We start from the raw sequence: 56,698 nt of genomic DNA on the forward strand, positions 1-56,698 counted from the left end.
GGGGGGGGGGGGCTTTGGGGGCGCGGCCCCGGGGGGGGGCCGGGGTTATTAACCCGCCCCGCGTTTTTTTGGGGGGGGGCGCCCCCCGGGGGCCCCCCCCCCCCGGGGGGGCCCCCCCCCCCCCCGGGGGGGCCCCCCCCCGCCCGGTCGGCGTCCTCGGCCCGCCCCCGGGCGGCCCGCCCGCCCCGGCCCCGGGGCCAGGCTCCCCGGTCCGCCTCAGGACCCGGCCCCCTGGCCCGCCTCCTGGCCCGGTCGCGCCGGGCCCGGAACGCCGAGTACCGGCGTCGGGTTCGGAGAAAGAACACGGATGCGCCCCCGAGCCCCCGCGCCGCGCGATGCCCCGTTCACCTTCCGGCGGGCGGCCGACTGTGAATCGGGGATGTCGAAGGCCGCGCGCGGTGGTGGCCAAAAACGCTGCGCGACGGCGGCAGTTGGGTGTCCCCGATGCGACAGCCCTTCTTCGAAACCCACTTGGCCTGCGTGTTCTCGGCAACACGCGGACCCGCGGCCGAAGCCGGCGAGCTATGGCAAGACTTGGGCGGGACACGGTCTCGTGACTTGCAGGACACACTCGGGCAACGGAAGCGCCTTCAACTCTTGACACCCACCCCCTCAAGGCAGGAACCTTCCGACATCGACGCATGGGAGCGCTCCCACATCGTGCGGGGATTCCCGTCCGAACGGCACTGCCCGTGTCCTCCCCCCTGAACACCCGGCACCCGCGCTCACCGGTGCGTATGCCACGCAGTCAGAACGCCAGTCCCACCCTGGAACAAGGAGTAGTGGAATGCGCATCACCCGCACCGTCGCCGGCCGGAGCCGCAGAGCCGCGGTTCTGGCCACCACGGGGCTGACAGCCTCGGCCCTGTTGCTGACCGGCTGCAGCAGCGACTCCGATTCATCGGGCAGCACGGGCCCCGATGCGAACGGGAAGATCACGCTGACCGTCGCCGACTTCGGGCAGTTCGGCTACAAGGAAGCCGGTCTCTTCGCCAAGTACCACGAGCTGCACCCGAACATCACGGTCAAGGAAGACGTCACCTCCGACGAGAAGGTCTACTACCCCAAGCTGCTCCAGCAGCTGAACTCGGGCAGTGGTCTCGCCGACGTCCAGGGCATCGAGGTCGGCCGGATCAAGGAGATCGTCGACACCAAGGCGAACGCCTTCGCCGACCTCAGCAAGGTGATCAACGTCGACGACTGGGTCTCCTGGAAGGAGAAGCAGGCCACCACGCCCGACGGCGCGGTGATCGGCGCGGGTACCGACATCGGTCCGATGTCGCTCTGCTACAACACCGACCTCTTCAAGAAGGCCGGCCTGCCGACCGACCGCGAGGAGGTCGCCAAGAAGGTCTCCGGCGGCTGGGAGGACTACCTCAAGCTCGGTGAGGAGTACAAGAAGAAGGCCCCTGCGGGCACCTACTTCATGGACTCCGCGAGCGCCATGTTCAACGCCGTGGTGAGCTCGAACGCGAAGCAGTACTACGACGAGAGCGGCAAGCCCGTCTACAAGGACAGCCCCAGCGTCGAGCAGGGCTGGAACCTGGCCGCCGAGGCGGCGTCGAAGAAGCTGACGCAGGGCCTCGCGCAGTTCAGCGACCCGTGGAAGGCAGCCCTGCGCAAGGGCACCGCCGCCACCGTGGCCTGCCCCGCGTGGATGGCCGGTCAGATCTCGGTCAATGCCGGTGACGCCAACAAGGGCAAGTGGAACATCACCACCGCGCCCGGTGCGACCGCCGCCAACTGGGGCGGTTCGTTCCTCGCCGTGCCCAAGTCCGGCAAGAACGTCGACGAGGCCACCAAGCTCGTGAAGTGGCTGACCGCCCCCGAGCAGCAGGCCGCCGTCTTCAAGGCGATCGGCAGCTTCCCGTCCAACAAGGGCGCCTACGACCTGCCCGACGTGAAGGACGCGAAGCTGGAGTACTTCAACGACGCGCCGATCGGACAGATCTACGCCGACGAGGCCAAGTCGATCCCCGAGACGGTGCTCGGCCCGAAGGACGGCGTCATCAAGGACACCATCTCCACCCAGATCAACAACATGGAGCAGCGCGGCACCAGCCCGGACGACGCGTGGAAGGCGGCGACCAGCGCGATCGACAAGGCGATCGGCTGACCGTCGCCGGTGCGGGCGGCCCCCGGGAGCCGTCCGCACCGGCACGCGCCCCCCGTCATCGGCCCAGCCCCCGGCCCACGCCGCCCTCACCCGGGCGACCCCGTTACTCAGGGAAGGACTCCCGCCCGTGGCCACCTCGACTCCCACCCGGGATTCATACGCACCGCCACCCTCCGGCGGCTCCCCGCACACGTCGGTGCCGTCCCGCCGGCGGGCCTGGCGGAGCCGGCTGTGGCGGTTCGACGACAAGGCGTCGCCGTACGCCTACATCGCTCCGTTCTTCCTCGTCTTCGGCGCCTTCGGGCTCTATCCGCTGCTCTACACCGGGTGGATCGCCCTGCACCGGGTGGAGATGACCGGTCTCGACCAGATGGAGTGGGTCGGCTGGGACAACTTCGACAAGATCCTGCACGACGCCGAGTTCTGGACGGCGGTCGGCAACACCTTCCTGATCGGGGTCATGTCGACGGTCCCGCAACTGCTGGTCGCGCTCGGTCTGGCCCATCTGCTGAACTACCGGCTGCGTGCCAGCACCTTCTGGCGGACGGTCATCCTCACCCCGTACGCCACCTCCGTGGCCTCCGCGGCCCTCGTCTTCGCCCTGGTCTTCCGGGCCGACGGCGGACTGCTCAACTGGGCGCTGCACTTCGTCGGCCTCGGCGACACCAACTGGGCCAACGGCCACTGGACCTCGAAGATCGCCATCTCCGTCATCGTGATCTGGCGCTGGACGGGCTACAACACCCTGATCTACCTGGCCGCCATGCAGGCCGTGCCGAGCGACCTGTACGAGGCCGCGTCACTGGACGGCGCGTCGCGCTGGCAGCAGTTCCGCAAGGTGACCATCCCCTCGCTGCGGCCCACGATCCTCTTCACGATCGTCATCTCGACCATCGGCTCCATGCAACTGTTCGGTGAGCCCATGCTCTTGGAGGGTGGCACGCTCGGGGCCACCGGCGGCAACGAGAATCAGTACGAGACGCTCAGCGTCTACCTCTACAACTACGGCTGGAACCTCGGGCACCTCGGCCCGGCCGCCGCAGTGGCCTGGGCGATGCTCGCCCTCCTGCTGATCATCGCCGCGGTCAACTGGCTCATCGGCCGCTTCGTACGCACATCCGCGGTCTGACCGGGAGCGATTTCCATGACCATGACCAGCCCCACCACAGCCCCGGAACTCGGCACCCCGCGGTCGGCCCACCGGGCGACGCCGCGCCCCACCCGCTTCAGGCCGGGCGCGGGCAAGCAGTTGCAGGGCGGCCCGTTCGCCTACATCGCGCTGGCCGTCGTCGGCATCGGCTCGCTCCTGCCGCTCTACTGGACGCTGGTGGCCGCGTCCCACACACAGGACGAAGTGCTCGCCTCCACACCGCCGTTCCTGCCCGGCGGACGGCTGCTGCACAACCTCGACACCGCCTGGAACCAGGCACACCTCGGCAAGGCGATCGTCAACAGCGTCATCGTCTCCAGCTGCATCACGGCGGCGACGCTCTTCTTCTGCACCCTGGCCGGCTACGCCTTCGCCAAGATGCGCTTCAAGGGCCGCGGCGCGCTGATGACCGGGGTCGTCGCCACGCTCACGATCCCGCCGCAGCTCAGCGTCGTCCCGCTGTTCATGATGATGTCCGACATCGGCTGGGGCGGAAAGCTGGAGTCGGTGATCTTCCCGACCCTGGTCAGCGCGTTCGGCGTGTTCTTCATGCGGCAGTACCTGAGCGAGGCGCTGCCCTACGAACTCGTCGAGGCCGCCAAGATCGACGGCGCCAACAACTTCCGCATCGTGCGCAGCGTGGTCCTCCCGGTGGCCCGCCCCGCGATGATGGTGCTGGGGATGCTCACCTTCGTACAGGCGTGGAACGACTTCTTCTGGCCCTACCTCGCCCTCAATCAGCAGAACCCCACGCTCCAGGTGGCCCTCGGTCAGCTGAGCGCCTCCTACACCCCCGACCAGAGCATCGTGATGGCCGGTGCGCTGATCAGCACCCTGCCACTGCTCGTGGTCTTCGTGATCTTCGGCAAGCAGATCGTCGGAGGGATCATGTCCGGCGCCGTCAAGGGCTGACCGGGCGTCACCCGCCCCACCCCCGACGCTCCGTACGGCCCGTCCTCCGACCGCGGGCCGTACGGCCCGGAGCTCCACCCCTTACCTGCCCCTGTCCGTCCACTCCTGGGAGCGCTCCCGCATGACTGCTGTACGACCCGACATCGCCCCGAAGCGGGCACCCGAGGCGGCGGACTTCCCGACCGGTTTCGTCTGGGGAGCGGCCACCGCCGCCTACCAGGTCGAGGGCGCGGCGGCCGAGGACGGCCGCACCCCCTCCATCTGGGACACCTTCAGCCGCACTCCGGGCAAGGTCCGCAACGGTGACACCGGAGACATCGCCGCCGACCACTACCACCGCTACCGCGACGACGTGGCGCTGATGAAGCAGCTCGGCCTGAAGGCCTACCGCTTCTCCGTCTCCTGGTCCCGGGTGCAGCCCACCGGCCGCGGCCCCGCCGTCGAACGCGGACTGGACTTCTACCGCAGGCTCGTCGACGAGCTCCTGGAAGCGGGCATCGCGCCCGTCGCCACCCTCTACCACTGGGACCTGCCCCAGGAGCTGGAGGACGCCGGCGGCTGGCCCCAGCGGGTGACCGCCGAGCGCTTCGCCGACTACGCCGCCATCATGGCCGGGGCCCTCGGCGACCGCGTCACGACCTGGACCACCTTCAACGAGCCGTGGTGCTCCGCCTTCCTCGGTTACGGCTCGGGCGTGCACGCCCCCGGCCGCACCGAGCCGGCCGCCGCCCTGCGCGCGGCCCACCATCTCAACCTCGCCCACGGCCGGGCGATCGAGGTCCTGCGCGACCGACTCCCCGCTGCCGCGCAGACCTCGGTCACCCTCAACCTCCATCAGGTCCGCCCGCTGACGGACAGTGAGGCCGACAGGGACGCGGCCCGTCGGATCGACGCGGTGGGCAACCGGGTCTTCACCGGTCCGATGCTGCGCGGCGCGTACCCGGAGGACCTGATCGCCGACACCTCGCACCTGGTGGACTGGTCGACGCTGGTCCGGGACGGCGACCTGGCCGCCATCTCCCGGCCGATCGACGTCCTCGGCGTCAACTACTACACGCCGACGCTGGTCTCCACGCCCGCCGACGGTTCCGGCGACTCGCGCGACGACGGCCACGGCAACAGCGACCACTCGCCGTGGCCCGGCTCCGAGCATGTCGCCTTCCACCTCTCCGAGGGCAAGAAGCGCACCGCGATGAACTGGGCGATCGACCCCGACGGGCTGTACAACCTGCTCGTGGACGTCTCCCGCGACCACCCCGGCCTGCCGCTGATGGTCACCGAGAACGGCGCGGCCTTCGACGACTACGTCTCGCCCGAGGGCCGGGTGGAGGACCCCGAGCGGATCGACTACCTGCGGGGACATCTCGACGCCGTACAGCGGGCCGTGGCGGACGGGGCGGACGTCCGCGGTTACTTCCTGTGGTCCCTGATGGACAACTTCGAGTGGGCGTACGGCTACTCCAAGCGCTTCGGCGCCGTCTATGTCGACTACGCCACCCAGCGCCGCATCCCCAAGGCGAGCGCCCACTGGTACGCCGACGTCATCCGCCGTCACGCACTGCCCCCCGTCACCGACCTCGGCTGAGCCCGACCGGCGCACGCCCCCTCCCGAGACCCGGCCGTCCGTGCCGGGTCTCCGTCATTTCCTGCCGACTCCGGCGGTCACGGAACCCGATATGCCGCCCCCGTAGAATGGGAGCGCTCCCATAATTGATGCTGCGGAAAGGCCGCCGGGCCCGGACGAGTGTCAAGGGAGCCGACACCAGGACTTGGTTCGGTTATCCGACTGTGAGAAATTGACCGCGAACGGGAGGCAGCCATGGCGGCAGCGCGAGTACGGAGCGGCGGGCGGCCCACGCTCGAAGAGGTCGCGGCACGGGCGGGGGTGGGGCGAGGGACGGCCTCACGGGTCATCAACGGCTCCCCGCGGGTCAGCGCGCACACCCGCGAGGCGGTGGAGGCGGCGGTCGCCGAACTGGGATACGTGCCCAATCGCGCGGCCCGCGCGCTCGCGGGAAACCGTACCGACGCCATCGCCCTCGTCGTGCCCGAGCCGGAGACCCGCTTCTTCGCCGAGCCGTACTTCTCCGACATCGTCCGCGGTGTCGGCGCGGCGCTCGCCGACACCGACATGCAGTTGCTGCTCACCCTCGTCGGCAACGACCGCGAGCGCCGACGGCTGGCCCAGTACCTGACCGCGCACCGCGTCGACGGTGTGCTGCTCGTCTCCGTCCACGCCGACGACCCGCTTCCGGACCTGCTGGAACAGCTCGGCATGCCGGCCGTGATGAGCGGCCGCAGGTCCGCCTCCGAATCGCTCGCCTCGGTCGACTCCGACAACTTCGAGGGTGCCCGCGCCGCCGTGGACCACCTGATCGCCCGGGGGCGCCGTTCCATCGCCACGATCACCGGGCGGCTCGACGTCTACGGCGCCCGGCGCCGCCTCGACGGCTACCGCAAGGCGGTCTCCGCGGCCGGCCTCGGCCCCGACGAGCAGCTGATCGCCCCCGCCGACTTCAGCGAGGAGAGCGGCGCCCGGGCCATGCGCGAGCTGCTCGCCCGCCGCCCCGACGTCGACGCGGTCTTCGCCGCCTCCGACGTCATGGCCGCCGGGGCCCGTCAGGTGCTCCGCGAGGCCGGCCGGCGCATCCCGGACGATGTGGCCCTCATCGGCTTCGACGACTCCGCAGTGGCCCGTCACATGGACCCGGCGCTCACCAGCGTGCGCCAGCCGATCGAGGAGATGGGCCGCACGATGGCCCGCGTGCTGCTCCAGGAGATCGCGGGCGAGAACCAGGAGCGTCCGCAGATCGTGCTCCCCACGGAACTGATCGTCCGCGACTCCTCGTGACAGCCGTCACACGGCTGCCCGGTGAGGGAGGCTCAGACAGAGGAAGGGCCCCGGTCGTCGACCGGGGCCCTTCCCATCAGGGTGAGTAACGGGACTCGAACCCGCGACATCCTGGACCACAACCAGGTGCTCTACCATCTGAGCTATACCCACCATGCCCGGTCTTTTCTGACCGGCCGAGAAAAAGTGTACAGGGTCCGAGAGGGTGCTCGCGCCCCCATTGTTCAGCCGCCGATCGCAGCCCCCGAAAGGCCTATGACCAGCGGCTTCACAAGGACCTACGGCGTGGGCGGCGCGACGTGCGCCGCGATCGCCTTGGCGCGCTCCGAGTCCGGACCGGGCTGCGGCACGAAGATCGCCTCGCGGTAGTAGCGCAGCTCCGTGATGGAGTCGCGGATGTCCGCGAGCGCCCGGTGGTTGCCGTTCTTCTCCGGACTGTTGAAGTACGCCCTCGGGTACCAGCGGCGCGCCAGCTCCTTGACCGAGGACACATCGACGATCCGGTAGTGGAGGTAGCCCTCCAGGGCCGCCATGTCCCGCGCCAGGAAACCTCGGTCGGTGGAGACCGAGTTTCCGCAGAGCGGGGCCTTGCCGGGCTCCTTCACGTGCTCGCGGACATAGGCCAGCACCTGGGCCTCGGCGTCGGCCAGGGTGGTGCCCCGGGCCAGCTCGTCGAGGAGGCCCGAGGCGGTGTGCATCTGGCGCACCACCTCGGGCATCGTCTCCAGGGCCGCGTCCGGCGGGCGGATCACGATGTCCACCCCTTCACCGAGCACGTTCAGCTCCGAGTCGGTGACCAGTGCGGCCACCTCGATGAGTGCGTCTTCCGTCAACGAGAGCCCGGTCATCTCGCAGTCGATCCACACCATGCGGTCGTTCATGGCCCCACCCTACGGGGCACTCCGTTGACCCGGCAGGGTCGGGCGTCCGGTGGAGTACGCGTCGGGTCCCGGCTTGCCGTGCTCCGGCTGCCCCGTCCCGACCGCCGCCGACGTCACGACATGCGGACCCGGAGGGGTGGCGGTCGTGGCACGACGGCCCGCCGAGGAGCCCTGGGCGGGTACGACCGGCTCGATCGTCGCGGTGACCGGCTCCGCGCCGCCGCCCTGCGGACGACGGGCCCGGTAGGCGGCCCGGTACGCGGCGGGGGAGGAGCCCAGCTGGCGCCGGAAGTGCCCGCGCAGCGCGACCGGCGAGCGGAAGCCGCAGCGGCCCGCGACCTCGTCGACCGAGTACTCGGACGTCTCCAGCAGGCGCTGCGCCTGCAGCACCCGCTGGGTGATCAGCCACTGGAGCGGTGCGCTGCCGGTGAGCGAGCGGAACCTGCGGTCGAAGGTCCGCCTGCTCATGTAGGCGCGCGCGGCCAACGTCTCCACGTCGAACTGCTCGTGGAGATGCTCCAGCGCCCAGGCCACGACCTCGGCGAGCGGGTCGGAGCCGATCTCCTCAGGTAAAGACCTGTCGAGGTAGCGCTCCTGCCCGCCACTGCGCCGCGGCGGCACGACGAGCCGGCGGGCCAGTGCCCCGGCGGCCTCCGTGCCGTGGTCCGTGCGGACTATGTGCAGACAGAGATCGATCCCCGCCGCCGTCCCGGCGGAGGTGAGCACGTCGCCGTCGTCGACGAAGAGCTCGCGCGGGTCGACGTGCACCGACGGATAGCGCTTGGCCAGCGTCGGTGCGTACATCCAGTGCGTGGTCGCCGGGCGGCCGTCCAGCAGGCCGGCGGCGGCGAGCACGAACGCCCCGGTGCACAGCCCGACGATGCGGGCCCCCTCTTCATGGGCGCGGCGCAGCGCGTCCAGCGCCTCCGCGGGCGGCGGCGAGGTGATCGAACGCCAGGCGGGCACCACGACGGTGCCGGCCCTGCTGATCGCCTCCAGCCCGTAGGGCGCAGTGAGTTCGAGTCCCCCGGTGGTCCGCAGCGGTCCCTCTTCCCCGCCGCAGACGAGGAGTCGGTAGCGCGGAACTCCCGCGTCCTGTCGGTCGATTCCGAACACGGAGAGCGGGATCGAGCTCTCGAAGATGGGGCCGCCGCTGAACAGCAGCACGGCGACGACTTCCCGTCGTCGTCGTCCACTGAGCTTCCGTACAGCCTCCGTTGCGGCGGCGGAGTCCTGGCTCATGACGCTAAGCCCCCCTCGGTGTTCGCGTCTTTCTGGTCCTTACGGGCCTGTCGCTCCTGCACTTTTCCCCTCGGTCCTGCACGAGTCCCCAGTCTTCGATACCCAAGATCGAATCTACTGCGTCCCGTGGTGCCGGCGTGACAAGTTCACCAACCGGCGTTATGTCGACAAGGCAACTTGGCGGGAAGCATTCGATCACGAAGGGTTTCACTCGGCGGCCGTGCAGGGAAGTGCGCCTCGCCTTGATGGCCCAACCCCGTCGGGTAGAAGCGTACCGCGCGGTCTCTTCCTGCCTGGTGGCAAGGGGGTTGATCGGCCAATTCGGCAAGGATGCGACAGGGGTATGAAGTTGGCTGAAAATAGATGGTTGTGCGTACGTGATTCGGTCAGTCGACCGGCGCACAACCGTAAGGAACGGTTGCTTCTTTGCGCCCCTCGGCAGGTGGGCGGCCGATCGCGGGGAGTGGTGCGGCGGTCTCGCCGGGCAGCTGAATCCCGCCCGCCGGACCGACATGCGTCCCCGGCCGGGCGGCGGGCTCCGGGCGGGGCGGACGGGCCGGGGCGACCCCGGGGTGACTCCCGGGGACGGATCGCGGGGCCGGCGGTCGACGACGGGGCGGTGATCCATCCCGGGTGCGCGGCGGCTGCGCGGTGCGGTGGAGGGGGCTACGGACGGGGTCCTGCCGGTCACCCGGCGGAGCCGTCCGGGCCCGGCGCCGTCGATGTACCGCGCAACCGGCATTGCCATACGGGTCCGCCTCGGGCATGCTCCGTGAAACGTCGCGCGCGCTTTGCGCGGGTCTGGGCAGTGGAGGAGTGGCGCCGTACCCTTGGGGGTAAGGGGTTGGGAAGATGATTCCCGGACACCGCAACACCGCCCGCTGACGCACCTTCCCCAAGTCGCTCTCCTCACGAGGACTCTCTTCGCCGAGACACCGATGGCCGGTCACGAAATCCCCGAACCCGCCGACCGCAAGCAGGTAGCCGACCCCATGTCGGACCCGCAGGCGGTCGAAGAGACACGTCATTCCTGCGATCCCGCCTTCCGGCATGGGGTCGTGGTCGGCTTCGACGGCTCGACCTCCAGTGAGCGCGCCCTCGCATACGCCATCGGCATGGCCCGAAGATCGGGTTCCGGCCTGATCATCGTCCATGTCGCCAATCGGCTGCCGACCACGGTCTGGGCAGGCTGCGAGCCGCCCGTCTTCGTCGATGTGCCCGATCACCGCACCGAGGTGCTCGGCCTGGAGCTCGCCTGCGCGGACTACCTCTCCGAGGTTCCCTGGGTGCTCGTCGAGCGCGGCGGGGACATCTGTCACGAGCTGGAGGAAGTCGGCCGGGAGTACTCGGCGGACGCCATCGTCGTGGGCTCCACGCACGGCATCGCCGGCCGCATCTTCGGCTCGGTGGCGGGACGGCTCGCGCGTCGCGCGCAGCGGCCGGTCGTCGTCATTCCCTGACTGTTCCGCGTACCGGCGGTCCCTGTCGCCACCCCTGTCACAGGGGTGGCTCTCTTCATCGACGTGGCGTCAACTCGCCCGTGGAAACAGGCGATCGATTGCCATGTGCAGGTGGATTGCGCGCTCGTGAAGGGCGCAAAAGCCTCATCGGGGAGCAGGGGCATTCCAGGTGAAGGGAGCCCGCCGTGGACGATGACGTCTCCGCGGGAGGCGCGAGCATCGCTGCCCTCGGCCATCTCGCCCCGGGACTCACCCTGTTGGGGTTCGGTATCGGTCACGCCGGGGTCGTGGACGGGGCTACGGCGGCCGACGCCGTCCCGCTCGCGCGGGCGCCCATGTGCGGCCGTGCGGCAGGGCTGTTCCTGCCGCTCCGGGCCCTGTTCGCACTCGGCCCGGCCCTCGGGGCGACCGGCGGCGGCCTGCTCGGCCAGGGGATGTGCGCACTCTTCTCCCCGGCCCCCTGCTCCTGGGCGCGGGGCGGCTCGCGGGCAGCGGGAGCCCGGCCGAGGTGGGCGGCCGGTACGGCGCGGTGTCCGGCCCTGCCGCCTGGTACCGGGCCACGGCGGCCCCGGCCCTCGCGGCGACCGGGGCGCGCCGCCGGCCGGCAGGCGGCGGCCCGCACGGGAGCGGCCCCGTACCCACGACGGCGGTGGGTGCGGGGCCGCTTCGCCGGGCACGGTCCGTGTGCGGGCCGCTACTCGACGGTGACGGACTTCGCCAGGTTGCGCGGCTTGTCGATGTCACGGCCCATGGCCAGCGCCGTGTGGTAGGCGAGGAGCTGGAGCGGGATGCCCATCAGGATCGGGTCCAGCTCGTTCTCGTTCTTCGGCACGACGATGGTGTGGTCGGCCTTCTCCTGCACCTGGTGGGCGACGGCGAGGATGCGGCCGCTGCGGGCCTTGATCTCCTCCATCGCGGCGCGGTTCTTCTCCAGCAGATCGTCGTCCGGAACGATCGCCACCGTCGGCATCGCGGGCTCGATCAGCGCCAGCGGCCCGTGCTTCAGTTCGGAGGCGGGGTACGCCTCCGCGTGGATGTACGAGACCTCCTTGAGCTTCAGCGAGGCCTCACGGGCGACGGGGTAGCCGCGCACCCGGCCGATGAACATCATCGACTTGGCGTCCGCGTACTGGGCCGCCATCTCCTTGATCTCGTCCTCGTTCGCCAGGATCTCGCTGATCTGGGCGGGCAGCCTGCGCAGCCCGTCGATGATCCGCTTGCCGTCGGCGACCGACAGGTCCCGGATCCGGCCCAGGTGCAGGGCGAGCAGCGCGAACGCGACGACCGTGTTCGTGAAGCACTTGGTGGAGACGACACAGACCTCGGGGCCGGCGTGGACGTACGTACCGCCGTCGGCCTCCCGGGCGATCGCCGAACCCACCACGTTGACGACACCGAGCACCCGGGCGCCCTTGCGCTTGAGCTCCTGGACGGCGGCCAGCACGTCGTACGTCTCACCGGACTGGGAGACCGCGACATACAGCGTGTCCGGGTCGACGACCGGGTTGCGGTAGCGGAACTCCGAGGCGGGCTCGGCGTCCGCGGGGATACGCGCCAGTTCCTCGATCAGCTGCGCGCCGATCTGGCCCGCGTGGTACGAGGTGCCGCAGCCCAGGATCTTGATCCGGCGGACCCCGCGCGCCTCACGGGCGTCCAGGTTGAGCCCGCCCAGGTGCACGGTGGCGAAACGGTCGTCGATCCGGCCGCGCAGCACCCGGTCGACGGCGTCGGCCTGCTCGGAGATCTCCTTGTGCATGTACGTGTCGTGGCCGCCCATGTCGTACGACTCGGCCTCCCACTCCACGGTGGTCGGCGTGGCCGTCGTGGACGAACCCTCCGTCGTGTACGTACGGAAGTCGTCGGCCTTGAGGGTGGCCATCTCGCCGTCGTCGAGGGTGACGACCTGACGGGTGTGGGCGACCAGCGCGGCGACGTCGGAGGCGACGAACATCTCCTTCTCGCCGATGCCGAGGACGACCGGGGAGCCGTTGCGGGCGACCACGATGCGGTCGTTGAAGTCGGCGTGCATGACGGCGATGCCGTACGTGCCCTCGACCGAGCGCAGCGCCTCGCGGACCTTCTCCTCCAGGGTGTCCGCCTGGGCGCGGGCGATCATGTGGACCAGCACCTCGGTGTCGGTCTCGGAGAGGAAGACGACGCCGTCGGCGACGAGCTTCGCACGCAGCTCGTCGGCGTTGTCGATGATGCCGTTGTGGACGACGGCGACCCTGTTGTCGGCGTCCAGGTGCGGGTGCGCGTTCTCGTCGCTCGGGGCGCCGTGGGTGGCCCAGCGGGTGTGGGCGATACCGGTGGTGCCGGTGAAACGCTTGGGAACGCGGGCCTCCAGCTCGCGGACCCGGCCCTTCGCCTTGACCATCTTCAGGGCGGCGGGCTTGCCGGCCGACGCCTTGCCGGTGATGACGATGCCCGCGGAGTCGTAACCCCGGTACTCCAGCCGCTGCAGCCCTTCCAGCAGCAGCGGGGCCACATCACGCTTCCCGATATACCCGACGATTCCGCACATAGAGTCTCTGCCCCTCCATCGACGTACCTGTGGTGCTCGTTGCTCAGCCGTAGACGATGCGGCGCAGCTGGCGGAGCGAGAGCTCCGGCGGCGCGACCGCCCGGTGCGGCAGCTCGGCCGCGATCCGCTCGAAGATCTCCGCGTTCACCAGGCCGCCGGACTGCAGTTCGCGGTGGCGGCGGCGGACGAAGTCGTCGGTCGTCTCGTCGAAGTACGCCAGCACGTCGAGGACCACCCGGGCGGCCTCGCCGCGCTGGAGCGCGGTGCTGCGCACCAGGTGGTCGATGAGGTCGTCATGCGACGAGCGGCGTTCGAGCACTCGTTGATATTGCGGTGGACGGAGCACTTACGCAACAATTCTGCCCGATATCGGGCAGGGGTGGGTGTGATTGCACTCTCGGACGGGCTCGGAGGCGATCGAGAGCGCATCGGGGCGCCTCCGATTCACAGACGCTTCAGGACGGCCTGCTTGGCGGCGGTGAACTCGTCGTCGGTGAGGATCCCCGCCTCGCGCAGCTCCCCGAGCTCCCGCAGCCGACGCAGCAGCACATCGTGGTCGTCCGCGGGCGGTGCGGGGGCGGGCGTCGCGGGTCCGGCCGGGGCCAGGATCTCCGCGGGCCGCGCGGCCGCCCCGGCCTCCTTCTGTGCCGCGCCCGGCAGCCGGACCAGTACCGCCGCCGCGACCAGTACCGCCGTGTACTCCTTCTTGGACAGTCCCCACAGATCCAGCGAGTACGGGTCGAACTCGGCAGCCGGGGCCGGAGCCGTGGCCGAGCCCCGCACGAAGCGCAGATGCCCGTTCTCCAGACCGATGGAGGGCATCCAGCGCACCGCGGTCACCTCCGACACCGGGAAGGCGACCGGGCCGGCCGAGCTCTTGACCTCATCGGCCTTCCAGTTCCAGGTGAGGCGGACGGTCTCCCCGTCGAACGAGGCCGTGCCGTCCCCGCCGCCCCCGGCCACCGGCACCGCGGGTCCCGGCAGCAGGAAGCCGTCCACCGGCCCGGTGGGCACCTGCTCGATCAGCAGGGCGCTGCGCACCTCCTCGACGAAGTACTCCGCTACTCCACCGCGGTCCTTCTCCACGGCCAGCTGGTACGGATCCGAGGCGTCCTTGAGCCTGCCCTCCGCGGCGCGCAGGACCGGGCAGGCGCCGTCGCGCAGCCGCAGTCGAACCCGGCCGCCCTTGCGGCCGGGTTCGAAGGCGATGCCCGCCAGGGCCCGGAGCGGGACGACCCGTTCGCCCAGTTCCTGCCGGAGTGGATGGATGCCCTTGCCCCCGCCCGGCACGATCCGCACCGTCTCGCCGTCGAACGTCCATGTCCCGTCGCGCTGGATTATTTCCGCCATGGGCGGATTCTCTCAGCCGCGGAACGGGGAAGTGGTCTACACCTTGACCGTGCGTGGGGCAGGCGATACGCATGGTGATGGTTCGGTCAGGAGATCCACAGGTGTGAACCCGTCGAAAGGGACCCGGCTTGTGAGACTGCACAGGACACAGCGCATCGCCCTTCCCCGTCTTCTCGGCTCGTTGCTGCTCGTCGCGGCGGCCGGTGTCTCCAGTGTCGGCGCGGCGCCGCAAGGGCACGCGGCGAGCGGCGGCCCGGCCACGGCCGCCACGCCCCGTCCGCTCGGGCAGATAGTGCCCGCCCCCGTCGAGGCGAAGCCCGCCGGCACCCCGTACACCATCACCGCGGACACCAGGATCCGTGTCGAGGACGACTCCCGTGAGGCCCGGAGGATCGGCGACTACCTGGCGGGCGTGCTCCGCCCGTCCACCGGGTACGCCCTGCCGGTCACCGGCCGGGGCGGCGACGGCATCCGGCTCCGGCTCGATTCCCGCGACAGCGGGGCGGGCACCGAGGGCTACACGCTGAAGTCGAACCGCGGCTCGGTCACCATCACCGCGCGCGGCCCGGCAGGGCTCTTCCACGGCGTCCAGACGCTGCGTCAGCTGCTCCCGGCCGACGTGGAGAAGGACAGCCGTCAGAAGGGCCCGTGGAAGGTCGCGGGCGGCACGGTCGAGGACGCGCCCCGGTACGCGTACCGGAGCGCGATGCTGGACGTCTCGCGGCACTTCTTCTCCGTGGCCGAGGTCAAGCGCTACATCGATCAGCTCGCCCTCTACAAGATGAACAAGCTGCATCTGCATCTCTCCGACGACCAGGGCTGGCGCATCGCCATCGACTCCTGGCCGCGGCTCGCCACGTACGGAGGACAGACCGAGGTCGGTGGGGGAGTCGGCGGCCACTACACGAAGAGCGACTACAAGGAGATCGTCCGTTACGCGTCCTCCCGCTATCTGGAGGTCGTGCCGGAGATCGACCTGCCCGGCCACACCAACGCGGCACTCGCCTCGTACGCGGAGCTGAACTGCGACGGCGTCGCGCCGCCGCTCTACACCGGCACCGCAGTCGGTTTCAGCTCGCTCTGCGTCCCCAAGGCCGTCACGTACGACTTCGTGGACGACGTGATCCGTGAGCTGGCCGCGCTCACCCCCGGAAAGTACCTCCACATCGGCGGCGACGAGGCGCACTCCACCAGCCACGCGGACTACGTGGCCTTCATGGACAAGGCGCAGGCCATCGTCGGCACGTACGGCAAGACCGTGATCGGCTGGCACCAGCTGACCGGGGGCACGCCGGTCGAGGGCGCGGTCGCCCAGTACTGGGGTTACGACCGGACGGGCGCGGCAGAGCGCGCGCAGGTGGTGGACGCCGCCGTGCACGGCACGAAGCTGGTGCTGTCCCCGGCGGACCGGAGCTACCTCGACATGAAGTACGACAAGGACACCAGGCTGGGACTGGCCTGGGCCGGTTACGTCTCCACCCAGCGCTCCTACGACTGGGACCCGGCGACGTACCTGGACGGGGCCCCGGAGAGCTCCGTCCTCGGCGTCGAGGCGCCGCTCTGGTCGGAGACCCTGACCGACAGCGACGAGATCGAGCAGATGGCGTTCCCGCGGCTTCCCGGCGTGGCGGAGCTGGGGTGGTCGCCCGCGGCCACGCACGACTGGGAGACGTACAAGGTGCGATTGGGTGCGCAGGGGCCGAGGTTCTCGGCGCTCGGCATCAACTACTACCGGGCTCCGCAGGTCCCGTGGGCCGCGGAGTGAGCCGACCGGGGCCGTCCGGCGACCGTCGCGTGACGCGTCGCCGGACGGCCCCGGTCCCACGGCCTCGCCGTCAGCCCCGTCCGGCGATCGGGTTCCGCAACGTGCCGACCAGCTGCAGCGCCCCCGACGGATCGGCCAGATCGACCATCTGCCTGTTGTTCCGCAACTGCAGCCGGTTCAGGCAGGACAGCGCGAACTCCTCCGTGAACATGTCGTACCGCTCGAACTTCTCGGCGAGGCGAGGCACCGACTCCTGATACCCGGTGACGCATTTCGCGACCGTCCCCCAGAACGTCTCCTCGTCGAGGACGCCCTCGCTCGCCAGCCCCGCGCCCAGGAAGCGCAGGAAGCAGTCGAAGACGTCGGTGAGGACCGAGAGCAGCTTCATGTCCTCGGGGACCTCGGCCCGGATCCGCTCGACCCGCGGCGGCAGCACCGCGTCCGGGTCCATGACGGCGATCTCCTCGGCGATGTCCTTGAAGACCGTGCGCCGTACGACCCCGTCCTCGACGACCAGGATGACGTTCTCACCGTGCGGCATGAACACCAGGTCGTACGCGTAGAAGCTGTGCAGCACCGGCACCAGGTAGGCGTCCAGGTAGTGGCGCAGCCACACCGCGGGCTCCAGTCCCGACTCGGCGATCAGTGCGGCGGCGACGGAGCGGCCCTCGTGGTCGGTGTGGAGCAGCGAGGCCATGGTCGCGACCCGCTCGCCCGGTGCCAGGCCCGGGACGGGGCTCTCCCGCCACAACGCGGCGAGCATCTTCAGATAGGGCGAGCCCTTGGCGGTGGCCGCCTCGTACGTCCGGTGGTGGTAGCCGACGGCCGCCCGCTCCCGGATGATCGAGAAGCGGGCCCCGCGCAGCAGTTCGTCGCGCTCGATCAGTTCGGCCAGCCAGTCGTTGATCGCGGGAGTGGCCTCCATGTACGCGGCGGAGAGCCCGCGCATGAAACCCATGTTGAGGACGGACAGTGCCGTCTTCACGTAATGCCGCTCCGGCGCACTGGTGTTGAAGAAGGTACGGATGGACTGCTGGGCGAGATAGGTGTCCTCGCCCTCGCCCAGGCAGACCAGATGCCGCTGTGCGAGCTCCCCGGCGAAGGTGACGGCCAGTTTGTTCCACCACTGCCAGGGGTGGACGGGGATCAGCAGGTGGTCGTCGAGGTCGAGCCCGAGCCCGGACATCGTGGCCGCGAACCGGGTCAGGGTCTCCTCGCCCAGCTCGCCCGTGATCAGCGTCCCGTAGTCGAGCCCGGCGCCCGCGGTGAAGGTGGCGCGGTCGCGGCGGGCGGCGAGCCAGACCAGACGGATGCCGGACGCGGTCTCGGGGGCGTACGCCCGGTACTCGTCCACACCGAAGCCGAGCCGCCCGTTGTTGGCGACGAAACAGGGGTGGCCCTCGGTCATGCCGGTCTCGATCGCCTGGAACCCGGCCCGGACCAGTTCGGCGGAGGTGACGGGAGGCTTGGTCAGTTTGTACGCGGTGCCCGCCAGGGTGGAGGAGATCTCCTCCAGATAGACCGGCAGGATCTCCGCCGAGAGACCGAGTGCGGAGCGCATCTCCACGAAGAACTCGCCCGCGTCCAGGGTGAGTTCGGAGCCGTTCCGGTGACGGGATAGGGAGTCCGGCTCGACCTGCCAGTGGTCGAGGGCGAAGAGCCGCGCGGTGAAGCGGTACTCGGTCGCCGCGTCGTCGCTGCGCACCGCGTAGCGGTCGTCGCCGAGCGGCGCGGGGGTCAGCAGCCGCTCGTGGCTGAACTCGGCGAGGGCCTTGCGGATCAGCAGCCGGTTGGCGGTGGCCCAGTGCTCCGGGGTGAGGTGGGCGACGCTGTCGATGACGGCGGACATCAGGCCGGGCCCCCGGTCGCCGCGGTGAACTGTTCCCGGGTGCAGGCGCTGAGCAGGGCGTTCTTCTCCGGCTTGGCTATTTCACCCAGTACCTCGAAGCCGACCGCCTTGTTGAGCGCGTGCACCGCGCTGTTGCGTACATCGGGTTCGACGACCACCCGGCGTACGGACGGGTCGGCGAACAGCGTCCGCATCACGGCGGTGATCACACCGAGCGTGAATCCGTGCAGCGGGGTGTCGGCCGGGGCGACCAGGAAGTGCATCCCGATGTCGCCGGGCTCGGCCTCGTAGAGTCCTTTGAGTTCGACCTCGGCGGGGTCGTACCGCTCCATCAGGAAGGCCGGCTCCCCGTCGTGCAGCCCGATGAAGGCGTCGTGGTGCGGATGGGCGGCGATCGCCAGGTACTCCCGCTCGACATCCTGGAGTTCCGCGTCGCCCATCAGCCAGAAGGCGGCCTTGGGGTGGGTGACCCAGCCGTGCACCAGTTCGGCGTCGGCGAGGGGGTCGAGGGCGCGGACGGAGAAGGCGCCGAGGGCGGTCCGTCCGGCGTCGGCACGGTTCTGCGGGCTCATACGGCGAACTCCTGGAAGGCGATGGACTTTTCGACGGGGTAGTACTCACGGCCGAGCAGCTCGCCGATGATGTACGCGTTGCGGTAGGCGCCCATGCCCAGGTCGGGCGAGGTGATCGAGTGGGTGTGCGTGCCCGCGTTCTGCAGGAAGACGCCGTGGCCGGTGGTGTCGATGGAGTAGTTGCGGGCCACGTCGAAGCGGCCGCGTCCGTCCCGGCGCAACCGGTCGTCGATGCCCTTGAGGAATGCGGGCGGACGGTAGCGGTAGCCGGTGGCGAGGACCAGGCCCTCGGTGGTGAGGGTGTAGTCCTTGTCCTGTTCCTCCTGGTGCAGGCCCAGCGTGTACGTACCGCTGCTCTCGTCATGACTCGCGCTGTTCAACGAGGAGTTGGTCAGCAGCCGGGTAGGCACCGGGCCGGGCAGGCTCTTCTGGTAGAGCAGGTCGAAGATCGCGTCTATCAGCTCGCCGTCGATGCCCTTGAAGAGGCTCTTCTGGCCGGACTCCAGCCGGTAACGGGTCTCCTCGGGCAGGGCGTGGAAGTAGTCGACGTACTCCGGTGAGGTCATCTCCAGCGTCAGCTTGGTGTACTCGAGCGGGAAGAACCGGGGCGAGCGGGTGACCCAGTTGAGCCGGTAGCCGTGCACATCGATCTCTGAGAGCAGGTCGTAGTAGATCTCGGCCGCGCTCTGCCCGCTGCCGACGATGGTGATGGACTTCTTCGCCTGAAGAGCCGCTTTCCCCTCCAGGTAACGGGAGTTGTGCAGGTGGTCGCCCCCCAGTCCCTGACAGGCCTCCGGGATGTACGGGGGAGTGCCGGTGCCCAGCACGAGCCGCGGGGCGCGGAAGACGCCGCCGGTGGCGGTGCGGACGGTGTAGAGCGCGCTGCCCTCGTCGTAGGCGACCGACTCGACGGTCTCGCCGAAGCGGACGCTGCTCAGTCCGGCGGCGGCCCAGCGGCAGTAGTCGTTGTACTCGGTCCGCAGCGGGTAGAAGTTCTCCCGGATGTAGAAGGAGTACAGCCGCCCACGTTCCTTCAGATAGTTCAGGAAGGAGTACGGCGACGTCGGGTCGGCCATCGTGACCAGGTCCGACATGAACGGAGTCTGGAGATGGGCGCCTTCGAGGAACATCCCGGAGTGCCATTCGAAGTCCGGCTTGGACTCCAGGAACACCCCGTTCAGTTCGTCGATCGGCTCGGTCAGACAGGCGAGCCCCAGATTGAACGGGCCGAGCCCGATCCCGATGAAGTCGTGGGGGCTGCGGGAATCGCGGGGTTCAGGAAGCGCGGTCAAGGGAGTCTCCCAGGTACTGCTCGGCGTGGCCGGAGATCAGGTCGAGTACCGCGGCGATGTCCAGCGCGGTCGTTTCGGGGTTGAGCAGGGTGAACTTCAGGTACTGGCGGCCACCGACCTTCGTGCCGGCGACGACAGCCTCGCCGGAGGCGAAGAGCGCCTTGCGAGCGTGGAGGTTGGCCCGGTCGATCTCGGTGGGCGCGGTGACGCCGGACGGGACGTAGCGGAACACCAGCGTGGAGAGCTGCGGCTCCACGACGACGTCGAAGCGCGGATCGGCGGCCAGCAGCCGCCAGCCCTCGGCGGCCAGGTCGCAGACCTCGTCGAACAGCCGGCCGACGCCGTCCGCGCCCATCACGCGCAGCGTCATCCACAGTTTCAGCGCGTCGAACCTGCGGGTGGTCTGCAGCGACTTGTCCACCTGGTTGGGGATGCGTTCGGCGGCCATCCGCTGCGGGTTGAGGTACTCGGCGTGGTAGGTGGCATGGCGCAGCGAGGCCCGGTCGCGGACCAGCACGGCGGACGAACTCACCGGCTGGAAGAAGGACTTGTGGTAGTCCACGGTGACGGAGTCGGCGTGCTCGATGCCGTCGAGGAGGTGCCTGCGCGTGGGCGAGGCCAGCAGCCCGCAGCCGTACGCGGCGTCGACGTGCAGCCAGGTGGAGAACTGCCGGCAGAGCGCGGCGATCTCGGGCAGCGGGTCGATGGAACCGAAGTCGGTGGTGCCCGCGGTGGCGACGACCGCCATCGGCACGGCGCCTTCGGCGACGCACTGTTCCAGGGCGCGGGCCAGTGCCACGGCCTGCATGCGCTTGTTCTGGTCGACGGGTACGGGGACGACCGAGTCCGGTCCGAGACCGAGGAGTTTCACCGACTTCTGGACGCTGAAGTGGCTGCATTCCGAGGTGAGGACGCGCAGCCGGGTGAAGTGGTGGGGCGGTGTCTTGGCCTCTTCGCGGGCGAGCAGCAGGGCCTGCAGATTGGACTGCGTGCCGCCGCTGGTGAAGATGCCGTCTGCGGCCGGGCCGAGCCCGATCCGGCCTGCGGTCCAGTCGATCAGCCGGCGCTCGATCAGGGTGCCTCCGGCGCTCTGGTCCCAGGTGTCCAGCGAGGAGTTGACCGCCGAGAGCACGGCCTCGCCGAGTACGGCGGGAATGACCACCGGGCAGTTGAGGTGGCCCAGATAGCGGGGGTGGTGGAAGTAGACGGCGTCCCGGAGGTAGACGCGGTCGAGCTCGTCGAGGGCGGCGGACGCATCGCCCAGCGGCCGGTCCAGATCGATCGCGTCAACGACGGGAGTGAGCTCGTCGACGGAGATACCGGTGAACGGCCGGTCTGTGGCGGCGAGTTTGGCTGCGACCCGTTCGACTCCTGCGGTCACGGAGCGCCGGTAGTGCTCCGCGGTCGTGTCGTTGAGCAGGTGCGAACGCATGAAGGGGTCCTCCCGGATGCGGGGAAACTTCATCGGCCCTCAGGGCAGAAGGAGGGGGCGAGGGCCCGATGGTGAAGTAAGGTTAGCCTAACCTAACTTTCCATGGGGTTGTTCCCTCGCCCCGAGGTGTGCGGAGGTTGTCCGACCGGGTGTGCGGGATGGCCGCTTCCGGTCCGCGGGTCGTGCGCGGCTCGCGGGCGCGGGTGGTGTGCGCTCCGTGGTGCGCGACGGTGCGCGCGGCCGTGGCGGCCGGATGCGGGCCTAAGGGCTGTCCCGTAATCCCTGGCGGGCGCGCGACGACAACTGCGGCACCTCGCCGCGTTGTCGGAACATCCGCATGCATCCAGTATGTGGACGTCCCTCCGCCTTGCGATGCACCGCATCCGACGTCGCGCGCTGATCCACCAGGGATTACGGGACAGCCCTTACCCGCCCGCGGCTGTCGCCGTCTCGCGCAGCTGCTCCTCGCTCATCCCGCGCCGCCAGTACCCGACGAACGTCACGCGCCTGCGGTCGAAACGGCGTTCCTGTACGAGGTGGCGGCGCAGGGCACGTACCTGTGACGACTCTCCCGCGATCCAGACGTACGGCGTCCCCTCGGGCAGCTCGGCCGCCCGGACGGCCTCCAGTGCGGAGGGTGCGCCCTCGTCCCGGACGAGCCAGCTGATCCGGGCCTTGGCCGCGGTGTTGAGCGCCTGGCGGTCCTCGGTGTGCTGGACCTCCAGCCAGACCCGGGCCCTCGTTCCGGCCGGCAGCCACTCGAGGGCGGCCGACGCGGCGGGCAGTGCGGTCTCGTCGGCCCAGATCAGCACCCAGTCGGTGTCCTGCGGTGGGCGGAAGCGGACGGCGGTGTTGTCCTCGACGGCCGGGCCCAGTGCCTTGAGCGGAGCGCCGGGGGAGGCGGCGGCGGCCCAGCGGCACGCGGGACCGCCGTCCCCGTGCAGTGCGAAGTCGATGTCGATCTCGGTCGCCCCGTCGGGCGTGTGGCGCTGGGTGCGCACGGTGTACGAGCGCATGACGGCCCGTACGTTCTCCGGAAGGGCGCGCCAGGTGGCGAACCAGTTGCCGTCCGCATCGACCGGAACGACTGGTTCCGCCTGGCCGGGGTGCGGCAGGAACAGCGACAGGCTCTGGTCGCGGCCCCCGGCGGCGAAGCCGTCCAGTCCCGGGCCGCCGAAGGTGACCCGGAGCATGGAGGGTCCGAGCCGCCGGGTCCGCAGGACGGTCAGGTCGAAGAACCGGAAGGGGGCGATGGGGGGTGCGACGGACGTCGTCATGCGGGGGTCCTCCCAGGAACAGGAAGCGAAGCCGGGAATCGGCCGCCGATGTGTTCGAAGGAAGGTTAGCCTAACCTCATTGAACATTCGAGAGGTCCCGGGCCCCTCACCAGACGAGCACGCCACCCCCCACGGCTCGGGCCCGCAGACCGGCTGCGGTGATGTGGGAGAGCCGGGCCTCCACGTAGTCCTCCCGGTAGCCGCTGTGCGCGGCCAACGCCGCGGTGTGCCGACGGAGCAGCTCGCACTCGGCGAGGAAGACCTCGATGTCCGCGGGCTCGACCTGCAGATCGCCCGTGGCCAACTCCGGGAAGAACCGGGCGCCGAGCGCCCGTGCCGCCCCGGAACCCCACAGCTCGGTCCGGCAGTTCTCGAAACCGGCCATGTCGCTGCCGTCCTCGGGGCCGTCGAGAAGATGCCGCTCCCCTTGCTCGTCGAGGACGAAGGTGTGCACCAGAAGCGTCATGCCCCGAACTCCCCCCGGCAGCCGTCGAGCCCCTCGACCGCCACCTCGACGGCCCGGTGCTCGTCCCAGCGGGCACGGTCCAGCCGCAGCCGCTGCAGAGTGACGGGCGCACCCCGTACCGTGCTGACCTCCAGTCCGTCCGGCAGATATCCGAGCCGGCGCGAGACGCCCAGCGAGCGCGGGTTGTCGGTCATGGCGGCCGAGACCGCGGTCCGGGCCCCGAGTCCGGCGAAGGCGAGATGCAGGGCGGCGGCCCGCATCTCGGTGCCGATGCCTCGACCCTGGTGGGCGAGGCCCAGCCACGAGCCGGTGCTCACTTCACCGGTGAGGGCGAAGTCCTTCGCCATCACGTCCTGACGCCCGACCACCTCGCCCTCGTGCAGCACGGCGAGACTCAGTGCCCAGTCCCGCACGGACCAGTTGGCGACGGTGGCCAGCACATGCTGGAACACGGCCTTGCCGCGCTCGGCGGGCGGCGCGTCGGTCCAGGGAACGGTGAACGGCATATCGGCCGGCGGGTGCACCCCGGCGACGGCGACCGACGCGAGGTCGTCCAGCAACTCCAGGTCCGGAAGCCGGAGTTCCAGACGCGGCGTGCGGAGGCGGAGCCCGTACAGGGGCCAGTGATGCGGCTTCATGTACGGACTCTGCCGCGCAGGGGCGTGTGGTGTCGAACGATTAGCCGCCCGGCCGGGACGACGGCGGGCCGGCCAATCGTCCACGGCATCCGCGCCCCGAGCCGCAGGACGGCTGACGCCCCCGGCCGTCCGTGTGCGTGTCAGGCCGGCAGTCCCAGTTCCCGGGCGATCAGCATCCGCTGCACCTCGCTCGTGCCCTCGCCGATCTCCAGGATCTTGGAGTCGCGCCACATCCGGGCCACCGGGTACTCGTTCATGAAGCCGTAGCCGCCGTGGATCTGGGTCGCCTCGCGGGCGTTGTCCACCGCCACCGTCGACGAGTACAGCTTCGCGATGGCCGCCTCCTTCTTGAACGGTTCGCCCGCCACCAGGCGCGAGGCCGCGTCACGCCAGCCGACCCGGGCCATGTGCGCCCGCGTCTCCATGTCCGCGATCTTGAACTGGATGGCCTGGTTGGCGCCGATCGGCCGTCCGAAGGCGTGGCGCTCCTTGGCGTACTTCACCGACTCGTCCACACAGCCCTGCGCCAGGCCCGTGGACAGGGCGGCGATGGCGATCCGGCCCTCGTCCAGGATGCGCAGGAACTGGGCGTAGCCGCGCCCCTCCTGCCCCAGCAGGTTCCCCAGGGGCACGCGGACGTCGGAGAAGGACAGCTCGCGGGTGTCCGAGGCGTTCCAGCCGACCTTGGAGTACGGGGCGGCGACCGTGAAGCCGGGGGTGCCGGACGGCACGATGATGCAGGAGATCAGCGGGGCGCCGTTCTCCTTGCGGCCGGTCACCGCCGTGACCGTGACCAGCCCCGTGATGTCCGTGCCGGAGTTGGTGATGAAGCACTTGGAGCCGTTGATCACCCACTCGCCCGTCGCCTCGTCGCGCACCGCCGTCGTGCGGGTGCCCCCCGCGTCCGAACCGGCGTCCGGCTCGGTCAGGCCGAACGCGCCCAGCGCCTCGCCCGAGCAGAGTTTCGGCAACCACTGCCGCTTCTGCTCGTCGGTGCCGTAGTGGTACACGGGCATCGCCCCGAGCGAGACGCCCGCCTCCAGCGTGATCGCCACGGACGAGTCGACGCGGGCCAGTTCCTCCAGGGCGATCCCGAGGGCGAGATAGTCGCCGCCCATGCCGCCGTACTCCTCGGGGAAGGGCAGCCCGAACAGGCCCATCCGTCCCATCTCCCGCACGATCTCGTACGGGAACTCATGGCGCTCGTAGAAGTCGCCGATCTTCGGGGCGATCACATCGTGCGCGAACTCCTCGACGGTGCGACGCAGTTCCTCGTGCTCGGCGGTCAGCCGGTGGTCCAGGGACATGGCAGGTGTCACTCCTTGTGGGACTGGGTCGACCGCCCGGAGAGCGCGCGGACGGTACGGGACGGGCTGGGACGGCCCAGCTGTTCGGCGAGCCACACGCTGGTGGCGGTGAGCGCGTCGAGGTCGACCCCGGTTTCGATGCCGAGGCCGTCGAGCATCCACACGAGGTCCTCGGTGGCGAGGTTTCCGGTCGCGCTCTTCGCGTACGGGCAGCCGCCGAGGCCGCCCGCGGAGGCGTCCACGGTGGTCACCCCGTGCTGGAGCGCGGCGAGGGTGTTGGAGAGGGCCTGACCGTACGTGTCGTGGAAGTGCACGCCGATGGTGTCGGTGTGCACGCCCTCCTCGTTCAACTCGGAGAGCAGGTCCTGCACATGGCCGGGGGTGGCGACGCCGATGGTGTCGCCGAGGGAGAGTTCGTCGCAGCCGAGGTCCATCAGCGCCTTGGCGACCCGGACGACCTGGTGGACGGGGACGGGCCCCTCCCACGGGTCGCCGAAGCACATCGACAGATAGCCGCGGACATGCACCTTGTCGGCCTTGGCGCGGGCCACGACCGGCTCGAACATCGCGAGCGACTCGTCGACGGTGCGGTTGAGGTTGCGGGCGGCGAACGTCTCGGTCGCCGAGCCGAACACGGCGATGCGGCGGGCGCCGAGCGCGAGCGCCCGGTCCAGTCCGCGTTCGTTCGGCACGAGTACGGGCAGGGCGACATCCCCGATGTCTCCCAGACGCGGGAAGAGGTCTTCCGCGTCGGCCAGTTGGGGCACCCACTTCGGGTGCACGAAGCTGGTCGCCTCGATGGTGGTCAGGCCCGACGCGGCGAGGCGGTGGATGAACTCCGCCTTCACCTCGGTCGGCACGACCGCCTTCTCGTTCTGCAGTCCGTCGCGGGCGCCGACCTCGTGGACGCGCACCCGCGGGGGCAGGTCCTGGGCGGGCACGGTCATGGGCAGGGTGCGGGGTGTCATGCGTCCTCCCCGGGAGCTCCGGTGGGGGCCACCACGGCCAGGACCTGGTCCATGGCGACGGTGGCGCCGGCGATGACGTCGATCTCGGTCACGGTCCCGGCGTGCGGGGCGGAGATGACGTGTTCCATCTTCATCGCCTCGACGACGAGCAGGCTCTGACCGGCCACGACCTCGTCCCCGACCGCCACCTTCACGACGGTGACCGTGCCGGGCATGGGCGCGGCGAGCGTGTCCGCCCCGGAACGGGCGGCACCGGCCAGCGCCGCCTCCACCGGGTCGTGGTCCTGGACGTGCCAGGTGTCGCCGTCCCGGCCCAGCCAGGTCCCCCCCGCGGAGGCCGCGTGGGCGAACGTGTGGGTGACACCGGCGAGTTCGATGACGATCCGGTGCGCGGTCAGCTCCACCGTCCTCGCCGTCTCCCTGCCGCCGGGCATCGGCGCCAGCGGACCGCAGGGGCCCGTCGCGGGCTCCGGCGGCCGCGCACCCTCGCCGACATGGCCGAACGTCAGCTCGGTGCCCGCCGGGCAGGTGCGCAGCGAGACCTGGACGGGGTCGTGGCCCGGCAGCCGGAAGTGGCGCACCGTGCAGGCCGGGGTACCGCCCAGCCGCCAGCCGCTCGCCACCGAGAAGGGGTCCACCCAGGCCGCGGCGGGCTCGGACGCCGGTACGCCCTGCCGCAGCAGTGCCGCCGCCGCGTAGACCTCCTCGGGCACCCCCTCCGGCACCAGCCCGTCGACCTCGCGCTCCACCAGACCGGTGTCCAGATCGCCGGCCACCACGGCCGGGTGCGCGAGCAGCCGGCGCAGGAAGCCCGCGTTCGTCGGGACGCCGAGGATCACCGTGTCCGCGAGCGCCGCACGCAGCCGGCGCACGGCGGCGGCGCGGTCGGGGCCGTACGCGATGACCTTCGACAGCATCGGGTCGTACAGGCTGCCGACCTCGCCGCCCGCGGCGAGCCCGGAGTCCGTCCGTACGCCGTTGCCCTGCGGCTCGCGCAGCGCGAGCACCGTGCCGCCGGACGGCAGGAATCCGCGGGAGGGGTCCTCCGCGCAGATCCGGGCCTCGATCGCGTGGCCGGTGAGCTCGATGTCCTGCTGCGTGTAGGGGAGCCGCTCGCCCGCGGCGACCCTGAGCTGCCACTCCACCAGGTCGAGACCGGTGATCAGCTCGGTGACCGGGTGCTCGACCTGGAGGCGGGTGTTCATCTCCATGAAGTAGTACGAGGCGGGGTCGTTGCCCGGGACGATGAACTCCACCGTGCCCGCACCCACGTATCCGCAGCTGCGGGCCGCCTGGACGGCCGCCTCGCCCATCGCCGCCCGGGTCTCCTCGTCGAGCAGGACGGACGGCGCCTCCTCGATGATCTTCTGGTGGCGGCGCTGCAGCGAGCACTCGCGCTCACCGAGGTGGACCACGTTGCCGTGGGCGTCCGCCAGGACCTGGATCTCGATGTGCCGGGGCCGGTCGATCCACCGCTCCACGAGCAGTGTGTCGTCGCCGAACGAGGCCCGCGCCTCGCGCCGGGCGGCGGCGATCTCGTCCGCGAGCAGCGTCTCGTCGCGCACCAGCCGCATGCCCTTGCCGCCGCCGCCCGCCGAGGGCTTCAGCAGCACCGGCGTCCCGATCTCGCGGGCGGCATCGCCCAGCTGGGCATCGCTGAGCCCGCTCCCCGACGAGCCGGGCACCACCGGCACCCCGGCCGCCGCGACCGTCTCCTTGGCCCGGATCTTGTCGCCCATCAGCGAGATGGCGTCGGCGGGCGGACCGATGAACACCAGCCCCGCCTCCGCGCAGGCCCGCGCGAAGCCCGCGTTCTCGGCGAGGAACCCGTACCCGGGATGCACGGCCTGCGCGCCGCTGCGACGGGCCGCGTCCAGCAGCGCGGGCACGCTCAGATAGCTCATCGAGGCGGGCGCGGGCCCGATCCGTACCGCCGTGTCGGCCTCCCGTACATGCCGGGCGTCCGCGTCCGCGTCGCTGAAGACGGCGACAGAACGGACGCCGAGCTCGCGCAGCGTACGGATGACACGTACCGCGATCTCGCCGCGGTTGGCGACAAGAACGGTGTCGAACATCGTCATCTGTTCCTCACATCCGGAAGACGCCGAAGCCGGGCGCCGCAGGGTCCTTCTGGGGGAGCGGGGCGTTGGCGCACGCGGTCAGGGCGAGCCCCAGCACCTGCCGGGTCTCCATCGGGTCGATCACACCGTCGTCCCAGAGCCGGGCCGTGGCGTAGTACGCGTTGCCCTGGGTCTCGTACTGCTCGCGGATCGGGGCCTTGAAGGCCTCCTCGTCCGCCGTGCTCCAGTCGTCGCCCAGCTGGTCGCGCTTGACCGTCGCGAGGACGGACGCGGCCTGCTCGCCGCCCATGACGGAGATCTTCGCGTTCGGCCACATCCACAGGAAGCGCGGCGAATAGGCCCGCCCGCACATCGAGTAGTTGCCGGCTCCGTAGGAGCCGCCGACCACCACCGTCAGCTTCGGCACTCGGGTGCAGGCGACCGCCGTCACCATCTTGGCGCCGTGCTTGGCGATGCCGCCCGCCTCGTAGTCGCGCCCCACCATGAAGCCCGAGATGTTCTGCAGGAAGACCAGCGGAATGCCGCGCTGGTCGCACAGCTCGATGAAGTGGGCGCCCTTCTGGGCGGACTCGGAGAACAGGATGCCGTTGTTGGCGACGATGCCGACGGGGTGACCGTGGACATGGGCGAAGCCGGTGATCAGCGTCGTCCCGTACTCCGCCTTGAACTCGGTGAACCGCGAGCCGTCCACCACCCGGGCGATCACCTCCCGTACGTCGTACGGCGTCCGGGAATCGACCGGGACGGCCCCGTACAGCCCGGCGGGATCGACCTTCGGCTCCTCGGCCGGCCGCACCGGCCAGGGAAGCGCGCCGCGCTCCGGCAGCGTGGCGACGATGTTCCGCACGATCCGCAGCGCGTGCGCGTCGTCCTCGGCGAGGTGGTCGGTCACCCCCGACGTACGGGAGTGCACCTCGCCGCCGCCCAGCTCCTCGGCCGTGACGACCTCACCGGTCGCGGCCTTCACCAGCGGCGGACCGCCCAGGAAGATCGTGCCCTGGTTCCGTACGATCACGGCCTCGTCGCTCATCGCGGGGACGTACGCCCCGCCCGCCGTGCACGACCCCAGCACCGCCGCGATCTGCGGGATCCCGGCCCCCGACATCCGGGCCTGGTTGTAGAAGATCCGTCCGAAGTGCTCCCGGTCCGGGAAGACCTCGTCCTGCATCGGGAGGAAGGCCCCGCCCGAGTCGACGAGATACAGGCAGGGCAGCCGGTTCTCCAGGGCCACCTCCTGGGCGCGGAGGTGCTTCTTCACGGTCATCGGGTAGTACGTGCCGCCCTTGACGGTGGCGTCGTTGGCGACGATCACGCACTCGCGCCCGCCGACCCGGCCGATCCCCGCGATCACCCCGGCCGCCGGGGCGGCGCCCCCGTACAGCCCCTCGGCCGCCAGCGGGGCCAGCTCCAGGAACGGCGACCCCGCGTCGAGCAGGGTGTCCACCCGGTCCCTGGGCAGCAGCTTGCCGCGCGCCACATGCCGGGCGCGGGCCCTCTCACCCCCGCCGAGCCTGGCCGTGGTGAGCCGCTTGCGCAGCTCGTCGGCGAGCGCGTGATGCGCCGCCTCGTTGGCCTGCCAGGCCTCGGAGGCGGGATCGGCCGCGCTCGTCAGCACCGGTGCCTGCTGCATCGTGTCGAGCCCCCTTGCCCGTACCGCAGTGGTTAATGAGCGTTAACGTCTTCCTTCAGGTTAACGACCGCTAACCCGCCTGTCTAGAATCGAATCCATGACCACCAGGACCGACGCCCCCACCCGCCGCGAGCAGATCCTCAAGGAGGCCGCCCGCCTCTTCGCCGAGCGCGGCTTCCACGGCGTCGGCGTCGACGAGATAGGTGCCGCCGTCGGGATCAGCGGCCCCGGCCTCTACCGGCACTTCCCCGGCAAGGACGCGATGCTCGCCGAGCTGCTGGTCGGCATCAGCGAGCGGCTGCTGGCGGGCGGGCGGCTGCGCGTGTCGGAGGACGCGGCCTGCGGGGACGGCTCCCCGCAGGCCCTGCTCGACGCGCTCATCGAGGGGCACATCGACTTCGCCCTCGACGACCGCCCCCTCATCACCCTCCACGACCGCGAGCTGGACCGCCTCCGGGAGGCCGACCGCAAGCGGGTCCGCCAGCTCCAGCGGCAGTACGTCGAGGTGTGGGTGGAGGTGGTCCGCGAGCTGTATCCGGAGCTGCCCGAGCACGAGGCCCGCGCAGCCGTCCATGCCGTCTTCGGGCTCCTGAACTCGACCCCGCACCTGGGCCGCCCCGGCGCGCAGCCGGACCGCGCGGACACGGCGGCACTGCTGCACCGGCTGGCGCGCGGGGCCTTCGAGGCGGCTGCGCGGGCATGAGGTCTGTCCCGTAACTCCTGGCGGGCGTACGACGACGGCTACGGCACCTCGCTGCGTTGTCGGAACGTCCGCATACATCCAGTATGTGGACGTCCCTCCGTCTTACGATGCGCCGCATCCGACGCCGCGCGCTGATCCGCCAGGGGTTACGGGACAGTCCTCAAGGTCTGTCCCGTAACCCCTGCCGGGCGCACGACGGCGGTTGCGGCGCCCGCCGGCCGTGGCACCCCGGCGGGTGCGTCGTCATCCCGGGCGACTCCGTTTCCGCCGGCCGTTTAAACATATGAATTTATGTAATTGGGAGAAGCGGCTCCTCAAATTCTCCTTCCTTTTCCTCGGTGAGCTCCGCAGGTCGGAGTGTCGCGGTGACCCTCAGGCATATGGTTTGTGCTGTCCCACCCACGCCTGATGGGGAATTGGAATGAAAACATGTCAGGTTTCGGTCGTTGTCCCCTGCTTCAATGAGGACGAGGTGATCGAGGCATTTCACCGTGCGTTGATCTCCGCCCTCGAACCGACGCGGCGGACCTTCGAGATCTGTTATGTCGACGACGGCAGCAGTGACCGCACCCGGATCCGGATCGGATCGCTCGCCACCGCGGACCGACGGGTCCGCTACACCTCCTTCAGCCGCAACTTCGGCAAGGAGGCCGCCATGCTCGCGGGGCTGCGCATGTCCCGCGGCGACGCCGTCGTCCTCATGGACGCCGACCTCCAGCACCCGCCCGAACTGCTGCCCCGCATGCTGGAACTGCGGCGGCGCGGCTACGACCAGGTCGTCGCGCGGCGGGACCGCACGGGCGAAGGCGCCCTGCGCACCGTTCTCAGCGCCGCCTACTACCGGGCGATGGGCCGGTGCATGGACGTCGAGGTCGTCGACGGCGAGGGTGACTTCAGGCTGCTGTCGCGCAACGCCGTGGACGCCGTGCTCGCGATGCCCGAGACCAACCGGTTCTCCAAGGGGATCTTCTCCTGGATCGGCTTCGACACCGTCAGCTTCACCTACCAGAACACCCAGCGTGCGGCGGGGCGCTCGAAGTGGGGCGGCCGACGGCTGTTCAACTACGGGATCGACGGACTGATCTCGTTCAACAGCCGTCCGCTGCGCCTGGCCATCCACGCCGGCCTCGCACTCGCGCTGGCCGCGCTGGGATACGCCCTGTGGATCATCACCGAAGTCGCCCTGCACGGTGTCGGCGTGCCCGGCTACACCACCCTGCTGACGGCCGTCGTGGCGCTCGGCGGAATCCAGCTCGCCACGCTCGGCATCATCGGCGAGTACGTGGGACGCATCTACTACGAGGCGAAACGCCGCCCCCACTACGTGGTGCGCGAAACGAACGAATCCCCGCACGTCCCGCCGGTCGACATTCCGGCAGAGGTCCGTTCGGAGCCGCCCGTCACCGGGGTCAGGAGACCGCTCGCGGGACGCACCGGATCGACCGCGATCGGGGCGTCCAGATTCCGGACCGTACGTCAGTTCGTCATTTTCGGGATGATCGGTGTCGTCAATACGGCTGTATATCTGTCGGTGTACGTCTCGCTGAACACCTGGATTCCCTATCTTGCCGCGCACGTCATCGGATACGCGGTCAGCATCGTGGGATCGTTCCTGCTCAACTCCTACATCACCTGCCGTACGAAACCGACCTGGCAGGCCTTCGTCCGGTATCCCCTGTCGAGCGTCGTCAATCTCGTGCTCACCGGCGTTCTGCTCTACCTCGGCGTGAGCGGGCTGGGCATGGACAAGAACATCGCCGCCGTGGCCGCGGGAATCCTCGCCACCCCCTTCTCGTTCCTGCTCGCCCGCTGGGCCATCGACTCGGGCGCCGCCCTGGCCCGGCAGGGCACCGGCCCGGCCGAGAGCGGCGCCCGGAACCCCGTCCCCTGAACCCGCCCCCCCGCACCCCCCACCCCTGCATCCACACCGCCCGAACCTCTCGGCGCGCAAGACGCGAGCAACGTACGAAGGGCACCAGTGCACATGACCGCGGACACGTCCAAGACCGCTGACACACAGAAGGAGAGCGAGGAGTCCCCCCGCGGGGCCCGTCCGGGCCCCGCGCGGCGGTGGGCGTCGATCTGGACGGTGGCCCTCACCCTGGTGCCGCTCACCCTGCTCGGCGCGGCCTTCTGGATCGGCCGCCTGGTCCGCCCGGGAGGGGACGACTGGTGCTTCCTCCCGGTCGTACGGGACGACGGCGCCTCCGGGATGATCGCGAAGTTCTTCCTCCACGACAACGGCCGCATCGCCAACGCCCTGCTGGTCATCGCGTACGGATCCTTCGGCGTCGCGGGCCATCAGTGGTTCGCCCTGGTCAGCGGGGTGCTCATGCTGGGCATCCTCTGGGCGCTGACCGCATCCGCGCTCGGCCGGGCCCGGCTGAGCGCGCCACGCGGTCTCGCGCTGCTGGTGGCCGCGATGATGGCGGTGGTCTTCTTCTTCGCGACGCCCAACCCGTACAAGACGTTCTACTGGCCGGCCTCCTCCGTCTCGCACACCGTGTCACCGGTGCTGGCCTGCGCCGCCGTGATCCCGTTGCTGCGCGCACGGACCGGGCGGGGACGCGACCTCGCGGTGGGCGTCGCCTTCGTGGCCGGAGTCTTCATCGGCCTGCTGTCGGAGGAGACGGCGGTCGTCGCGTTCGTCGTGCTCACCGCCGCGCTGCTGCTCAGCCGCTGGGTGGCTCCCGGTACCGGCCGGACCCACGCGCGCTTCTGGTGCGCGTTCGCCTTCGCCGGGGTGGCGGTCGGCTCGGCCATCCTGTACCTGTCGCCCGGCGCACGCACCCGGCGCGCGCGGTTCGGCGCCGACGGCTCCTCCATGTTCGGCCCGGAGGCGCTGACCACGGGGCTGCGGGCGTTCGGGCACATCCTGGGGACGATCCTCACGACCTGGCAGTACGTGGGAGCGCTCGCCGTCGGTGTACTGCTGGGCCTGCTGGTGCGCGGCGCCGGACAGGGAACGGACGAGCCGGCCGGTTCCCTGCGACGCAGGCCCTTCCTCCTGGTCCTCACCGGATGCCTCACCTTCCTGGTCTCCGGCTACCTCTGCACCGTCGTCGCCTACCCCGCCTTCGGGGCGAGCGTGGTGCACGCGTCCCGCGTCTGGGGCGACTTCCTCCTGCTGTACGTGATGCTCCTGGTCGGCATCGGCGCCCTGCTGGGACGGGCGCTGCGGGCCCGTCGGTGGGGGATCCATACGATGACCGCCTTGGTCGCGGGCGCCGTGTGCGCCTTGGCCTGCGTCGGCCTGGCGGTTCCGCTGCTCCACCTGGAGCGGCAGATGGACGTGCGCGCCCAGCGCTGGGACCGCCAGGACCGCTTCCTGCGGACAGGGGCGGCGCGCGGTGCCCAGGTGCTTCCGTACACACCGGTGTCGGTCAGCGGAATGGGGGAGCCGTTCGGCAACCACGGCAAGAACCAGTGGCCGGCGCGGTGTGTCGCCCAGTACTACCACCTCAAGAAGATCACGTACTCGACCCGGCTCCCCTGAGCGGCCGTTCCGTCCGTCGTGCAAGACACCCGGCACACTGCGCACACCTGACGGCACAATGGGTTCATGCCGATACCCAGCCGTGCCGCCCTAGTCGAACACCTCGTCCGTACGCGTATCGCCGGAGACGTCGCCACACCCCGCGACAACAACCTCTCCCACTACCGCAAGCTCGCCAACGGCGACCGCCACTACTGGCTGGGTCTGGAACTGGGCGACCGGTGGCGCGACGAGCAGGACGTGCTGGCCGTGATGGCCGAGCGCTGCGGGGTCAGCGACGACCCGGAGCACCGGTTCGGGCAGGACACCATCGACCCGGAGCTGACGGTCGACGCCCTGGAGCGGATGGCGGCGCGGCTGCGGAAGGCGGCGGCGGGCACGGAGCGGGTGCTGTTCGCGACGGGGCACCCGGGCGGTCTGCTCGACGTCCACCGGCAGACCGCCCAGGCGCTGCGGGCCGCCGGCTGCGAGATCGTACGGATTCCCTCGGGGCTGGTGGCCGACGAGGGCATGGTGTTCCAGTTCGCGGACGTCGCGGTGCAGGAGCGCGGCGCCACGCTCTGGCACACCCACTCGCCCGCCCCGATGGCCGCCATCCTGGACGGTCTGGAGCGCGAGGGCCGGCCGCTGCCGGACCTGGTGGTCGCCGACCACGGCTGGGCGGGGTGCGCGGCGCAGCGCGGGCTGGACGCGGTGGGATACGCGGACTGCAACGACCCGGCGCTGTTCCTCGGCGAGGCGGAGGGGACGCTCCAGGTGGCCGTGCCGTTGGACGACCATGTGCTCGACCCGCGGTTCTACGACCCGCTGACGGACTATCTGCTGGACGCGGCGGGGCTGATCTGACGCCGGCCGGCTTGGGCCCCCGGGGGCGCGTATCAGCCCCGGGGGACGCGGATCACGCCCTCCTGGATGACGGTGATCGCCAGCCGGCCGTCCTGCGTGTAGATACGGGCCTGGCCGAGTCCGCGCCCGCCGGACGCGGACGGCGACTCCTGGTCGTACAGCAGCCATTCGTCGGCCCGGAACGGCCGGTGGAACCACATCGCGTGGTCCAGGCTCGCCCCGACCACGTCGCCGACCGTCCAGCCCCCGCGCCCGTGGGCGAGGAGCACCGAGTCGAGCAGCGTCATGTCGGATACGTACGTCGCCATGCAGACGTGCAGCAACGGGTCGTCGGCGAGTTTGCCGTTGGTGCGGAACCACACCTGGGAGCGGGGTTCGCGCGGCTCGCCGACCGTGCCGAAGGGCGGGGCGTCCACATACCGCAGGTCGACCGCGGCCCGCGCCTCGATCAGCCGGTCGACGACCCCCGGATCGCTGAAGCGGTCCGCGTACCGCGGCAGCATCTGCGCGGCTGTGGGCAGCGTCTCCGGGTCCGGGGCGGGCGGCATGGGCGCCTGGTGCTCCAGGCCCTCCTCGTACGTCTGGAAGGACGCCGAGAGATGGAAGATCGGCTGGCCGTGCTGGACGGCGACGACCCGGCGGGTGGCGAAGGACCGGCCGTCCCGGATGCGGTCGACGCTGTAGACGATCGGCGCGCCGGGGTCGCCCATCCGCAGGAAGTAGGAGTGCAGGGAATGGGCGGTGCGGTCGGCGGGGACGGTACGGCCCGCGGCCACCAGGGCCTGGGCCGCGACCTGGCCGCCGAAGACGCGGGGCACGACTGCCGAGCGGCTCGCACCCCGGAAGATGTCCTGCTCGATCCGCTCCAGGTCGAGCAGATCGAGCAGGGAATCGAGTGCTGAGCTCATGGGGAGAACGTAACCGCTCTACAGGCCCATGGACTTGGCGATGATCGACTTCATGACCTCGCTGGTGCCGCCGTAGATGCGGTTGACCCGGTTGTCCGCGTAGAGACGGGCGATCGGGTACTCGTTCATGTAGCCGTAGCCGCCATGCAGCTGGAGGCAGCGGTCGATCACGCGGTGCGCGACCTCGGTGCAGAACAGCTTCGCGGAGGCGGCCTCGGCGGCGGTCAGCTCACCGGCGTCGTGGGCCTCGATGGCGCGGTCGCAGACGGCCTCGGCGGCGTCCACCTCGGCCTGGCAGGCGGCCAGCTCGAACTTGGTGTTCTGGAACGACGCGACGGTCTTGCCGAAGACGGTGCGCTCCTGCACGTAGCCCTGGGCGAACCGGACGGCGGCCTTGGCCTGGGCGTACGCGCCGACGGCGATGCCGAGGCGCTCCTGCGGCAGGTTCTGGCCGAGGTAGGAGAAGCCCTTGTTCTCCTCGCCGAGGAGGTCCTCGACCGGCACCTTGACGTCGACGAACGCCAGCTCGGCGGTGTCGGAGGTGCGCAGCCCCAGCTTGTCGAGCTTGCGGCCGACCGAGTAGCCCTCCGCCTTGGTGTCGACGACGAGGAGGGAGATGCCGTGCCGGCGGTCGTCCGGCTTGGGCGCGTCCGTCCGGGCGCAGACGATGACCCGGTCGGCGTGGACGCCACCGGTGATGAACGTCTTGGCGCCGTTGAGGACGTAGTGCGTGCCGTCCTCGGAGAGCTTGGCGGTGGTCTTCATGCCCGCCAGGTCGGAACCGGTGCCCGGCTCCGTCATGGCGATGGCGTACATCGTCCTGCCGCTGACGAAGTCCGGCAGCCAGCGCTTCTTCTGCTCCTCGGTGGCGTACGCCTTGATGTACGGCAGGCAGAGCAGGACGTGCACGCCGGAGCCGCCGAAGTTGACGGCTGCGCGGGCGCACTCCTCGGAGATGATCGCCTCGAACTTGAAGGACTCCACACCGGCGCCGCCGTACTCCTCCGGCACCTCGATGCCGAATATGCCCAGCTCGGCGAGCTTGTAGTAGAAGTCACGGGGCACCTGGCCCGCCGCGAACCACTCGTCGTAGACGGGGGCGACCTCGGCCTCGATGAAGGCGCGGATGGTCTCCCGGAACGCCTCGTGGTCCTCGTTGAATACCGTACGGCGCACGGGGTGCCTCCTTGGTCAGCTTCGATCGGCTTCGGGCGAGCTTCGGGCGAGCTTCGGCCAGGCTGGCTAAGCGCTTGCTCAGTCCTGGTCAAAAGTTACCCGGCGGTCATCGACGCTGTCCAGGGTGATGCTGAGCACGCCCGAGCCGATCTTCCGGCCGCGGACGCGCGGGAGCCCTCCCCGGCCATCGGCCGGGGAGGGCTCCCGTACGTCCCGTCCGCTCCTGCCTACTGGGGCTTGAAGGAGCGGATCTGGTAGCTCCCCTGGAGGTTGCCGCCGCTTCCGGCGGGGGTGGATCCGACCCGGGAGTTGTAGTTGGTCTTGGTGTAGTACTGAACGCGGTGCCCGGTCCCGTTCCAGACGGAGCGGACGTTCTTGCCCCGCTGGATGAAGGAGCAGTCGTCGGCGGTGTTCGCCCGCTGCTTGTCCGACCACTGGCAGCGGGTGCCGCCTCCGTTCCAGTCGCTGTAGATGCAGAAGTAGCCGGGGCTGCAGCTGTAGGACGCCCTGGCGCTCTCGACGGCGGCGTTCTCGGTGACGGCGCTTTCGGTGGTGGCGTTCTCGGCCGCCGTGGCTGCGACGGGTCCGGTGCCGAGTCCCAGTGCCAAGGCGAGCGAGGTGACGGCGAGCGCGGCGATGCGGTTCATGGCGAAGCCTCTTCATTCCCGTGTGTGACGGATCAGGCACTCTTGGTGATCGATACCGTGTCACGGCTGTTGTCACAGAAGCCAGGGCGGAGGGAGGGGCGCCCGAAGCGTGTGTCACGGCTCGGGGCGCCCCTGTGCACACCGGCGCGCACGGTCGCCGTTCGCCTGCCCGGACCACGGGGCCATGGGGGCAGGCTTCACGGGATCACCGAGTCGGGGTCACCGGGTGCGGTAGGCGTCGATGACGGTCTGGGTGAGGGTGTTCCCCTCGCTGTCGGTCAGCGCGGCACGCAAGGAGACGCCGGTGCCCGCGCGCGGGTTGTGGATTTCGACGGCGCCCCGCTCGACCGGGACCCGGGTCCACGACGTGCCACCGTCCACGGACACCGAGACCGCCATCGAACGTGCGCGTCCGTTCGCGGCGGCGCCCAGCACGGTGACCGGGACACGGAGCGTCTCGTTCGCCGGCGCGGTGCCGGTCGGGCTGAGCTCGGGCGAGAACCGCACGGCGCTCACCGGCACCGGGACCGGACCCGTCGTCGTGTCCGAGGTGAAGGTCCACGACGTGGTCACCCGCGTGGCGACGCCGGGTGCGCCGCCACGCTTCACCGTGCTGGTGAGCCGGTATGCCGCGCGCCCCGGCTTTACGGTGAACGCGGCCTTTCCGGGGGTGGCGGTCTTCGTCCCGACGAGCACGCCGTCGCGGTGCAGTGTGGTCGATGCCGTGTCGTACGACGGTGACGACGGCACATGACCGTCGCCGTCGGCGAGCAGCGGGACATCGACGGCGAGCCGGTTGCCGTCGCGCACGACGCCGGGGCGGTCGGTGAGATCGGGGCCGAAGACGGCGTTGTCGAAGGTGTGGGTGGTCGTGCTTCCGGCGCGCACGGCGATGCCGTTGGCGCTGTAGCGGTTCGATGCCGCGCCGGGCGCGGTGGGGGCCCAGTAGGTGATGTCCCAGGTGCCGCGTTCAGGCGTCACGTAGTAGGTGGCGGTCGCGGGGGTCGGCAGGGCCTGGGTGACGCCGAGGGTCGGCCCGGCGGTGGGCTGCAGGTCGACGGTCGCCCGCCCGTCGGTGCCCGGCCGTGCCGCGCCGCGGATCCGCACGGTGGCCAGGTCCTTCGCGGCGGGGTGCCGGACGAGCCCGGTCAGGGCGCGACTGCCGGTGAAGGTGTGGCCGAGCGCGTAGCCGGCGGTGTCGGTGCTCCAGTAGGAGTCGAACCACTGCTCCACCGAACCGGGTTCGCTGTCGGGGCCCAGGTGCGCGACGCGCAGGTTCGGTGTGCCGTTGACGAGGTTGGTGGTCCGGACCGCGCCGTCGTGCTTGACCTGGACGAACATCACGCTGTGCTGGAAACCCGCGGAGCGGTCGGGCGGAGTCACGTCGACAGGGGCGGTGGTCCGCGCGTCGACGGTGATGGTGGTGTCGTGGTCGAGGTCGAGGCGCGGCTGGACGACCCAGTCCGTGCCGTCCGCCGCCGTGCCGGTGGTCAGGGCACTGTCCAGGAGGTACCGGCCCTTGGGCAGACGCACGGTGGTGGTGCCGGAGGCGTCGTACGGCTGGACGGCCTCGTCGGCACCCGGCCCGGAGACTCCGGTGACGTGGGTGGTGTAGTCCGCCGTCTTGTGGCCGGTGCGGTCGAGGTGATTGATCGTGAGGGTGTACGTCGCCGGCTCCGCGGCAAAGGCGGCGGTGTTCCACGCGGGCGTCGTGCTGCCGACCAGGGCGACGGCGAGAGCGAGCGTCCGGAGCGCGCTCCGGCGGGGTACGGAAGAACTGTTCATGACGTGCACTGCGCCGCCGGGCGTCGGCGTTCCCGTGAGCTGAGTCACATGAGGCGCGGGGTGCGCCCCGGGGTGGCACGCGTGTGGCGCACATCACCGGAACCGGCGCAACGGGCGCGGCAGAGCAGAGTGTGGAATCACTCATGAGGAATCGCTTCCGCCGCGGAGACCGCGACGCTCTGGGCGAGCTGTACGACGAGCACGCCCAGGTGCTGTACCGCTATGCCCTGCGGGTGACGGGCGACTGGGCGGAGGCCGAGGACGTCGTCTCGTCGACCTTCCTGGCGGCGTGGCGCAGCCGGGAGAAGCTGCGCCCCGACGGGGACGGTCTGCGCCCGTGGCTGCTGGGCATCGCCACCAACATCATGCGCCGCAACGCACGCGCACGCCGATGCCGCGAGATCGCGCTCGCCCGCGTCCCCGAACGCGGCTCGATCCCGGACTTCGCCGACGACCTCGTCACGCACCTCGCCGACACCGAGCAACTGCGTGCCGCGCATGCCGCTCTCGCCCGCCTGCGGCGCCGGGACCGGGAGGTCTTCACGCTGGTGGTGTGGGCCGGCCTGGACTACGCGGCAGCGGCCGAGGCGCTCGGCGTGCCGGTCGGCACCGTCCGGTCGCGCCTGTCCCGCGCCCGTACCCGACTGCGTGAGCTCACCGAGGCCGAAACCCGCGCCACGCGCGCGCAGGACACACGGGCCGGAACCGAACAGCCATCCGCGGCGGTGAACAGGGCCCCCGCCACCGGCACCCCCGCCACCCCCGACAAGCCACTGCCGGGCCGCACCCCCGTGGCCCCCTTGCTGACCCAGGAGAACCACGGATGAACCTCACCTCGCGGCGCCGCACGCACCACCGGTCCGAGGAGGCCGAACGTCCCGGCCTCACCGCACTGCTGCCCCCGCCGTCGGTCCCCGGCCTGGACGCCGACCGCGAACTGCTGCTGAAGGAAGCGCTGTTGCGCGAGGCCGCCGTCGTCGAACCGCGTGGCGGCCTCGCCCCCCGGGCCTCGCGCCCGCGCCGACGTCTGGTCCGGGTCATGGTGCCCGCCGTCGCCTGCGCCCTGGCGGTCGGCGGCGTCGTGGTGGTCAACCTCGCGGACACGCCGGGGCACGGCACCAACGCGGTCTCCGGCGGCCGCACCCCCGGCACGTCCACAGCGGCACAGCTCCTCGACCGCATCGCACTCGCCGCCGCCGGGGAGAAGCAACCGGCGGTCCGCGCCGACCAGTTCGTGTACATCGAGAGCAAGGTCGCCTTCGCCGGGCAGAGCGCCGGGGGCGGCAAGGTGACCACACCTCCCGCGCACACGCGGCAGGTGTGGCTGTCCGCCGACGGCAGCCGCCCCGGCCTGCTGCGCGAGGAGGGCGAGCCCGACTCCTCGCTCGGCGCCGACGCACCGGTCTACGACCTCGACGGCCGAGGGGCGACACCCCGGCCGCGCACCGCGCACCAGGAGGCCGCGTCGATCAGCGACCCGACGCACGAGTACGTCGCGTCGCTGCCCACCGACCCGGACGCCCTGCTGAAGCTGATCCGGGACGAGACCCGCCGACAGGGCCAGGACCCTGACCAGCGAGCCTTCACCGCGATCGGCGACCTGCTGGCCGAGACCTGGGCACCCCCGAAGGTCGGCGCCGCGCTCTACGAGGCCGCCGCGAAGATCCCCGGAGTCACGGTGATCGATGCGGCCACCGACGCCGCAGGACGCGAGGGTGTCGCCGTCGCCCGTACGGCACACGGGCAGCAGACCCAGTGGGTCTTCGACCGGACCACGTACGCGTTCCTCGGCGAGCGCACGGTCCTGACCGAATCCGGCGACGCCGGCCCGGCCGGAACCGTTGTCGGCATCTCCGCGGTGCTCACCAAGGCCGCGGTCGACCGTACCGGCGAGACGCCCGCCCCGACGACGGCGTAACACAGCAGCCCCGCACACTCGCACGGCACGAACAGCCCCGTTCCCGGTCCGCCTTTGCCGTGGGCCGGGGACGGGACGTTCAGACGGGGAAGTCGTCGTCCTTGACCGCGGCGACGAAGGCCGACCAGCCGACTGTCGGGAAGACGAGGGCGGGGCCGTGCGGGGTCTTGGAGTCGCGGACGGGGACGCCGGTGGGGTGGCCGTCCAACACCTCGACGCAGCTGCCGCCCTCGTTACCGCTGTGGGACGACTTGCGCCAGCCGCTCAACGCAGAAGCGTTGGGGATGGTGTGCTCAGCCATGGTGCCCGTATTCCTTTGCGATCGACCTCATCAGAGCGAGCGACTCCTTCAGCGGGAGCGCGTCACTCAATGCGAGAGCGTAGCGGCTCTGCAACTGCTGAACCACGGACGGGGAATCATGAACCTTGCCGATAGAGAGCCCCTCACTGTAGGCGGCCGGCGGCTGGTCCTCGAACCACATCAACGTCAGCATGCTCTGCATGAGCGGGTGGAGACCCAGCGAGAGCGGAAGGATGTGCGTGCGCACGCGCTCGATCTCGGTCAAGTGGACTACGTGCATGATCTGCTCGGCCATGGTGTCCGAACCGCCGATCGGGCGCCGTAGCACTGTCTCGTCCAGCAATGCCCACACCACGGGGGTCACTGGGTCGGTGAGGATCTTCGCGCGATCCAGCCGCGTGACGACGTACTTGTCACGCTCATCCTCACTCCAGGGAGGGAAGGCTTTACTCAGAACGGCGCGGGCGTACCCCTCCGTCTGCAAGATGCCCGGCATGAAGGTCAGGCCGAATTCCCGGATCATCGTCGCCTGCTGTTCGAGCTGGCGAGCGGGCTCGAAGTAGTCGGCCACGGTGCCGTCGTCCTGGCTCGGCAGGAAACTGCTCAGGACGTTCCCGGTATTCAAGGCTTTGTCCAGGCGTCGGGCGTCCTCTTTGGACGGGATGCGGCGCCCCGCCTCGATGTGCGAGATGTGCGACCGCGTCATGATCGCCGCGTCGGCCAGATCCTGCTGCGTCAGTCCGGCCGCTTCCCGCTGCGCCTTCAACCAATCGCCATAGGTATTACTCATGGTCAACTCCCGTGCGCCAAAGCGCCTGTCACCTGGAACCCCCTGGCGAGCCTAGTCCGGACCGTCTCACTGTGTGAGTGGATCGCTACACAGCGGTGGCGCGCCCGGACGTCGGCCGCCGCCGTCGCACGGTCCGGAGAACGGCCATCTACCTCAACGGAGTTGACGACGTGCTGCGCTGTATCGCCGATGCTTTCGAGCCGCTGCTGCGGTTCCTTTGGCCCGCCCGCGGGTGCCACCGACCCATGGGTTCGTATCGGGCCGCGCCTCCCGCAGGCGTACGCCCCGCGCCGGGCATCGACATCGCGCCTCGCCCGATCCCTGGTGTCGGGGTGACCGTGTGAACGTCCCGAACGTCCCAGGTCCCGATTCGGTACGTCTGCTTCCGTGGTCCGGCGTGGACGGCAACCCGTGTTATGTCGTCGGCGACGGGGCCGGGCACGTCTCCCGCGTCGCGGACAACGTCGAGAGCGTGCAGCTCGGCATGGCCGCCGAACTCCTCGACCACGTCGACGACATGTTCGACGACTCCGAGGTCACGTCGGTGCAGCTCCGCTATGTCGTGGCCCGCATGGCCGAGGCGCTGCGCGATGTGTGCCGCATCGCAGAGAGCCGGGGCCTGCGCCTTCGGTCCTCCGGTCGGGGGTCCGGAGTCCCGGACGTCGACGCGTGTCCTTCGGAGTCCTGAACCGTTCCGAACCACCGTGCCCGGCCCGGTGATGCTCCTCGCGTCCTGGGCCGGAGGCGGCTGCGAAGCCCTCGCGGAGGATTCCGCGGTGACGGAATCGGCGAGCGGGCCCGACTGCGCACAGCGGTCTCACGGGGGTGGCGGTGAGCGCCGTTCCATGCGACGGCGCAGTCGACCACGCACGTCTTCCTCATGGACGCGCCAAGCGCACCCCTGTTCATAATGTGACTAATTGAAATATCTCTTTCAGTTGGTGGCAAAGCGGGAAATGAGGTGGGTGAAGGGCCTGGGAGGCCCGACACCAGTGAGCAGGACGGCTTCGGCCCCCCGACCCCCGCGCATCCGGTTCGACCGGCGGACGTTGCGGCCTCCACCGCATCCCGTGAACCCGCGGGCCGCACAACGCGAAACCAAGGGCTTCTCTTGATGTCCCGGACCCGTCCACGGCGACGCACCGTGGTCCGTGAGGGGCCCTGCCGTGCCGGAACCACGACACACGGAGGTGGCGCCATGCCGAGGGTGGAGCACCCGGAGGCGAGCTGGGTACAGGTGAACCTGGCCCCGCGGCCGAGTGCGTGGTTGCGCCTGTACGCCTGGCTCGCCGACACCGCGCGCGACCTCCTCGACGCGCACACCGCACGCTCCTTCTTCTTCACGCACAAGCTGCCGGGGTTGCGTGTGTGCTTCCAGGCGTTCGGGGCGGACGACGCCGTAGGGCTGCGGGTCGAACTCCAGGGCCGCTTGACGGAGTTCGACGGGTTCATCGCCCCACCGGTGTACGCGGTGTACGAGCCGGAGTCCTATCTCTTCGGCGGCCCCGCCTCCATGCCGTGGGTGCACGAGGTGTTCACGGCGGACTCACTGGCCTGGCTCGACCACCACGCCCGGCGCTGGGACGGCGACGGGCACGCGCAGGCCGACTGGCGGCTCTCCCTCCTGCTGATCCGCGAGATGCTCGACGGCCTGGGGATCGTCGACCGGGAACACCGGGGCGTCTGGGAGGCGGTACGCACGGACACCGGACGCGCCCTGACCGGTGGCCCCCGGGACGTCGCGCTCCGCCAGGCCGCCCAGGGCATCCGCGTCTACTGGCAACGGCCGCGCGCACAACTGCTGGACGGGATGCCGCAGTCCTGGCGCACGTCGCAGGAGCTCCACGGTGAGGCGGTGCGCCGGGCCGCGGATCGCTGGCGCACCGGCTATTTCGAGTCGGGTGGCGCGGTGCGTGGACCGCGCCGTGCCGCCGCCCACGCCGTGATCTTCCACTGGAACCGGGGGCGGCTGTCGTACGTCAGGCAGAGCCTGGTCGCCGAGGCCCTGGCCGACGACGGGGCGGCGGACTGACATGACCCGAGCCTCACCTGTCCACGCCGAGTTGAACGGGGCCACCCGGACCCGATCCGGGTGGCCCCACGACGAGGAGTTCCGATGCACCCTGGCAGCCAGGCCGAACCGCGCCGCGCGGCTCTCGACAGCGCGGTCCGAACCGCCGTCCGACTGCTCGACGACTTCTCCGAGGGCGGGCACGCGACGCCCGATCCAGGCATTCCCGTACTGGCCCGTCTGGTCGCCGAGACGCGCGGCCCGGCGGCGCCGGCTCCGGACCCCGTGGCGGCGGCGAGCGCCGGACGCGCGGTGGCCGCGTGGGCGCGGAGTACCGGTCGCGGTGCCTGCCACTGCGGGCTGTACGACGGCGGGCTGGCCGGAACGCTCGTCGGCCTGCGACTCGGCGCCCGCATCCACCCACCACTGCACCGCGCCGCCGACCGGCTGCGCGACCATCTGCTGGACAGGGCGGGGGCGCGCCCCTGGCGGGCGGCGGACGTCGGCCTCTCCGACTACGACCTCGTCAGCGGACCGTCCGGCACGCTGCTGGCGCTCTGCGTCGGCACTCCCCAGCCGAGGCGAAACCAACTGACCCCTTTCGCAGCCCACTTGGCGGAGTTGTGCGACAGCGGTGACCTGCGCCGACTGCGTGTCGGCCAGTACTCCGGTCACCAGCGCCTGGGCTGGTTGCAGGGCCGGGTGAACACCGGCATGGGGCACGGCGTGGCAGGGCTCGTCGCCGCGCTCACCGCCACCGTCCGCCGCGTCGGCCCGGAGCCGGAACTGCTGGACGCGCTGCGCGGTGCGACGCGTTGGCTGGTACGGCAGTCCTTCGACGACGGCCGGTCCATCCGTAGCTGGGACCCGGCCGGGCTCGACGGCCTGCCTCCTTCCGGGGCGCGGGCCCGCCAGGCGTGGTGTTACGGCACTCCCGGTGTCACCTGGGCGCTGTGGGACGCGGCCGATGCCCTGGGTGACCGGTCGACGGCCGACTGGGCGGCGACCGCGTTCACCACCCTCGCGGAGCGGTACGACGAGGACATCGACCTCTTCGGTGATCCGGTGACGGACCGACTCGGGCTGTGCCACGGCGCCGCGGGCGTACTGGCCGTGGCGGACGCGTTCCACCGCTGGGCCGGCCTGCCGGCCGCTGCCGCGCTCGGCGACCGCCTGGCCGAGCACCTGGGCCGACGGCTCCCGGCGGCGCTCACCCCGGGCGACCCCCGAGCCATCCGGCCCGGTCGGACCTCGGCGGCTCGGACCTCCCTGCTCGACGGAGCCCCGGGCGCGCTGAGCGCCCTCCTCACCGCCACCCACAACGCCTCGCGCGACTGGCTGCCCTGCCTCGGGCTGCGGTAGTGACGGGGCGGCGCCCGTGGACAGCAAGGTAGCCGCTTCCAATACTGCAGGCGTGCCACGTCAGTTGGGGCGCCTCAGGTGATCGTGCAGGGCACGGCCGCGCGGCAGCCGCGGGCACGAGCCCCGCCCTCGGCCCGTCGAAGCATCTCCGCGCCGCACAGGGAGAGTCTCGCGAGCTGCGCATCCAGCGACTGGTCCAGGACGTCGGGCGGCGAGTGTCCACGGGTCAGTAATAAAACACGAATGAGTGCCCACCATCACGGGGAAGGCCGCGCCGAATGGACCATCCGTGTGTCTGCGTAAGTGGTCCTGCGGGTGCTGCCATGGCTTCGGATGTCGGCGCTGGTACTCCTAGGGGCTAACTGATCGTTGGGAGAACGCAGATGAGAATTTTGCCCGCTGTCGTCGTCGGGGCCTCTGTGCTGACTCTGGCCACGGTGACGTCCTCGGCCCAGGCCCAGGACACGACTGTCACCTTTACCGTTCAGGGGTCGAACCTGGTCCTGAGCGCGCCGGCCGGCGCAGCTCTGTCGAACACGACCTTCGGCGGTACGGCCTCCGGGCAGCTCGGCACCGTGACGGTCAACGACGAGCGCGGTGTCGTGCCCGCCCCGTGGACTGCGACGGTGACCTCCACGGCCTTCACCACCGGTGCCGGAGGCGCCAACCAGACCATCCCCAACAGCGATGTCGAGTACTGGTCGGGACCCTCCACGAGCACGAACGGAAGCGGCACTTTCACCCCCGGCCAGGCCACCGCGGCCGCCGCCGTCACCGTGTCCTCCGCGCAAACCGCCTTCGCGCACACCGGGGGCGGCGGCGCCAACAACGCCTCCTGGAACCCGACCGTGATCGTGAACGTCCCCAGCACCGTCGCCGCCGGCGAGTACACCGGCACGATCACGCACTCGGTGGCCTGACAGCACGATGAAGCGAGTTCTCACATTCCTGGCGGTGGCGGGGCTGCTCAGCCTCCCCGCCGCCGCCACGGCACACACGGCACCAGGCGTCCCTCGAATCACCCTGGGAATCAAGCTGCTCGAAGCTCCCGTCGAACGCAAGGACGATCCGCGCGCCTCCAGTTACATCATCGATCACCTGGCACCCGGCACCACGATCCGCCGCAAACTCGAAGTGGCCAACGGCGGCAGCAAACCACTGAAACTGCGCATGTACGCAGGCAGGGCAGGCATCCACAGAGGTCACTTCGTCTACCTGCCGGACGGCAGGCGCAACGATCTCACCCGCTGGGTCACCCTCAAACCCGCCCGTCTCACCCTGCGCCCGCACGCCAAGGCCCGTATCCAGGCCACCATCCATGTCCCCCGCCGCGCCTCGGAAGGCGAACGCTACGGTGTCATCTGGGCGCAGCACCGCTCGGCTCCGGGACATCACAACAACATCGCCATGGTCCAGCGCGTCGGCACCCGCGTCTACCTGGACATCGGCCCTGGTGGCGAACAGCCCTCCGACTTCCGCATCACCGACCTCGTTCCCGCACGCGATCACGGTGGTCTGCCCCAACTGCGCGCCCAGGTGCGCAACACCGGGGCGCGGGCGGTGGACATCACCGGCAGGCTGATGCTGAAGAACGGCCCGGACGGCCTGGCCGCAGGCCCCTTCACCAGTAACCAAGGACCCACACTCGCCCCCGGCGAAACCGGAGAAATCGCCTTCACCCTCGGCACCAGCGTTCCCAAGGGGCCATGGACGTCGGAAGTCACCCTGCGCAGCGGTCTCCTGGAACACACCGCCGACGGGCACCTCTCCTTCCCCGACGCCGGGGACGGCAGACCCGTGCGCGCCATGATCGCCGCCGGTTCCGACCGCGTGCTCTGGGCAGCGGGCGCGGCAACCCTTGTCGCCCTCGGCCTGCTCACACTCGCCGTGCGCAAACGCGGCCGGAACACCGCCTCCTGACCTCACACACCAAGGCACCGACGGACATTCGTGCACATCCGCATCCTGCTCACCGCCGTCCTGTTCACGGCGGTCATCCAGCCTTCACCCACACCATCCGCCTCCGCGTCGGCTGTCGGCACGCCGAGCGCGGACGCCATGAGACCGGGAGCTTCCCCCACCACCGCGAAGACACCGCAGGGCAGCGCCACAGCTTCCCGCCGGGCGAAGCCGCCTTCCACGCGTGCCCTGGCACAACCGAGTCTGACCATCTCCGTGCCGACGACCGCCAACCTGGGCGGCGCCTCGGTCGGCAGTACACGCAGTGCGCAACTGGGGACCGTCACGGTCACAGGAAGCGAGGTACCCCAGTGGGACGTCACGGTGACCGCGACCGCCCTGACCACCGCGGGCGGCAGCATTGCCACCGGCAACATCGCCTACTGGTCCGGACCCGCCACCGCCGACACAGGAAACGACGCGTGCCACCCCGGACAGACGACTGCTGCCGAGCAAGTCACTCTCGACGCGGCTCGCACGGCCTTCTCCCACTCGGGAGCAACCGCGACCGAGAGCTGTAGCTGGAATCCCACTCTGGTCATCACCGTGCCCGCCACCGCAGTTGTCGGCCAGTACACCGGAACGATCACTCATTCCGTCGCCTGACCGAGGACAGTGGTCCAAGGGCTCTCCCGGCGGGCGTCGGCCAGGGCTCGGCGCAGCTGGTCGGCCGTCGGCACGCCGGCCAGGCCCTCCGGGGTCCGGTACATGCGGCAGGTCAGTCCCGTGGTCCGGCCGGGCTCGGCGAAGGGGTCGCGTCCGTCGATCAGGATGGTCGGCGAGCCGGTGAAATGCGCGGCCTCCGCCTCGGCCTGGCTGGTGAGGGTGCGGGTCCGGAACGTCACATCGTGCAGGCCCAGCCTGTCGAGCTCCTGGTGGAGACGGTCGGAGGCGGTCCGGGTGTTCGGGCAGTCGGGCACGACCAGTAGTTCGATGCTCATCGTGTCGTTGTTCATGTTGTGTTCCTCTCCGGCTCAGGTGCGGCAGTCGCACGGGCCGGCCTCCGAGGCGGCGGCCGGTGTCGTGGTGTCGGTACGTCAGGGGTGTCGACGGCTCATCGCTGTCGCAGCGCGAACCACAGCTCCGTCCGTACGTCCATGTCGTCCAGGTCCGCGTCCAGCAGTGTCGCGCAGCGGGTGATGCGCTGGCGGACCGTGTTGCGGTGGACCTGGAGGGCGGTGGCCGTGCGGTCCCAGCTGCCGTGCAGGCTCAGCCAGCAGCGCAGGGTCTCGGCCAGGGGGTCGGTGAGCGGGGCGAGGAGGGCGCGGGCGTGGGCCTCCGCCTGGTCGGGAGGGATCAGGGCGGCCAGGCCGGCCCCGGCGCCGGCGTGGTGGTGGGCCAGTGGGGTGCGGGTGGCCACGGCGCGGCCCAGGGCGCGGGACGCCTGGCCGTCGGCGAGGTCGAGTGCCGTGATGGGTGCGGGGGAGGAGGCGCCGAGCGTCCAGCCGGGCTGCGGGGTGATCCGCTCACCGCCGGGGACCAGGACCCTGACGGCGTCCCGGCCCCGGCCCGCGTCGACCAGGGCCGAGCCGAGGGCGGCGCCCAGCGCGCCGGCGGTGAGCGGGTCGACCGGGCCGTCGCCGCTGCGGCGCGCGTGCACCACCGTCCACTGCTCGGCGCCGCCGAGCAGTGGCGCGACGTCCTGCGGGTCCGCGCCCAGCAGCATCCGTACGAGGGCGGCCGACCGGCCCGCCGCGTCGGCGCCCTGGTGCGGGGCGGCCAGCAGGGAGAGCAGGACGACCGCGACCCCGGCGATGGTGTGGTCGCCCGCCTCGCGCCGGTCCGTCGCCAGCGCCAGGACGAGGCCCTGGCCGCCGCCCAGCGCGTACGCGGACAGGTGCGCCTCCCGCAGGGTGTCGGTCGCGGACGCCGGGGCGGGGCGCGTCACGGTGGAGACCACCCGGGTGAGCCGGGTCAGCGCCGCCCCGATGTCGGGGGCCGGGCGGCGGCCCGCCGCGTGCAGCTCCTCGCCGTCGGCGGACAGCAGCACCGCCCGGCCCTCCAGCTGGGCCGCCAGTTGGTGCAGCACCGCGGGGATCGGGTCCGGCCTGGCCGCCGCCGTGGCCAGGGCCTGCTGGGCCCGGGTCACCCGGCGCAGCTCGCGGTGCCGGGCCTCGGCCATCAGCCGCCACACCGCCCGCGCGATCGCCGTGAACGGGACCTCGGGCGGCACCTCCACCAGCGGCAGACCATGTCGGTCGCACGCCTCGATCAGCGCCTGCGGCACCGTGTCGAACACCGGCGTCACCCCGAAGCCGAGCGCCGCCGCCCCCGCCTCCACCAGCCGGGCCACATAGGCGTCCGGGTCCTTGAGCAGCACTCCGGCGCTGAGCAGCAGCTCACCGCCGAGCAGATACGGGTACGGGTCGGCCATCTCCGAGGTGTGCACCCACAGCAGATCCGCCTCGGCCGGACCCGCGATCCGGTGCAGCCCGAGCTCCTCACGGGCGAGCAGTTCCGTGAGCGGGATCGGGGGCGTGGGGGGAGCGGAGAGGGGAGGGGGACTGGGCGGGGCGACCCCGGCCGAGGCTTCCGGCATGGACGGTCCATCCATCGAGGATTTCAATTATGGATGAAACGTACACTTCAGCGTCGCTTGCGGGCCACCTACCGTCTTCACCACATACGACGAGCGCACACGACTGAAACGGAGGAAGCCCATGGCTGTCGACTACGCGGTGATCATCGTCTACCTGGCCGGCATGCTCGCCATGGGCTGGTGGGGCATGCGCCGCGCCAAGTCCAAGAGCGAATTCCTGGTGGCCGGACGCCGCCTCGGCCCCTGGATGTACTCCGGCACGATGGCCGCCATCGTTCTCGGCGGCGCCTCCACCATCGGCGGCGTCGGCCTCGGCTACCAGTACGGGCTCTCCGGCGCCTGGATGGTCTTCACCATCGGCCTCGGACTGCTGGCCCTCTCCGTCTTCTTCTCGGCGCGCATCGCCCGGCTGAAGGTCTACACCGTCTCCGAGATGCTCGACCTGCGCTACGGCGGCCGGGCCGGGATCATCTCCGGTGTCGTCATGTGGGCGTACACGCTGATGCTCGCGGTCACCTCGACCATCGCGTACGCCACCATCTTCGACGTGCTGTTCGACGTGAACCGGACCGTCGCGATCATCCTCGGCGGCGCCATCGTCGTCGCGTACTCGACGCTCGGCGGCATGTGGTCGATCACGCTCACCGACATGGTGCAGTTCGTCGTCAAGACCATCGGTGTGCTGCTGCTCCTGCTCCCCATCGCGGTGATCAAGGCGGGCGGCTTCAGCGAGATGAAGGCCAAGCTGCCCACCGAGTACTTCGACCCGCTGGGCATCGGCGGCGAGACGATCTTCACGTACGTGCTGATCTACACCTTCGGCATGCTGATCGGCCAGGACATCTGGCAGCGGGTGTTCACCGCGAAGAGCGACCGGACGGCCCGCTGGGGCGGCACCGTCGCCGGTACGTACTGTCTGGTGTACGCGATCGCGGGCGCCGTCATCGGCACCGCCGCCAAGGTCATGTACCCGAACCTGTCCAGTGCGGACTCCGCGTTCGCGACCATCGTCAAGGACGAACTGCCCGTCGGCGTGAGGGGACTGGTCCTCGCCGCCGCGCTGGCCGCGGTGATGTCCACCTCCTCCGGTGCGCTGATCGCCTGCGCCACCGTCGCCAACAACGACATCTGGTCCCGGCTGCGGGGCGTGGTCTCGCGCGGCGGCGGCGAGGGGCACGACGAGGTCAAGGGCAACCGTGCCTTCATCCTCATCATGGGCGTCGCCGTCATCGCCATCGCCATCGCGCTCAACAACGTGGTCGAGGCACTGACCGTCGCCTACAACCTCCTCGTCGGCGGCCTGCTGGTGCCGATCCTCGGCGGACTGCTGTGGCGCCGAGGCACCGCGGCGGGTGCGCTGGCCGCGGTGTCGGTCGGTGGCGTTGCCGTGATCGGCCTGATGGCGACGTACGGAATCCTCGCCAACGAACCCGTCTACTACGGGCTGCTGGCCTCGTTCGCGGTGTACGTGATCGTCTCCCTGGCGACGAAGCCCACCGACGCGGCCGTGCTGGCCGTCTGGCGCGACCGGCTGGCGGGGCGGGCGGAACAGGACGGTCCGGCGGCCGAGAAGACCGCCGCCGCCGTGGGCACCCCGCACTCCACCGCGTCCCCCACATTCGAATAACGTACGAACGCCCACAAGGCTCGCACCACCTCCGCGTCACCCGTATCGCAACAAGAAAGGCACCCGCCATGAGCAGCAACGAAACGCCGCGCGGTCCCGTCGACTCCTCCCGCGTCCCGCGGTACGCCGGACCCGCGACCTTCGCCCGGCTGCCCCGCCTCGACGAGGTCGGCACCGCCGATGTCGCCGTCGTCGGCGTGCCCTTCGACACGGGTGTCTCCTACCGTCCCGGTGCCCGCTTCGGCGGCAACGCGATCCGTGAGGCGTCGCGCCTCCTGCGTCCGTACAACCCGGCGCAGGACGCCTCGCCGTTCGCCCTCGCGCAGGTCGCCGACGCCGGTGACATCGCCGCGAACCCGTTCAACATCAACGAGGCCGTCGAGACGATCGAGGCCGCGGCCGACGATCTCCTCGCGACCGGTGCCCGTCTGATGACGCTCGGCGGCGACCACACCATCGCGCTGCCGCTGCTGCGTTCCGTCGCGAAGAAGCACGGACCCGTCGCCCTGCTCCACTTCGACGCCCACCTCGACACCTGGGACACGTACTTCGGCGCCGAGTACACCCACGGCACCCCGTTCCGCCGGGCCGTCGAGGAGGGCATCCTCGACACCTCCGCGCTCTCCCACGTCGGCACCCGCGGACCGCTCTACGGCAAGCAGGACCTGGACGACGACGCGAAGATGGGCTTCGGCATCGTCACCTCCGCCGACGTCATGCGGCGCGGTGTCGACGAGGTCGCCGACCAGCTCCGTCAGCGCATCGGTGACCGGCCGCTCTACATCTCCATCGACATCGACGTCCTGGACCCGGCGCACGCCCCCGGCACCGGCACCCCCGAGGCCGGCGGTCTGACCTCCCGCGAGCTGCTCGAAATCGTCCGCGGCCTGTCCTCCTGCAACCTGGTCTCCGCCGACCTGGTCGAGGTCGCCCCCGCGTACGACCACGCCGAGATCACCTCCGTCGCCGCCTCCCACACGGCGTACGAACTGACGACCGTCATGTCCCGCCAGATCGCAGAGGCCCGCACGAAGTGAGCCACGACCACCACGACGAGCGGCCGCAGCTCACCCCCGAGCAGATCGCGGCCGCTCTGAACCCCCCGGCAGGACGCAACGGCGGAGACCTCGTCGTGGAAACCCTCCAGGGCCTCGGGGCGACCACCGTCTTCGGGCTGCCCGGCCAGCACGCGCTGGGCATGTTCGACGCGCTGCGCCGCTCGTCACTGAGCTACATCGGCCTGCGGGTCGAGAACAACGCGGGCTTCGCCGCCGACGCCTACGGCCGGATCACCGGCGAGGTCGCCCCGCTGCTGCTCTCCACCGGCCCCGGGGCGCTCACCTCCCTCGCCGCGCTCCAGGAGGCGGCGGCGGCCTCCGCCCCCGTGCTGGCCGTCTCCAGCCAGATCCCGACCGCGGGCCTGGGCGGCGGACGCCACGGCTACCTGCATGAACTGAGGGACCAGAAGGCGTCGTTCCGCGATGTCGTGAAGTCGGTCCACACCGTCCGTACGGCCTCCCAGATCCCGTCGGCGATCGCGGCCGCCTGGGAGTCGGCGCTGACCGCCCCGCACGGTCCGGTCTGGGTCGAGATCCCGCAGGACGTACTCCTCGCCGAGACCACGCTGCCCGTCGTCACGGCGATGGACGCCACCCCGCGCGCACTGCACGCCCGTCCCGAACTGACCGCCGTCGCGGCCGACCTGCTGTCGAAGGCGCGGCGCCCGGCGATCATCGCGGGCGGCGGAGTCGTACGCTCCGACGCGTCCGGCAAGCTGCTCGCGCTCGCGGAGAAGATCGACGCACCCGTCGTCACCACCTTCGGCGGCAAGGGCGCCTTCCCGTGGGAGCACCCGCTCTCGCTCCAGTCCTGGCTGGAGGACCGCCACACGACGGACTTCCTGGAATCCGCCGACGTGCTGCTCGTCGTCGGCTCCGGACTCGGTGAACTCTCCTCGAACTACCACACGTTCGCCCCGCGCGGCCGGGTCGTCCAGATCGAGGCCGACGCCGGGAAGCTGGAGTCCAACCACCCCGCGCTCGGCATCCACGCCGACGCCCGCGAGGCCCTGTCCGACCTCCTCGACGCGGTCGACCGCCGCGAGGACCCGTCGGCGCCGGACCGGGTCCGCACGGTCCTCGCAGCGGTGCGCGACCGGATCGCCGCCCAGGAACTCACCCTGGAACAGCAGCTCATCGCCTCGGTCCGCCAGGCGCTGCCCGACGCGTCCCCCAGCTTCTGGGACATGACGATCCTGGCCTACTGGGCCTGGTCCGCCTTCGACGCCCGCCACCCGAACACGATGCACTCGGCCCAGGGCGCGGGCGGCCTCGGTTACGGCTTCCCGGCCGCCCTCGGCGCTGCGGCGGCCGACCGTACGAGGCCGGTCCTGGCGGTCTCCGGCGACGGCGGCGCGATGTACTCGATCGCCGAGCTGGCCACGGCCCGCCAGTACGATCTGCCGGTCACCTGGCTGATCGTCGACGACGGCGGGTACGGCATTCTGCGCGAGTACATGACCGGCGCCTTCGGCGAGGCCACGGCGACGGAACTCGCCCGCCCCGACTTCGTCGCCCTGGCCGAGTCCTTCGGCGTCCCGGCCGTCCGCACGACCCCCGAGACGCTCGCCGCCGACCTGGCGAAGTCCTTCGCCCAGCCGGGCCCTTCGGTGGTCGTGCTCCCGGCCCTGCTGAGGATGTTCGAGCCGACGCACCTGTGACCGCGCCGGACCTCGTCCGTCATTTCATCAGCCGGCCGTGCACGGGCGTGTACTCGGCCATCTGCTGATGGAAGCCTGTGGCGAACTCCTCCTTCTCTCCTTCCCCGAGAGCGGCGGGGAGTTTGCCGTTGGCCGGTATGAAGTCCGCTATGGCGCGGAACAGTTCGTCGGCCGCCTTTCCGCGGTCCGCCCCCTTCCGCCGGGCCGCCATCACGTACTGGGCCGCCTTGCTCAGCGGGGTTCCGAGGTGCTCCTCCGGCCGCTTCTGCACTTTGTCCCGGGCCTCCTGCTTGTCCAGTGCCCGGTCGCCGGTACCGACGGAACGCAGGACGTGCAGGGTCGCGTACAGCTGACCGCAGCGATAGGCGGTGCTCGGCTGGGGTTCGGACATGACTTGGGGAACCTCCTCATGGGGTCGGCCGACGACTGCGACCACTGACTACCCCGGTCCCGGACGCCGCGAACGTTCCGGCGGCGGCATCGGGCCTCCGACCTTCAAATCCTGGCCAATTGGGCCGTGTTTCCTACAACTTTCCGCTCCGCCGGGAGTCATCTGTACGGGCGTGCCGGGGGCGCGCCCGTACAGATGACTCAGGGGACGGAAGCCTCATGACTGGATCCCACATAACTCGCCGTGCGCGGGGCGCGCTGTCCGTCGCGCTCGCCGCGGGCGTGTTCGTACCCGTGGCGCTCGGCGCGGCGCCCGCCGCCGCCGCGACGCCGACGGTGAGCTGCACGTCCGGCAAGGCGGGGCTGGCAGCCAAGCTGACGAAGGACATCACCGCCGCGCTCAAGGGGCGGACGTCGACGACGGCCGTGGCCCTCTACGACCGGACCACCAAGACGAACTGCTCCCTGCGGGCGACGACGAAGTACGACTCGGCCAGCGTCGTGAAGGCGACCGTGCTGGCGACGCTGCTCTGGGACAACAAGAAGCACAACCGCTATCTCACCCAGCGCGAGATAAACCTCACCACCGCCATGATCACCAAGTCCGACAACAACGCGACCACCAGTCTGTGGAAGCAGCTCGGGGTGACCAAGGTCAAGGCGTTCCTGAAGGCCGCCGGGATGACGCACACCGTGCCCGGCTCCGGTGGCTACTGGGGGCTGACCCAGATCACCGCCCAGGACGAGCAGCGGCTGCTGACCCTGCTGACCGCGAAGAACTCCGTGCTGAGCGACAACGCGCGGGCGTACGAACTGGGACTGATGCGCAAGGTCGTCTCCTCGCAGCGCTGGGGCACACCCGCCGGTGCCCCGTCCGGCGTGACCGTCCAGGTCAAGAACGGCTGGCTGCCGCGCGCCACCCACGGCTGGCGGGTGCACAGCATCGGCGCCTTCACGGGCAAGGGGCACGACTACGCGATCACCGTGCTCACCCAGGACAACAAGACGATGAACGACGGCATCAACACCATCCAGGCCGTCGCCCGCGCCGTGCACAAGGATCTCAACCCGGCCGTCGCGACCCAGTCGACCGTCGCTCCGCCCGCCGCGCCGCAGGAGGCGGTGCCCGCGGTGCCGGGGGCTCCGGCGGTACGGATGCTCACCGCGACGCCGCAGTCGTAGCGGGGCAGTGTGCCGGAGGCCGGTCCGGCCTCCGGCACCGGCCGGTCCGGCCTCCGCCCGGCCGGTCCGGCCTCCGCCCGGCCGGCCGGCCGTATGCCGGTCGTAGGCAGGACGTCGCACCGGCCTACGACCAAGGGCCCGTCTTTTGTAACAGCGGGATGAAATCCGCTGCCCACCGCGTTGGTGCCTTCCGGTAGAGCAGGTCGAACGGGGAGGTACCGGTGACGGACGCAGGGCACGCGGAGGGCGCGGCGCAGGCCTCGGGCTGGGCCCGGCGGCTGATCGGTTACGCATGGCGCTACCGGCGCAATGTGCTGCTGGCCCTCGGCTCGTCGCTGGCCGGCATGGCGGTGATGGCGCTCGTCCCGCTGATCACCAAGGTGATCATCGACGATGTCGTCGTCGACCACACACGTTCCCTCGCCGCCTGGACCGGACTCCTCATAGGTGCCGCCGTGCTGGTGTACATATCCACGTACATCCGCCGCTACTACGGCGGCCGGCTCGCCCTCGACGTGCAGCACGACCTCCGTACCGAGATGTACGGGACGATCACCCGTCTCGACGGGAAACGGC

The 56,698-nt window shown here is 70.7% G+C and carries 49 protein-coding genes and 1 tRNA gene (1 of these 50 cut by a window edge); 24 read left to right on the forward strand and 26 right to left on the reverse strand.

Translation table 11 applies throughout. The annotated features are described in order from the left end of the window. The first annotated feature begins 787 nt into the window (after window positions 1-787). From ACIRP2_RS01310 to ACIRP2_RS01330, 5 genes are all read left to right on the forward strand, one after another. The gene (locus tag ACIRP2_RS01310) at window positions 788-2,116 is read left to right on the forward strand and encodes an ABC transporter substrate-binding protein (protein WP_404245331.1); all 1,329 of its coding nucleotides are present in this window, start codon (window positions 788-790) and stop codon (window positions 2,114-2,116) included. Window positions 2,117-2,243: 127 nt separating this feature from the next. Continuing rightward, complete coding sequence (locus ACIRP2_RS01315) at window positions 2,244-3,245, forward strand: carbohydrate ABC transporter permease (protein ID WP_404245333.1); 1,002 nt, start codon at window positions 2,244-2,246, stop codon at window positions 3,243-3,245. Window positions 3,246-3,260: 15 nt separating this feature from the next. Continuing rightward, window positions 3,261-4,178, forward strand: coding sequence for a carbohydrate ABC transporter permease (locus ACIRP2_RS01320; RefSeq protein WP_404245335.1), 918 nt, complete (start codon window positions 3,261-3,263; stop codon window positions 4,176-4,178). 121 nt (window positions 4,179-4,299) lie between these two features. After that, the gene (locus ACIRP2_RS01325; protein ID WP_404245337.1) at window positions 4,300-5,763 is read left to right on the forward strand and encodes a GH1 family beta-glucosidase; all 1,464 of its coding nucleotides are present in this window, start codon (window positions 4,300-4,302) and stop codon (window positions 5,761-5,763) included. A gap of 234 nt (window positions 5,764-5,997) precedes the next feature. Beyond that, window positions 5,998-7,029, forward strand: coding sequence for a LacI family DNA-binding transcriptional regulator (locus ACIRP2_RS01330; RefSeq protein ID WP_404245339.1), 1,032 nt, complete (start codon window positions 5,998-6,000; stop codon window positions 7,027-7,029). Window positions 7,030-7,109: 80 nt separating this feature from the next. Here ACIRP2_RS01330 and ACIRP2_RS01335 read toward each other — a convergent pair. The 3 genes from ACIRP2_RS01335 to ACIRP2_RS01345 all read right to left on the reverse strand — a co-directional run bounded on the left by ACIRP2_RS01335 (window position 7,110) and on the right by ACIRP2_RS01345 (window position 9,152). After that, a tRNA-His gene (locus ACIRP2_RS01335) sits at window positions 7,110-7,182 on the reverse strand. Window positions 7,183-7,307: 125 nt separating this feature from the next. After that, window positions 7,308-7,910, reverse strand: coding sequence for an oligoribonuclease (orn, locus tag ACIRP2_RS01340; protein WP_404245341.1), 603 nt, complete (start codon window positions 7,908-7,910; stop codon window positions 7,308-7,310). Window positions 7,911-7,919: 9 nt separating this feature from the next. After that, entirely contained in the window at window positions 7,920-9,152 is a 1,233-nt protein-coding gene (locus ACIRP2_RS01345) for a helix-turn-helix domain-containing protein (protein WP_404245343.1), read from the reverse strand. A 938-nt stretch (window positions 9,153-10,090) separates the two neighbouring features. On the opposite strand from ACIRP2_RS01345, the gene ACIRP2_RS01350 reads away from it, so the two are divergent. Beyond that, the gene (locus ACIRP2_RS01350; RefSeq protein WP_266361344.1) at window positions 10,091-10,612 is read left to right on the forward strand and encodes a universal stress protein; all 522 of its coding nucleotides are present in this window, start codon (window positions 10,091-10,093) and stop codon (window positions 10,610-10,612) included. A gap of 694 nt (window positions 10,613-11,306) precedes the next feature. On the opposite strand, the gene glmS is transcribed toward ACIRP2_RS01350, so the two are convergent. The 3 genes from glmS to ACIRP2_RS01365 form a co-directional block, all read right to left on the reverse strand. After that, complete coding sequence (gene glmS / locus ACIRP2_RS01355) at window positions 11,307-13,136, reverse strand: glutamine--fructose-6-phosphate transaminase (isomerizing) (protein WP_404245346.1); 1,830 nt, start codon at window positions 13,134-13,136, stop codon at window positions 11,307-11,309. A 43-nt stretch (window positions 13,137-13,179) separates the two neighbouring features. Then, on the reverse strand, window positions 13,180-13,455 hold the full coding sequence (locus ACIRP2_RS01360; protein WP_093900391.1) for a hypothetical protein: 276 nt from the start codon (window positions 13,453-13,455) through the stop codon (window positions 13,180-13,182). Between the two features lie 125 nt (window positions 13,456-13,580). Next, window positions 13,581-14,486, reverse strand: a complete 906-nt coding sequence (locus ACIRP2_RS01365) for a DUF4429 domain-containing protein (protein WP_404245349.1) — start codon at window positions 14,484-14,486, stop codon at window positions 13,581-13,583. Between the two features lie 130 nt (window positions 14,487-14,616). Here ACIRP2_RS01365 and ACIRP2_RS01370 point away from each other — a divergent pair, with 130 nt between their 5' ends. Further along, the gene (locus ACIRP2_RS01370; RefSeq protein WP_404245351.1) at window positions 14,617-16,251 is read left to right on the forward strand and encodes a beta-N-acetylhexosaminidase; all 1,635 of its coding nucleotides are present in this window, start codon (window positions 14,617-14,619) and stop codon (window positions 16,249-16,251) included. 70 nt (window positions 16,252-16,321) lie between these two features. Here the strand turns inward: ACIRP2_RS01370 and ACIRP2_RS01375 are convergent, their stop codons facing one another. From ACIRP2_RS01375 to ACIRP2_RS01425, 11 genes are all read right to left on the reverse strand, one after another. Further along, the gene (locus ACIRP2_RS01375; protein WP_404245353.1) at window positions 16,322-18,100 is read right to left on the reverse strand and encodes an IucA/IucC family protein; all 1,779 of its coding nucleotides are present in this window, start codon (window positions 18,098-18,100) and stop codon (window positions 16,322-16,324) included. Next, window positions 18,100-18,672 carry a GNAT family N-acetyltransferase gene (locus ACIRP2_RS01380; protein ID WP_404245355.1) on the reverse strand — a complete coding sequence of 191 codons (573 nt, stop codon included), beginning with the start codon at window positions 18,670-18,672 and terminating at the stop codon, window positions 18,100-18,102. The genes ACIRP2_RS01375 and ACIRP2_RS01380 overlap by 1 nt, the downstream gene beginning before the upstream one ends. After that, window positions 18,669-19,964 carry a lysine N(6)-hydroxylase/L-ornithine N(5)-oxygenase family protein gene (locus ACIRP2_RS01385; protein ID WP_404245357.1) on the reverse strand — a complete coding sequence of 432 codons (1,296 nt, stop codon included), beginning with the start codon at window positions 19,962-19,964 and terminating at the stop codon, window positions 18,669-18,671. Before ACIRP2_RS01385 ends, ACIRP2_RS01380 begins: the two co-directional genes overlap by 4 nt. Beyond that, entirely contained in the window at window positions 19,948-21,396 is a 1,449-nt protein-coding gene (locus tag ACIRP2_RS01390; RefSeq protein ID WP_404245359.1) for a pyridoxal phosphate-dependent decarboxylase family protein, read from the reverse strand. The genes ACIRP2_RS01385 and ACIRP2_RS01390 overlap by 17 nt, the downstream gene beginning before the upstream one ends. Before the next feature lie 425 nt (window positions 21,397-21,821). Further along, a complete protein-coding gene (locus ACIRP2_RS01395; protein WP_404245361.1) occupies window positions 21,822-22,673 on the reverse strand; it encodes a siderophore-interacting protein in 852 nt (283 codons plus the stop codon). 106 nt (window positions 22,674-22,779) lie between these two features. Further along, window positions 22,780-23,139 (reverse strand): hypothetical protein, encoded by a 360-nt coding sequence (locus ACIRP2_RS01400; RefSeq protein ID WP_404245363.1) that lies wholly within the window; start codon window positions 23,137-23,139, stop codon window positions 22,780-22,782. Beyond that, window positions 23,136-23,777, reverse strand: a complete 642-nt coding sequence (locus ACIRP2_RS01405; protein ID WP_404245365.1) for a GNAT family N-acetyltransferase — start codon at window positions 23,775-23,777, stop codon at window positions 23,136-23,138. The genes ACIRP2_RS01400 and ACIRP2_RS01405 overlap by 4 nt, the downstream gene beginning before the upstream one ends. Before the next feature lie 140 nt (window positions 23,778-23,917). Beyond that, window positions 23,918-25,084 (reverse strand): acyl-CoA dehydrogenase family protein, encoded by a 1,167-nt coding sequence (locus tag ACIRP2_RS01410; protein ID WP_404245367.1) that lies wholly within the window; start codon window positions 25,082-25,084, stop codon window positions 23,918-23,920. A gap of 8 nt (window positions 25,085-25,092) precedes the next feature. Continuing rightward, window positions 25,093-26,052, reverse strand: coding sequence for a hydroxymethylglutaryl-CoA lyase (locus ACIRP2_RS01415; protein WP_404245369.1), 960 nt, complete (start codon window positions 26,050-26,052; stop codon window positions 25,093-25,095). Next, the gene (locus ACIRP2_RS01420) at window positions 26,049-28,127 is read right to left on the reverse strand and encodes an acetyl-CoA carboxylase biotin carboxylase subunit (RefSeq protein WP_404247125.1); all 2,079 of its coding nucleotides are present in this window, start codon (window positions 28,125-28,127) and stop codon (window positions 26,049-26,051) included. Before ACIRP2_RS01420 ends, ACIRP2_RS01415 begins: the two co-directional genes overlap by 4 nt. A 13-nt stretch (window positions 28,128-28,140) precedes the next feature. Next, window positions 28,141-29,763 carry a carboxyl transferase domain-containing protein gene (locus ACIRP2_RS01425; protein WP_404245371.1) on the reverse strand — a complete coding sequence of 541 codons (1,623 nt, stop codon included), beginning with the start codon at window positions 29,761-29,763 and terminating at the stop codon, window positions 28,141-28,143. 97 nt (window positions 29,764-29,860) lie between these two features. On the opposite strand from ACIRP2_RS01425, the gene ACIRP2_RS01430 reads away from it, so the two are divergent. The 4 genes from ACIRP2_RS01430 to ACIRP2_RS01445 all read left to right on the forward strand — a co-directional run bounded on the left by ACIRP2_RS01430 (window position 29,861) and on the right by ACIRP2_RS01445 (window position 34,808). Beyond that, window positions 29,861-30,466, forward strand: coding sequence for a TetR/AcrR family transcriptional regulator (locus tag ACIRP2_RS01430; RefSeq protein ID WP_351082640.1), 606 nt, complete (start codon window positions 29,861-29,863; stop codon window positions 30,464-30,466). 421 nt (window positions 30,467-30,887) lie between these two features. After that, window positions 30,888-32,357, forward strand: coding sequence for a glycosyltransferase (locus ACIRP2_RS01435; protein WP_404245373.1), 1,470 nt, complete (start codon window positions 30,888-30,890; stop codon window positions 32,355-32,357). A 93-nt stretch (window positions 32,358-32,450) separates the two neighbouring features. Continuing rightward, complete coding sequence (locus ACIRP2_RS01440) at window positions 32,451-33,962, forward strand: DUF6056 family protein (RefSeq protein WP_404245375.1); 1,512 nt, start codon at window positions 32,451-32,453, stop codon at window positions 33,960-33,962. 66 nt (window positions 33,963-34,028) lie between these two features. Continuing rightward, window positions 34,029-34,808 (forward strand): phosphatase, encoded by a 780-nt coding sequence (locus tag ACIRP2_RS01445; RefSeq protein WP_404245377.1) that lies wholly within the window; start codon window positions 34,029-34,031, stop codon window positions 34,806-34,808. A 32-nt stretch (window positions 34,809-34,840) separates the two neighbouring features. On the opposite strand, the gene ACIRP2_RS01450 is transcribed toward ACIRP2_RS01445, so the two are convergent. The 4 genes from ACIRP2_RS01450 to ACIRP2_RS01465 all read right to left on the reverse strand — a co-directional run bounded on the left by ACIRP2_RS01450 (window position 34,841) and on the right by ACIRP2_RS01465 (window position 39,324). After that, window positions 34,841-35,716 carry an acyl-CoA thioesterase gene (locus tag ACIRP2_RS01450; protein WP_404245379.1) on the reverse strand — a complete coding sequence of 292 codons (876 nt, stop codon included), beginning with the start codon at window positions 35,714-35,716 and terminating at the stop codon, window positions 34,841-34,843. An 18-nt stretch (window positions 35,717-35,734) separates the two neighbouring features. Next, entirely contained in the window at window positions 35,735-36,892 is a 1,158-nt protein-coding gene (locus ACIRP2_RS01455; RefSeq protein ID WP_404245381.1) for an acyl-CoA dehydrogenase family protein, read from the reverse strand. Between the two features lie 227 nt (window positions 36,893-37,119). Beyond that, a complete protein-coding gene (locus ACIRP2_RS01460) occupies window positions 37,120-37,539 on the reverse strand; it encodes a peptidase inhibitor family I36 protein (RefSeq protein WP_404245383.1) in 420 nt (139 codons plus the stop codon). A gap of 219 nt (window positions 37,540-37,758) precedes the next feature. Beyond that, window positions 37,759-39,324, reverse strand: a complete 1,566-nt coding sequence (locus ACIRP2_RS01465; protein WP_404245385.1) for a serine protease — start codon at window positions 39,322-39,324, stop codon at window positions 37,759-37,761. Between the two features lie 143 nt (window positions 39,325-39,467). On the opposite strand from ACIRP2_RS01465, the gene ACIRP2_RS01470 reads away from it, so the two are divergent. Further along, window positions 39,468-40,151, forward strand: a complete 684-nt coding sequence (locus ACIRP2_RS01470; RefSeq protein WP_404245387.1) for an RNA polymerase sigma factor — start codon at window positions 39,468-39,470, stop codon at window positions 40,149-40,151. Continuing rightward, a complete protein-coding gene (locus ACIRP2_RS01475; RefSeq protein ID WP_404245389.1) occupies window positions 40,148-41,242 on the forward strand; it encodes a CU044_5270 family protein in 1,095 nt (364 codons plus the stop codon). The genes ACIRP2_RS01470 and ACIRP2_RS01475 overlap by 4 nt, the downstream gene beginning before the upstream one ends. 79 nt (window positions 41,243-41,321) lie before the next feature. On the opposite strand, the gene ACIRP2_RS01480 is transcribed toward ACIRP2_RS01475, so the two are convergent. Next, window positions 41,322-41,543: a DUF397 domain-containing protein gene (locus ACIRP2_RS01480; RefSeq protein ID WP_404245391.1), complete on the reverse strand. Its 222-nt coding sequence runs from the start codon at window positions 41,541-41,543 to the stop codon at window positions 41,322-41,324. Continuing rightward, a complete protein-coding gene (locus ACIRP2_RS01485) occupies window positions 41,536-42,333 on the reverse strand; it encodes a helix-turn-helix domain-containing protein (protein WP_404245393.1) in 798 nt (265 codons plus the stop codon). Before ACIRP2_RS01485 ends, ACIRP2_RS01480 begins: the two co-directional genes overlap by 8 nt. Window positions 42,334-42,730: 397 nt before the next feature. On the opposite strand from ACIRP2_RS01485, the gene ACIRP2_RS01490 reads away from it, so the two are divergent. From ACIRP2_RS01490 to ACIRP2_RS01515, 6 genes are all read left to right on the forward strand, one after another. Continuing rightward, window positions 42,731-43,021, forward strand: coding sequence for a hypothetical protein (locus ACIRP2_RS01490; protein WP_404245395.1), 291 nt, complete (start codon window positions 42,731-42,733; stop codon window positions 43,019-43,021). Between the two features lie 510 nt (window positions 43,022-43,531). Continuing rightward, entirely contained in the window at window positions 43,532-44,365 is an 834-nt protein-coding gene (locus ACIRP2_RS01495) for a thiopeptide-type bacteriocin biosynthesis protein (protein WP_404245398.1), read from the forward strand. Window positions 44,366-44,449: 84 nt separating this feature from the next. Further along, window positions 44,450-45,706: a lanthionine synthetase LanC family protein gene (locus tag ACIRP2_RS01500; protein WP_404245400.1), complete on the forward strand. Its 1,257-nt coding sequence runs from the start codon at window positions 44,450-44,452 to the stop codon at window positions 45,704-45,706. Between the two features lie 383 nt (window positions 45,707-46,089). After that, window positions 46,090-46,626, forward strand: coding sequence for a hypothetical protein (locus ACIRP2_RS01505; protein ID WP_404245402.1), 537 nt, complete (start codon window positions 46,090-46,092; stop codon window positions 46,624-46,626). A 7-nt stretch (window positions 46,627-46,633) separates the two neighbouring features. After that, a complete protein-coding gene (locus ACIRP2_RS01510; RefSeq protein ID WP_404245404.1) occupies window positions 46,634-47,626 on the forward strand; it encodes a peptidase in 993 nt (330 codons plus the stop codon). Between the two features lie 30 nt (window positions 47,627-47,656). Continuing rightward, entirely contained in the window at window positions 47,657-48,271 is a 615-nt protein-coding gene (locus tag ACIRP2_RS01515; RefSeq protein WP_404245406.1) for a hypothetical protein, read from the forward strand. On the opposite strand, the gene ACIRP2_RS01520 is transcribed toward ACIRP2_RS01515, so the two are convergent. Together ACIRP2_RS01520 and ACIRP2_RS01525 are read right to left on the reverse strand one after the other, a co-directional pair. Next, window positions 48,256-48,621, reverse strand: coding sequence for a hypothetical protein (locus ACIRP2_RS01520; protein WP_404245408.1), 366 nt, complete (start codon window positions 48,619-48,621; stop codon window positions 48,256-48,258). The two genes, ACIRP2_RS01515 and ACIRP2_RS01520, sit on opposite strands and share 16 nt — an antisense overlap. A 98-nt stretch (window positions 48,622-48,719) precedes the next feature. After that, a complete protein-coding gene (locus ACIRP2_RS01525; RefSeq protein WP_404245410.1) occupies window positions 48,720-50,204 on the reverse strand; it encodes a PucR family transcriptional regulator in 1,485 nt (494 codons plus the stop codon). Between the two features lie 121 nt (window positions 50,205-50,325). Between ACIRP2_RS01525 and ACIRP2_RS01530 the strand changes: the two genes are divergently transcribed. The 3 genes from ACIRP2_RS01530 (at window position 50,326) to ACIRP2_RS01540 (ending at window position 54,550) form a co-directional block, all read left to right on the forward strand. Continuing rightward, window positions 50,326-51,831 carry a sodium:solute symporter gene (locus ACIRP2_RS01530; protein ID WP_404245412.1) on the forward strand — a complete coding sequence of 502 codons (1,506 nt, stop codon included), beginning with the start codon at window positions 50,326-50,328 and terminating at the stop codon, window positions 51,829-51,831. Between the two features lie 68 nt (window positions 51,832-51,899). Then, window positions 51,900-52,868 carry an agmatinase gene (gene speB / locus ACIRP2_RS01535; protein ID WP_361448763.1) on the forward strand — a complete coding sequence of 323 codons (969 nt, stop codon included), beginning with the start codon at window positions 51,900-51,902 and terminating at the stop codon, window positions 52,866-52,868. Then, window positions 52,865-54,550 (forward strand): thiamine pyrophosphate-binding protein, encoded by a 1,686-nt coding sequence (locus ACIRP2_RS01540; protein WP_404245415.1) that lies wholly within the window; start codon window positions 52,865-52,867, stop codon window positions 54,548-54,550. The genes speB and ACIRP2_RS01540 overlap by 4 nt, the downstream gene beginning before the upstream one ends. Before the next feature lie 19 nt (window positions 54,551-54,569). On the opposite strand, the gene ACIRP2_RS01545 is transcribed toward ACIRP2_RS01540, so the two are convergent. Next, complete coding sequence (locus ACIRP2_RS01545; protein ID WP_404245417.1) at window positions 54,570-54,941, reverse strand: hypothetical protein; 372 nt, start codon at window positions 54,939-54,941, stop codon at window positions 54,570-54,572. 218 nt (window positions 54,942-55,159) lie between these two features. On the opposite strand from ACIRP2_RS01545, the gene ACIRP2_RS01550 reads away from it, so the two are divergent. Together ACIRP2_RS01550 and ACIRP2_RS01555 are read left to right on the forward strand one after the other, a co-directional pair. Further along, window positions 55,160-56,122: a serine hydrolase gene (locus tag ACIRP2_RS01550; RefSeq protein WP_404245419.1), complete on the forward strand. Its 963-nt coding sequence runs from the start codon at window positions 55,160-55,162 to the stop codon at window positions 56,120-56,122. A 221-nt stretch (window positions 56,123-56,343) separates the two neighbouring features. Next, window positions 56,344-56,698, forward strand: the 5' portion of a protein-coding gene (locus ACIRP2_RS01555; protein ID WP_404245421.1) for an ABC transporter ATP-binding protein. Its footprint extends 3,401 nt past the window's final position; 355 of the gene's 3,756 nt are visible here — the first part of the coding sequence; the start codon lies at window positions 56,344-56,346; its stop codon lies beyond the right edge, outside the window.

This window comes from Streptomyces sp. NPDC101194, assembly GCF_044767885.1.
Lineage (GTDB): Bacteria > Actinomycetota > Actinomycetes > Streptomycetales > Streptomycetaceae > Streptomyces.

Excerpts from the sequence above, each read along its gene's own strand:
- ACIRP2_RS01525 (WP_404245410.1), bottom strand. The coding sequence starts at position 50,204 with ATGCCGGAAGCCTCGGCCGGGGTCGCCCCGCCCAGTCCCCCTCCCCTC.
- ACIRP2_RS01375 (WP_404245353.1), bottom strand. The coding sequence starts at position 18,100 with ATGTCCGCCGTCATCGACAGCGTCGCCCACCTCACCCCGGAGCACTGG.
- glmS (WP_404245346.1), bottom strand. The coding sequence starts at position 13,136 with ATGTGCGGAATCGTCGGGTATATCGGGAAGCGTGATGTGGCCCCGCTG.
- ACIRP2_RS01485 (WP_404245393.1), bottom strand. The coding sequence starts at position 42,333 with ATGAGTAATACCTATGGCGATTGGTTGAAGGCGCAGCGGGAAGCGGCC.
- ACIRP2_RS01400 (WP_404245363.1), bottom strand. The coding sequence starts at position 23,139 with ATGACGCTTCTGGTGCACACCTTCGTCCTCGACGAGCAAGGGGAGCGG.
- ACIRP2_RS01320 (WP_404245335.1), top strand. The coding sequence starts at position 3,261 with ATGACCATGACCAGCCCCACCACAGCCCCGGAACTCGGCACCCCGCGG.
- ACIRP2_RS01435 (WP_404245373.1), top strand. The coding sequence starts at position 30,888 with ATGAAAACATGTCAGGTTTCGGTCGTTGTCCCCTGCTTCAATGAGGAC.
- ACIRP2_RS01345 (WP_404245343.1), bottom strand. The coding sequence starts at position 9,152 with ATGAGCCAGGACTCCGCCGCCGCAACGGAGGCTGTACGGAAGCTCAGT.
- ACIRP2_RS01410 (WP_404245367.1), bottom strand. The coding sequence starts at position 25,084 with ATGTCCCTGGACCACCGGCTGACCGCCGAGCACGAGGAACTGCGTCGC.
- ACIRP2_RS01445 (WP_404245377.1), top strand. The coding sequence starts at position 34,029 with ATGCCGATACCCAGCCGTGCCGCCCTAGTCGAACACCTCGTCCGTACG.
- ACIRP2_RS01530 (WP_404245412.1), top strand. The coding sequence starts at position 50,326 with ATGGCTGTCGACTACGCGGTGATCATCGTCTACCTGGCCGGCATGCTC.
- ACIRP2_RS01310 (WP_404245331.1), top strand. The coding sequence starts at position 788 with ATGCGCATCACCCGCACCGTCGCCGGCCGGAGCCGCAGAGCCGCGGTT.
- speB (WP_361448763.1), top strand. The coding sequence starts at position 51,900 with ATGAGCAGCAACGAAACGCCGCGCGGTCCCGTCGACTCCTCCCGCGTC.
- ACIRP2_RS01550 (WP_404245419.1), top strand. The coding sequence starts at position 55,160 with ATGACTGGATCCCACATAACTCGCCGTGCGCGGGGCGCGCTGTCCGTC.
- ACIRP2_RS01325 (WP_404245337.1), top strand. The coding sequence starts at position 4,300 with ATGACTGCTGTACGACCCGACATCGCCCCGAAGCGGGCACCCGAGGCG.
- ACIRP2_RS01545 (WP_404245417.1), bottom strand. The coding sequence starts at position 54,941 with ATGTCCGAACCCCAGCCGAGCACCGCCTATCGCTGCGGTCAGCTGTAC.
- ACIRP2_RS01440 (WP_404245375.1), top strand. The coding sequence starts at position 32,451 with ATGACCGCGGACACGTCCAAGACCGCTGACACACAGAAGGAGAGCGAG.
- ACIRP2_RS01520 (WP_404245408.1), bottom strand. The coding sequence starts at position 48,621 with ATGAACAACGACACGATGAGCATCGAACTACTGGTCGTGCCCGACTGC.
- ACIRP2_RS01465 (WP_404245385.1), bottom strand. The coding sequence starts at position 39,324 with ATGAACAGTTCTTCCGTACCCCGCCGGAGCGCGCTCCGGACGCTCGCT.
- ACIRP2_RS01495 (WP_404245398.1), top strand. The coding sequence starts at position 43,532 with ATGCCGAGGGTGGAGCACCCGGAGGCGAGCTGGGTACAGGTGAACCTG.
- ACIRP2_RS01390 (WP_404245359.1), bottom strand. The coding sequence starts at position 21,396 with ATGCGTTCGCACCTGCTCAACGACACGACCGCGGAGCACTACCGGCGC.
- ACIRP2_RS01500 (WP_404245400.1), top strand. The coding sequence starts at position 44,450 with ATGCACCCTGGCAGCCAGGCCGAACCGCGCCGCGCGGCTCTCGACAGC.
- ACIRP2_RS01460 (WP_404245383.1), bottom strand. The coding sequence starts at position 37,539 with ATGAACCGCATCGCCGCGCTCGCCGTCACCTCGCTCGCCTTGGCACTG.
- ACIRP2_RS01350 (WP_266361344.1), top strand. The coding sequence starts at position 10,091 with ATGGCCGGTCACGAAATCCCCGAACCCGCCGACCGCAAGCAGGTAGCC.
- ACIRP2_RS01505 (WP_404245402.1), top strand. The coding sequence starts at position 46,090 with ATGAGAATTTTGCCCGCTGTCGTCGTCGGGGCCTCTGTGCTGACTCTG.
- ACIRP2_RS01425 (WP_404245371.1), bottom strand. The coding sequence starts at position 29,763 with ATGCAGCAGGCACCGGTGCTGACGAGCGCGGCCGATCCCGCCTCCGAG.
- ACIRP2_RS01430 (WP_351082640.1), top strand. The coding sequence starts at position 29,861 with ATGACCACCAGGACCGACGCCCCCACCCGCCGCGAGCAGATCCTCAAG.
- ACIRP2_RS01510 (WP_404245404.1), top strand. The coding sequence starts at position 46,634 with ATGAAGCGAGTTCTCACATTCCTGGCGGTGGCGGGGCTGCTCAGCCTC.
- ACIRP2_RS01450 (WP_404245379.1), bottom strand. The coding sequence starts at position 35,716 with ATGAGCTCAGCACTCGATTCCCTGCTCGATCTGCTCGACCTGGAGCGG.
- ACIRP2_RS01420 (WP_404247125.1), bottom strand. The coding sequence starts at position 28,127 with ATGTTCGACACCGTTCTTGTCGCCAACCGCGGCGAGATCGCGGTACGT.
- ACIRP2_RS01475 (WP_404245389.1), top strand. The coding sequence starts at position 40,148 with ATGAACCTCACCTCGCGGCGCCGCACGCACCACCGGTCCGAGGAGGCC.
- ACIRP2_RS01365 (WP_404245349.1), bottom strand. The coding sequence starts at position 14,486 with ATGGCGGAAATAATCCAGCGCGACGGGACATGGACGTTCGACGGCGAG.
- ACIRP2_RS01330 (WP_404245339.1), top strand. The coding sequence starts at position 5,998 with ATGGCGGCAGCGCGAGTACGGAGCGGCGGGCGGCCCACGCTCGAAGAG.
- ACIRP2_RS01415 (WP_404245369.1), bottom strand. The coding sequence starts at position 26,052 with ATGACACCCCGCACCCTGCCCATGACCGTGCCCGCCCAGGACCTGCCC.
- ACIRP2_RS01380 (WP_404245355.1), bottom strand. The coding sequence starts at position 18,672 with ATGAGCCCGCAGAACCGTGCCGACGCCGGACGGACCGCCCTCGGCGCC.
- ACIRP2_RS01480 (WP_404245391.1), bottom strand. The coding sequence starts at position 41,543 with ATGGCTGAGCACACCATCCCCAACGCTTCTGCGTTGAGCGGCTGGCGC.
- ACIRP2_RS01405 (WP_404245365.1), bottom strand. The coding sequence starts at position 23,777 with ATGAAGCCGCATCACTGGCCCCTGTACGGGCTCCGCCTCCGCACGCCG.
- ACIRP2_RS01470 (WP_404245387.1), top strand. The coding sequence starts at position 39,468 with ATGAGGAATCGCTTCCGCCGCGGAGACCGCGACGCTCTGGGCGAGCTG.
- orn (WP_404245341.1), bottom strand. The coding sequence starts at position 7,910 with ATGAACGACCGCATGGTGTGGATCGACTGCGAGATGACCGGGCTCTCG.
- ACIRP2_RS01395 (WP_404245361.1), bottom strand. The coding sequence starts at position 22,673 with ATGACGACGTCCGTCGCACCCCCCATCGCCCCCTTCCGGTTCTTCGAC.